At 33.2% G+C, this 45,743-nt stretch carries 36 protein-coding genes and 1 pseudogene; 22 read left to right on the top strand and 15 right to left on the bottom strand.

Features of this window, described 5'->3' with window-relative positions:
* Positions 1-222: 222 nt before the first annotated feature.
* The 4 genes from HN894_15330 to HN894_15315 all read left to right on the top strand — a co-directional run bounded on the left by HN894_15330 (position 223) and on the right by HN894_15315 (position 2,876).
* Positions 223-717: a ribonuclease H gene (locus HN894_15330; GenBank protein ID MBT7144695.1), complete on the top strand. Its 495-nt coding sequence runs from the start codon at positions 223-225 to the stop codon at positions 715-717.
* 115 nt (positions 718-832) lie between these two features.
* A complete protein-coding gene (locus HN894_15325) occupies positions 833-1,492 on the top strand; it encodes a hypothetical protein (protein ID MBT7144694.1) in 660 nt (219 codons plus the stop codon).
* Positions 1,493-1,531: 39 nt separating this feature from the next.
* Positions 1,532-2,122, top strand: coding sequence for a hypothetical protein (locus HN894_15320; GenBank protein MBT7144693.1), 591 nt, complete (start codon positions 1,532-1,534; stop codon positions 2,120-2,122).
* 4 nt (positions 2,123-2,126) lie between these two features.
* The gene (locus HN894_15315) at positions 2,127-2,876 is read left to right on the top strand and encodes a L,D-transpeptidase family protein (protein ID MBT7144692.1); all 750 of its coding nucleotides are present in this window, start codon (positions 2,127-2,129) and stop codon (positions 2,874-2,876) included.
* 15 nt (positions 2,877-2,891) lie between these two features.
* Here HN894_15315 and deoC read toward each other — a convergent pair whose 3' ends face one another.
* From deoC to HN894_15275, 8 genes and pseudogenes are all read right to left on the bottom strand, one after another.
* The gene (gene deoC, locus HN894_15310) at positions 2,892-3,785 is read right to left on the bottom strand and encodes a deoxyribose-phosphate aldolase (protein ID MBT7144691.1); all 894 of its coding nucleotides are present in this window, start codon (positions 3,783-3,785) and stop codon (positions 2,892-2,894) included.
* A gap of 87 nt (positions 3,786-3,872) precedes the next feature.
* Positions 3,873-5,021: an iron-containing alcohol dehydrogenase gene (locus HN894_15305; protein MBT7144690.1), complete on the bottom strand. Its 1,149-nt coding sequence runs from the start codon at positions 5,019-5,021 to the stop codon at positions 3,873-3,875.
* A 4-nt stretch (positions 5,022-5,025) separates the two neighbouring features.
* On the bottom strand, positions 5,026-5,907 hold the full coding sequence (locus tag HN894_15300) for a PorT family protein (protein MBT7144689.1): 882 nt from the start codon (positions 5,905-5,907) through the stop codon (positions 5,026-5,028).
* Positions 5,908-6,424: 517 nt separating this feature from the next.
* A complete protein-coding gene (gene ftsY, locus HN894_15295) occupies positions 6,425-7,375 on the bottom strand; it encodes a signal recognition particle-docking protein FtsY (GenBank protein MBT7144688.1) in 951 nt (316 codons plus the stop codon).
* Between the two features lie 758 nt (positions 7,376-8,133).
* Positions 8,134-8,409: pseudogene (locus HN894_15290) on the bottom strand (Txe/YoeB family addiction module toxin).
* Between the two features lie 2 nt (positions 8,410-8,411).
* The gene (locus HN894_15285; protein MBT7144687.1) at positions 8,412-8,726 is read right to left on the bottom strand and encodes a hypothetical protein; all 315 of its coding nucleotides are present in this window, start codon (positions 8,724-8,726) and stop codon (positions 8,412-8,414) included.
* Positions 8,727-9,166: 440 nt separating this feature from the next.
* Positions 9,167-9,514 carry a hypothetical protein gene (locus HN894_15280; GenBank protein MBT7144686.1) on the bottom strand — a complete coding sequence of 116 codons (348 nt, stop codon included), beginning with the start codon at positions 9,512-9,514 and terminating at the stop codon, positions 9,167-9,169.
* A gap of 24 nt (positions 9,515-9,538) precedes the next feature.
* Complete coding sequence (locus tag HN894_15275; GenBank protein MBT7144685.1) at positions 9,539-13,156, bottom strand: PKD domain-containing protein; 3,618 nt, start codon at positions 13,154-13,156, stop codon at positions 9,539-9,541.
* Between the two features lie 286 nt (positions 13,157-13,442).
* Between HN894_15275 and HN894_15270 the strand changes: the two genes are divergently transcribed.
* The 3 genes from HN894_15270 to HN894_15260 all read left to right on the top strand — a co-directional run bounded on the left by HN894_15270 (position 13,443) and on the right by HN894_15260 (position 19,121).
* Positions 13,443-16,094: a S8 family serine peptidase gene (locus tag HN894_15270; GenBank protein ID MBT7144684.1), complete on the top strand. Its 2,652-nt coding sequence runs from the start codon at positions 13,443-13,445 to the stop codon at positions 16,092-16,094.
* 92 nt (positions 16,095-16,186) lie between these two features.
* A complete protein-coding gene (locus HN894_15265) occupies positions 16,187-16,651 on the top strand; it encodes an SAM-dependent methyltransferase (GenBank protein ID MBT7144683.1) in 465 nt (154 codons plus the stop codon).
* Positions 16,652-16,748: 97 nt separating this feature from the next.
* Entirely contained in the window at positions 16,749-19,121 is a 2,373-nt protein-coding gene (locus HN894_15260) for an MMPL family transporter (protein ID MBT7144682.1), read from the top strand.
* A 12-nt stretch (positions 19,122-19,133) separates the two neighbouring features.
* Here the strand turns inward: HN894_15260 and trpS are convergent, their stop codons facing one another.
* Positions 19,134-20,123 carry a tryptophan--tRNA ligase gene (gene trpS, locus HN894_15255; protein MBT7144681.1) on the bottom strand — a complete coding sequence of 330 codons (990 nt, stop codon included), beginning with the start codon at positions 20,121-20,123 and terminating at the stop codon, positions 19,134-19,136.
* Between the two features lie 432 nt (positions 20,124-20,555).
* Between trpS and HN894_15250 the strand changes: the two genes are divergently transcribed.
* Positions 20,556-22,472 carry a hypothetical protein gene (locus HN894_15250; GenBank protein MBT7144680.1) on the top strand — a complete coding sequence of 639 codons (1,917 nt, stop codon included), beginning with the start codon at positions 20,556-20,558 and terminating at the stop codon, positions 22,470-22,472.
* Positions 22,473-22,517: 45 nt separating this feature from the next.
* Here the strand turns inward: HN894_15250 and HN894_15245 are convergent, their stop codons facing one another.
* From HN894_15245 to HN894_15220, 6 genes are all read right to left on the bottom strand, one after another.
* Entirely contained in the window at positions 22,518-23,075 is a 558-nt protein-coding gene (locus HN894_15245; GenBank protein MBT7144679.1) for a hypothetical protein, read from the bottom strand.
* A gap of 349 nt (positions 23,076-23,424) precedes the next feature.
* A complete protein-coding gene (locus HN894_15240; GenBank protein ID MBT7144678.1) occupies positions 23,425-24,060 on the bottom strand; it encodes a hypothetical protein in 636 nt (211 codons plus the stop codon).
* Positions 24,061-24,269: 209 nt separating this feature from the next.
* Complete coding sequence (locus tag HN894_15235; protein MBT7144677.1) at positions 24,270-24,428, bottom strand: DUF1737 domain-containing protein; 159 nt, start codon at positions 24,426-24,428, stop codon at positions 24,270-24,272.
* A gap of 82 nt (positions 24,429-24,510) precedes the next feature.
* Positions 24,511-24,948, bottom strand: a complete 438-nt coding sequence (locus tag HN894_15230) for a nucleoside deaminase (GenBank protein MBT7144676.1) — start codon at positions 24,946-24,948, stop codon at positions 24,511-24,513.
* A 15-nt stretch (positions 24,949-24,963) separates the two neighbouring features.
* Entirely contained in the window at positions 24,964-25,947 is a 984-nt protein-coding gene (locus tag HN894_15225) for an endonuclease/exonuclease/phosphatase (protein MBT7144675.1), read from the bottom strand.
* 288 nt (positions 25,948-26,235) lie between these two features.
* Positions 26,236-28,911, bottom strand: a complete 2,676-nt coding sequence (locus HN894_15220) for an LPS-assembly protein LptD (protein ID MBT7144674.1) — start codon at positions 28,909-28,911, stop codon at positions 26,236-26,238.
* 66 nt (positions 28,912-28,977) lie between these two features.
* Between HN894_15220 and HN894_15215 the strand changes: the two genes are divergently transcribed.
* From HN894_15215 to HN894_15150, 14 genes are all read left to right on the top strand, one after another.
* Complete coding sequence (locus tag HN894_15215) at positions 28,978-30,153, top strand: N-acetylmuramoyl-L-alanine amidase (protein ID MBT7144673.1); 1,176 nt, start codon at positions 28,978-28,980, stop codon at positions 30,151-30,153.
* Between the two features lie 62 nt (positions 30,154-30,215).
* Positions 30,216-31,511: an MCE family protein gene (locus HN894_15210; protein ID MBT7144672.1), complete on the top strand. Its 1,296-nt coding sequence runs from the start codon at positions 30,216-30,218 to the stop codon at positions 31,509-31,511.
* Between the two features lie 52 nt (positions 31,512-31,563).
* On the top strand, positions 31,564-32,601 hold the full coding sequence (aroB, locus tag HN894_15205; GenBank protein MBT7144671.1) for a 3-dehydroquinate synthase: 1,038 nt from the start codon (positions 31,564-31,566) through the stop codon (positions 32,599-32,601).
* Positions 32,579-33,223, top strand: coding sequence for a type I 3-dehydroquinate dehydratase (locus tag HN894_15200; protein MBT7144670.1), 645 nt, complete (start codon positions 32,579-32,581; stop codon positions 33,221-33,223). Before aroB ends, HN894_15200 begins: the two co-directional genes overlap by 23 nt.
* A gap of 97 nt (positions 33,224-33,320) precedes the next feature.
* The gene (locus HN894_15195) at positions 33,321-34,190 is read left to right on the top strand and encodes a restriction endonuclease (GenBank protein ID MBT7144669.1); all 870 of its coding nucleotides are present in this window, start codon (positions 33,321-33,323) and stop codon (positions 34,188-34,190) included.
* A gap of 131 nt (positions 34,191-34,321) precedes the next feature.
* Positions 34,322-35,578 carry a 3-phosphoshikimate 1-carboxyvinyltransferase gene (gene aroA / locus HN894_15190; protein ID MBT7144668.1) on the top strand — a complete coding sequence of 419 codons (1,257 nt, stop codon included), beginning with the start codon at positions 34,322-34,324 and terminating at the stop codon, positions 35,576-35,578.
* A 9-nt stretch (positions 35,579-35,587) separates the two neighbouring features.
* The gene (locus HN894_15185) at positions 35,588-36,568 is read left to right on the top strand and encodes a chorismate synthase (GenBank protein ID MBT7144667.1); all 981 of its coding nucleotides are present in this window, start codon (positions 35,588-35,590) and stop codon (positions 36,566-36,568) included.
* A gap of 166 nt (positions 36,569-36,734) precedes the next feature.
* On the top strand, positions 36,735-39,095 hold the full coding sequence (locus HN894_15180) for a glycyl radical protein (protein MBT7144666.1): 2,361 nt from the start codon (positions 36,735-36,737) through the stop codon (positions 39,093-39,095).
* A 1-nt stretch (position 39,096) separates the two neighbouring features.
* A complete protein-coding gene (locus HN894_15175) occupies positions 39,097-40,005 on the top strand; it encodes a glycyl-radical enzyme activating protein (protein ID MBT7144665.1) in 909 nt (302 codons plus the stop codon).
* 50 nt (positions 40,006-40,055) lie between these two features.
* On the top strand, positions 40,056-41,162 hold the full coding sequence (locus tag HN894_15170; protein MBT7144664.1) for a carbohydrate-binding family 9-like protein: 1,107 nt from the start codon (positions 40,056-40,058) through the stop codon (positions 41,160-41,162).
* 37 nt (positions 41,163-41,199) lie between these two features.
* The gene (locus HN894_15165; GenBank protein ID MBT7144663.1) at positions 41,200-41,646 is read left to right on the top strand and encodes a nuclear transport factor 2 family protein; all 447 of its coding nucleotides are present in this window, start codon (positions 41,200-41,202) and stop codon (positions 41,644-41,646) included.
* Positions 41,647-41,763: 117 nt separating this feature from the next.
* On the top strand, positions 41,764-43,791 hold the full coding sequence (locus tag HN894_15160) for a mucoidy inhibitor MuiA family protein (GenBank protein MBT7144662.1): 2,028 nt from the start codon (positions 41,764-41,766) through the stop codon (positions 43,789-43,791).
* 48 nt (positions 43,792-43,839) lie between these two features.
* The gene (locus HN894_15155) at positions 43,840-44,334 is read left to right on the top strand and encodes a hypothetical protein (GenBank protein ID MBT7144661.1); all 495 of its coding nucleotides are present in this window, start codon (positions 43,840-43,842) and stop codon (positions 44,332-44,334) included.
* A gap of 553 nt (positions 44,335-44,887) precedes the next feature.
* The gene (locus tag HN894_15150) at positions 44,888-45,334 is read left to right on the top strand and encodes a cold shock domain-containing protein (protein ID MBT7144660.1); all 447 of its coding nucleotides are present in this window, start codon (positions 44,888-44,890) and stop codon (positions 45,332-45,334) included.
* Positions 45,335-45,743 lie beyond the last annotated feature (409 nt).

Below are 45,743 nucleotides of genomic sequence, written 5' to 3'. Positions count from 1 at the left end.
TTAGAATCATTCAAAATAAAATTCGGTAAAATTTAAAATTGAATAAAAAAATTAACTAAAACTCATCAATGTTAATATATTTGAGCATGAAAATTGTAGAAACGTTTATGAAAAAAAAGTTTATGAATTAATCAGGCTAAGAACAGATTGTTTTTGTTTAATTTAATAAACCATTTCTTTATATATTGCAATCTTAAAATTTGATAAATAAATTGCCGAAATATGAATAAGCTATTTTTATTTACTGACGGAAGTGTAAATACAAAATCAAAAAATGGGTTTGGAGCTTATCTTGCTGTTTCGGATATTGACCTTCCTTTTGATTTAATTAAATCGCAAGTAAAACTGAAGCGTTTTGAAGATGTATCCTCAACTAAATTAGAATTGCAAACATTATTATGGGCTTTAAATATCATTAAGGAAGATTTTAACAAAATTATTGTTTTTACCGATTCTCAAAATATCGTTGGTTTAGTTGGAAGAAGAGCTAAACTTGAACAGAACAATTACTATTCGAAAAATAAAAAACGTCTTAATAATTTTGAGCTATATCAAGAATTCTACAAAATAATAGATAAGTTAGATTGCGAATTTATTAAAGTTTGTGGTCATAAATCATCAAATAAAAAAAGCGAAATCGACAAAATATTTTCCATTGTTGACAAGGCATCGAGAAGTGCTTTACGAGAGTTCAATTTAAAAAAAGCCCTCGTGTAAATACAACAGTTGAAATTTGAAAGTCTATGAAAATATTAAAATCATATGGAAATAAAACGAAATTGCATACATACCTTTTGGAAACAAAAAAAACGTTACACATAAAAAGAAAAATATGAAAATAATATACTTCAGCAAAGCTATTAGAATAAAAAAAACTGCAGCAATAATTATAACAATTATGATGCTATGGTCATGCAATCAGCCATATAAGCCAAAAATTGATAAAGAGTCAGAGATTGTTCAAAAATATAAAACTGAATTAGAAGAAATACTATTCCTGGACCAGAAATACAGATTACTATCTGATACATTGGAACAAATTTATGAGTGGGACTCCGACACTCTGCAGAAAATATATGGCATCGAACATGTTCAGGATTCGCTTAACTTAATTGAAATTGAGAGAATAATTGGAGAAATAGGATGGCCTAAAAATTCTGTGTATGGAGATTATGCTTCTGATGCAGCATTTTTGGTTCTACAACATTGCGGCAAGCTTACAATTATGGAAAAATACCTGCCAATAATGATTGAAGCAGCAAATAATAAAGAATTAGCCTGGAGTAGTTTGGCATTATTTATTGATCGTATTAAAATGAAGAAAGGGGAAAAACAGATATATGGGACACAAATTATTTTCAATGATTCTCAACAAAAACTCATGGTATATCCTATCGAAAATACACAAAACATTGATAGTCTGAGGAAAAGTGTAGGACTAATTCCAATATCCAAATATTTGGAATCTTATGGAATTAAAAATATTGAATAATATTTCAAATAACAGATTGATAAAAAAACAAGTAAAATCATGATAGAACTTGAAAATATGTTTTTTAGAAACCGAAGGATGTTTCGCATATGGTTGAAGCAGAATTTCGACAAAAGCCCCGGCATTTGGATAATTATTTATAAAAAACATGTAATTACTAAAGGTATAAAACATAGGGAGGCACTTGAAGAGGCTCTGTGTTTCGGATGGATAGACAGTCTTTTAAAAAGAATTGATGACGAAAGATATAAGATAAAATTTACTCCCAGAAAAAATATTAAACAATGGTCAGATGTAAATAAGAAAATTGTTGGAGAGCTTATTATCAATGGAAAAATGACCGAAGCCGGACTAAAAAAAATTGAAAGTTATCTGCGAACCGGAAAAGTTTATTGGGCAGAAAAAGGGAGTATCGAACCAAATAAAAAAGAATTTGAAATTCCTCAGTACATTTTAAACGAATTTGCCAAAAACCAACCTGCTTTAACAAATTTCAACAATCTGGCAAAGACTTACCAGCGATATTACATACTCTGGATTACCATAGCAAAAACAGAAAAAACAATTCTCAAACGTTTGAATGAAGCAATTGAATTATTGAGGGAGAATAAGAAACTTGAATTGAAATGATATGATGAAAAAAATTATAATAATATTTTGTATAACTCTCATTTATACAACTATTTTGGCTCAAGATGATTTTTTATCCGAGCAGAAAAGATATAAACGAGTAAGGTCTGCAATTGCAGAAAAAGGACAATTAGTAATAAATAAGTTACAAGCTACAAATATCGAAATAGCTGAACTCAACATTATTATTCTTGCTTTTAAAGCTGAAAGTATAATTGAAATATATGCAAAGAAAAATAATGAGAAAACTTATAGAAAACTTACTACCTACAAAATTTGCGCAAAATCAGGAAATCTTGGACCAAAAAGGAAACAAGGTGATTTTCAAGTTCCGGAAGGATTCTATTGTATCAATAGATTTAACCCATACAGTAATTTCCATTTGTCGTTGGGAATAAATTATCCGAATCTGGCTGACCGCAGAAAAAGTAATTTCTCAAATCTTGGAGGAGATATTTTTATTCATGGTTCATGCGTAACAATTGGCTGCTTACCAATGAGCGATGATAAAATTAAAGAAATCTACCTTTATGCTATAAATGCCAAAAACAACGGACAACAAAAGATACCTGTTTATATTTTCCCTTTCAAAATGACTCAACAAAAATATTTGGAAAATTTGGAAAAAAATAAAAACAATCCGGAACTAAATGTTTTTTGGACTAATATTAAGGATGGATACGATAAATTCGAAAATGAGAAAACGGAATTAAAAATATCTGTTAGTAGTAAAGGTGATTATATTTTCCGTTAGAAAGTTAGTGCTTTGTTAAAAATAGCTCAAGTCCGATGTTTTCCCACTTTCCATTTCAATAATTCTGTTCAAAAGGTCGTTTGCCAAACGGCTGGCTCCAAATCTGAAAAGCTCTGAATTGAGCCATTCTCCCTTTAAAATATGGCTAATTATTGAATAATATTCGAAAGCTTGTTTTGCAGTTGAAATTCCACCGGCTGGTTTTATTCCAACTTTACGTGTAGTTTTAATGTGAAATTCTTTTACGGCATAAGCCATTATCAAAACAGCATTTAGGCTTGCAGCAGGATTTAGTTTTCCTGTAGATGTTTTTATAAAATCCGCTCCGGCTTCCATTGCAAGGATGCTTGCCCTATAAATATTTTCAGAGCTTCTTAAAGCTCCTGTTTCTAAAATAACTTTCAGATGCTTTTCGCCGGTAGTGGCTTTTATTGCACAAATTTCATCGTAAACCTTTTCTAAATTCCCGCTCAAAAAATCACCAACCGAAATCACAATATCAATTTCGTTGGCTCCCATCTGTAAGGCAATTTTAGTTTCTTCAATTTTCACATCAAGAAAAGTTTGAGAGGAAGGAAATCCGCCGGCTACCGAAGCAATTTTTATATCCCTGTTTTTCAGATTTCGGTTAACGGCTGCAACTAAAGAAGGGTAAACACATATTGCTGCAACATTCGGAATGCTTGGGTAATACTTTGAAAAATTATTTACTTTTTCGCACAGAGCTACAATTTTTGCTTCTGAATCGTCAGTATTCAATGAAGTAAGATCTATCATTGAAAAAATCTTTTTCAGATTCATACTATTAAAGGGTACTACAGATTGTTCCTTAATTTTCTGAATATGCTTCTCAATTATACTATCCGGAAAAATTGGCTGATATTCGTCAATAACTCTAAAAATATTCATTTTAATTTATTTTTTTGGAAATGGCTTTTGGTATTTAGCCTTTAGCTTTTGGCTTTTGACCAAAAATTCATTAAACGATTACTTAATTTAAATTTTCATCATATAGTCAACAATTTCTTCATAGTCATTATCTGAAAGAAAATGATTCATGCCCGAAACTTTATTTCGCTTCATTAGCTCAAGAATTTCATTTCTATTCTTTTCAGAAAATCCAATTTCCGAAAGATAACACGGGCTTTCTATAGCTTTGAAAAAAACTATCAGTTTTTCAATTGTCAATTCAGGATTTTCCGTTCCGAAAATTAGCTTACCTAATTCTGATATTCTTTCAGGTATTTTATTCAAATGAAATTTCAACCATGCCGGATATGCTATCGAAAGTGTTTGTCCGTGTGGCAAATCGTACAAAAACGAAAGCGTGTGCCCAATATCGTGAACGCCCCAATCGCCCGAACTTGCCTTGCCGGAATATGCAGTTCCGTTTAAGGCACAAGTTGCAGCCCACATCATTCTTGCTCGCAATTCATAATTGTTCGGTTCCTGCAAAAGTTTTTCAGAAAACTGCATCGTTTCCAAAATTATGGAAGCAATAAATCTGTCGGATAGTGGTGAATTTCCTTTTGCAAAAAAAGCTTCAAGCGAATGTGCAATCAAATCAACAATTCCGTTGGTGGTCTGGCTTTTTGATACAGAAAAAGTGAATTGAGGATCGAGGAAAGAATGTTTTGGAAACATTAGTGAATGCCCAAAGCCAATTTTTTCTTTGGTTTCGGGATTTTGTAAAACAGCAAACTGATTCATTTCTGAACCTGTTGCAGCAAGAGTCAATATTGCCAACAAAGGCATGGCTTTATTAGCTTTAGATTTTCCTTTTACAACATCCCACACATTTTGATTTTCGTGAAAACATAACGAAATTATTTTTGCACTATCAATAACACTACCTCCGCCAACAGCTACAATTATCTCGCACTTTTTCTGCTTTGCAAGCTTAATTGCATTCTCAACATCTTTTAGTATTGGATTTGGTTTTATTCCAGAATATTCATGAATTGTTATTTTTTCAGAATTTAACTCTTCGATAAGTTTGTCGTAAATTCCATTCTCTTTAATTGAAGCTTTTCCGTAGAGTAATAAAGCTTTGGAGCCATATTTTTTGGCAGTTTTTCCTAAACCAACTAATACATCTTTTCCAAAATGTACTTTTGTCGGATTGAAATGGACAAAATTTTCCATAGCATTAAAATGAAAATTTTAGTCCAGCATTTAAACCATAACTTCGTATTTTAATATTCTCTACAAATTTATGAATGACAGGTCCGCTTAGGGTGTTTTCTTTTACTTCAATATCTTCAAAAATGTCGCGTAATCCATAATTATATCGGAACTCTATAAACAAAAAGCCTGCATTTCCATGCACACCTTTTATTATCGGTATTTGCAAGCCCCCGTTAAAAACTACTCCAAAATCATTTCTATATCTATCGTTCTGCAGATCGTCATAAACAATTGTCGAATCTTCAATTAATCCAAGTACATCAATTTGTATATCGAAAACGCTTTTTTGGCGGGCTTTAGACAAAATCCCTAAATAAGGACCGGCAGATAAATAAAATTTGGCTTGTCTTCCAAAGGATGCTTTTAATAATAATGGGATTGTTACAAAATTTAAATCAATTGTACTTTGTAGTGAGTTTTCGTAGGTAATTCCATATAAGAAAAAATAAAAATCCCCATTATATTTGGTTCCTTTCTGCTCGAAATTTATTTCTGTCTGCAAAGAAAGCCTATTGTTAAATGAATAGTTGATTATTGCACCAAAAGCCAAACCGTTCTTATTATACGTTTCGTAAAGAGTGTCCATAGGAATAATTCCAGTATGGCCATCGAAACTGATATTTGAAACATATTGACCAATGCGGAAACCATAGGTAAATTGCGAACCTCCTAATGGCATAGTATTGTCTGGCATGACCGGTTTATAATAATTCTGAAACTTCGATTTATTTAATACAAAGTTTTTCTTTAGTAATGGCGAACCTATGTTTGCATGTGAAAATGAAATAATTACTATCATAAATACAACCAGATTCCCTAATTTCAATATTTCAGTTCTTTTCATAATTACATCTTTTGTTTTCTACAAATATATTACTGAATATTAAAATCCCAAAAAATATTTGTTGGAAATTGGAAATTATAAATTATAAATTGAGAGTTTGGAGTTGGAGGTTTCAGGTTTTGTATTTTGTTGTTTGATCTTGGCCTTTGGATTTTAGCAGTTTAGCTTTCCACTTTTAAAATTTTCGGTCTTCAAATTTCAACTAAATTTTCTTCACGAAGAAATTTATAGTCCCAAAAAAGTTCAGCCAAATTTCAAATTTCAATTTCACCACAATTTCAACTTTAAAAACTTTGTAAACATTCAGTATATGAAAATAAATTGTAACATGCTAAACTAAAGCAAAATAAATAATATAACCGCAAAGGTCGCTATGTAAATCGAAATGTTTCGCAAAGAAAACATATTCAATAACTTAGCGTTTTTTGCGTTCAACATAGCATTCTTTGCGCTTAAAATAAACTTCACAACAATCAGAATTTCAACACTTTAAGCACATTGATTAATTACAAAACTTCTAACTAAACAAAGAATCAACAAATTCTTTCTTTCGAAAAACCTGCAAGTCTTGAATTTTTTCGCCAATACCAATATATTTTACCGGAATATTCAGTTGGTCGGAAATTCCAATAACAACTCCACCTTTTGCCGTTCCATCCAATTTTGTAAGAGCCAGTGCATTCACTTCAGTAGCTTTGGTAAATTGTTTAGCTTGCTCAAAAGCATTTTGTCCGGTAGAACCATCAAGAATAAGTAGTATTTCGTGAGGTGCATCAGGTATTATTTTTTGCATTACTTTCTTTATTTTAGAAAGTTCATTCATCAGATTTACTTTATTATGAAGCCTGCCTGCTGTGTCAACTATCACAATATCAGCATTGTTCGATTTTGCTGAAAAAACGGCATCGTAAGCTACCGAAGCCGGGTCTGAGCCCATTTTTTGCTTAACAATAGGAACATCAACTCGTTCTGCCCAAATGCTAAGCTGATCGATAGCGGCGGCTCTGAAAGTATCGGCTGCTGCAAGAACTACACTTTTTCCTTGTTGCTTAAACTGATATGCCAATTTTCCAATAGTAGTTGTTTTTCCAACACCATTAACTCCCACTACCATAATCACATATGGTGTGTCTTTCTGATCTATTGCAAAACTATCTCCATCAATATTTTTGCTTTCACTTAATAATGATTCTATCTCTTCTTTCAGGATATTATTTAGCTCATTTACACCAAAATATTTGTCTTTCGAAACTCTGTCTTCAATCCTTTCAATAATTTTTATAGTTGTATCAACGCCAACATCCGAAGAAATTAAGACTTCTTCAAGATTATCAAGAACCTCGTCGTCAACCTTCGATTTCCCAACAACTGCCCTTGTGAGTTTCTTAAAAACGCTTTCTTTAGTTTTTGATAAACCCTCGTTCAGCTTATCTTTTTTATCTTTTGTAAATAATCCAAAAAGTCCCATAGTTAAATATTTAAGGCTCAAAAGTATATAAATTTGGTTTAACCTGAAATATGAAGTTTACAAAGTTGAAAGTTTGTAAAGTCGAAAGTTTCAAACACCCACGTACCGCAAGTTTGCAACTTTTGGTTTTTCACTATCCAAATCGAAGTATGGAAACTTTACAACAAGATTAGTTCAGATTAGTCCCACATTTTATCACTTACCTTAAAAACTGAACAGCCGGAATTGCTATTATATCATCGTGGAAATTTTTCAGCTCTAAATCGTTCGATATTAAAAATTTCTTCAAAATCGGTTTGTCAAGCAAATCTGCAAGTCCTCTCAGGTGCCGTGCATCCAAAGCTCTTACTTTATTTGAGTTTTTAATTTCTTTGCAAATATCTGAAAAATATTTCCTATTCCTAATATTACGCCAATATCGGGAATGGCATGCCTGATTTTACGCCCGATAGCTCAATTGAAAGTTTATAAAGAGGAAAAACAATATTCAATGAAGAATTTTAATCGGTTTGTGGTAAGCGAAGTTTGGGAATTTTACTTGGTGAGGGGCTTCTGTTGTGGCAAACTCGGATTACAAATCTGAGCGAGCTGGGTTACAAATCCAAGCAAGCTGAGCATAGTAATTAAAGGGGACTTCTAAAAATAGTTAATTTCAAGGCGTAAGAAATTTTAATACCGCAGTTTACCATTGTAAATGAGGATTTTAAAATTTTGAAACAACGAAGAAATTTGCATTTTTAGATGTTCCCTAAAGTTAGTTACTTCCTATCGTAATGACCTTTGGCAGAAATAACTTCTACAATTACAACTTCATCATTGATAGAATAAATAAGCCGGTTCTTTTTATCTATTCTTCTTGACCATTTTCCTTGCCTGTAGCCTTTTAGTTGTTCAACCTTGCCGGTACCGGTTCTTGGATGTTCAATTAGCTCAAGTAACAGCCTTTAAATTTTATTTGCTATTAGCTTTCCGCCATTCTTTTTCAAAAATGCTATATCTTTCTTTGCCTGAACTGTGATATAAAGAGTGTACATTTTTATAAGCTATCCAGAAAGTTTTTAATTTCATCAGCGGAACTAAGTTTCTCTGAAATGTGACCTTTGTTCTTAATGGCTTTTTTTACAATCTCTACATTTCTTTTGTCAGCCCAAAAAATATCTCCACTTGGGCTTATCTCATAAGGATCACACCTGTGCTCTTTTGGAATATCAACAAGCATATCATCATCACTTATAGGAACAATCTTGTATGCTCGATTTTTGCGCTTAACAACAACTTGTTCATTGTTGTCAATCATATTAAAATACTTTTTTTGATGATCACGAAACTCCCGACTACTTACTATTCTCATTTTTTCCAAATTTAATATTTTGTGTACCAAAACTGGTACAAATTTAATAAATTAATTCAAATGCTAAAGATTTTGGTACAGGTATTTTTGACAAATGCATTTGCATTTTTCTTGACAAGGCTGATTTGCTATAATGCTTCGTTAATGGTGTAAGTTGAAAGTTTATAAAGTTGAAAGCTTGCAAGATTGAAGATTAAAATCTACCGCAAGTTTTCGACTGTGTTTTTTTCAAATTTTATTCAAGCAATGGAAAAAGTGAGAGGCTGACTCGTAGTCAGTCTCTCACTATGAAATTGCCGTTTAGAAAGAAAAACATTTATCATGACAATTGAGTTTTGCCTTTGTTGTTAGATACACGGATTGCAAATCTGTGTGAGTTGGTGGCATTTCTGTTGTTGCAATCTCGGATTACAAATCTGAGTTAGCTGGAATAATAAATATCAGTAAAGTTTCAAATATTTTCCGAAAGGCTTAATAAAATCTTCTTCTGGCATTCTTAGGCTTAAAGATTGTTTACCTTCTAAAGAGAGAATATGATTCTTTATATCTTCTCCAAAAATAAAATCTGCTTTCATTATGAATGGTAATAAATCATAATACTCCATGCTGCCTAGATCATGTGATCTTAACCAAAACCTTGTCAAGTCAAGAAAAAAATCATATCTCAGATTAAATAAATCATCTCTTCTTTTCTTTTTGTTTAGAAAATATTGCATTCCTATAAAACAAAGACCTACTGCTCCAATAACTATAGTTGCAATTGATAAATATATTGTTGCTATTTCCATAATTTAAATATCTATTTCATTTTTTTAATCTTTTACACAACGCACAGAGAATCCATCCCAATTATTATAGCTTCTTAGTATTTGTGAATTTGAATAATGCAAAAGTCTGCATTTTCGACCTGAACTGCCAATAGTTGAAGTCCAAAAATAGGCATATTCTAAAATGTTATCAGACGATTGACTAGTACGGCCAGCACCAAGAGCATTAAATCCATATAAATTTGTTGCTCCGATATTTGGGCTATTCCAATAGTTTGTTCCAGTTCCTTTTAAATTTCCTCCAGCATCTATCCCTCTCCAGCCCGTAGTATCACATTCAATAGTATCGCTGTCCACAAAGTTTTCCAAAGTACACCATTCAGAATCTGTTGGTATATGCCAACCTATTGGACATATACCTTGCGATCCTTCTGTTTGAATATGCATCATTGCTTCATCCCATTCATAAAGCCCTCCATATGTATTACAATAAAGTGTATCGTTGTTGTAACAATATTTTTCAATAATCAAATTATTGGTCTGTGGATAGTTTGTCGGTATCTTTATACCAATATTTATATTCTCAGCCATCCAGCATTGAGTGCCAATTTCAACAGTGCTGTATTGGTTGCCCTCAATATCCGAAATGAAGTCCCCACAGAACCATGAAATGCTGTCTGAAAGATAAACTAAAGTATCCAACCCATTCATTTTAATCTGATAACCTTCACCAGGAGTAATATCCCCAATAAGATTAAAACCATACTGCGGCCAATAGACATGCCCTTTATCATCTTTTACAAGGATAATATTAGTCGTTATTGTATAGAGCATTGTGTCAATTGGTGCAGGAGATTGCCTCAAATAACCAAACATACTCCAGCCTTCTGGTATAGGAACAGGATTGAGTTCAGGGACAACATCTTCTCCGATGATTTGAAGAGAATCAGCATAATTCATTATGACTTTGTAGCCTTCTCCAATAACTATATCTCCAATTTGATTAATGGAAAATATTGGCCAAAAAACATTCCCTTCATCATCTGCTATTAATTCAAGATTGCCAATCACGGAACTAAAAACAGAATCTAAAATTGGAAAGTATGGATTGATATAGGTTGAAATCATTGAAAAGCCTGCCTCTAAAATAATTGACTGAGCATTAGTAGAGTCTGAAATTTCAACACTTTCATGAACAACACAAAAAACTGAATCACTAACTGTTACTGAATAAATTCCCGCTGCCAAATTAAAAATATCCTCAGTAGTTTCTCCATTGCTCCAAATGTATGAATATGGAGGGACACCTCCCAAAACATCAAGTTCGATGGAGCCGTCTGCTGCACTTTCCACAGAAACATCTGTTTTGGTAATCGAAATTGTAATTTCTGATGCAGGCTGAGAAATCTCAAAGGAATCTATAAGGTTTTGACCTGAGGCATCGCTAATAGTCAGAAAATAATTTCCCGAAATGATGTTTGTATAGTTTTGGGTGGTATTACCATCCGACCACAAAAATGAATATGGCGGGAGCCCACCTATCACCGAAATATAAATTGCACCGGTCGAGTCTCCGAAACATGCAACATGACTTAAAGAATCTGAGATTTGCATTTGCGAAACCGCCGAAAGTGATTCCAAACCACTAATCCCACCATTTACAAAATTGCCTTGCTGTGGCATGGGTAGGTAAGTTGCCACAGCATCAAATTCCTGATAATCGGAAGCCCGCCAGATTTTCCACTTAATTTCTTCGTTGGCAGCAAAGCCGTTGTTCATGCCAGTTTCCGTACCATAGGCAAGCAAAGAAACTTGGTTTCCTGTCCATTCGGCATAGCCACCGCAAGCAATGCCTCCCGAATCTAAATCGTAGAAAACTCCGATGTAGTCGCCTGATTGGATTTGTACTCCATTGATTTTGGCAGGAATTGTTGGTTGGGCAAGGATTGTGTGAGAACTTAAAGTAGTATCAACTGCCCAATTTGGCTGAAGCAAAACAGTGATATAGTTTTCTTTTACCAATGTATCGGTAGAAAAACCATTTCCAACTATCAAACTTACAGTATAAACTCCAGGGTTTTGATAAATATGAATAGGATTTTGAATAGTGTCTGTTGTTCCATCTCCAAAATCCCAAAGCCAGTTTGTAGGATTGCTGGTTGTAAGGTCGAAAAATTGGGTAGTATCTCCTACTATTATTATTGTATCAGACGTATGAAAATTTGCAATTGATAGAGGGTGAGAAAGTTTTAATACAAATGCATCCACGTTTCCAGATGTAATATTAAATACTCCACTTTCAGGATCAAAATCAACTGTTCCATTAAAATATCCTGCAGAATAAACATTTTCGCTTAAATCAACATTTAAGCAGTAACCATAATCAGAGTTATTTCCGCCGAAACTTTTCGCCCAAACAAAATTGCCGGAAGAATCTAACTTTGATATAAAAACATCATTTTGACCATTTGAGGTAAGATTATAAACTCCAATATCTGGATCAAAATCAACTGTTCCTTCAAAATATCCTGTTGTATAAACACCTCCAGTAGAATCAATTGTGGTGCAATAACCGACATCACCTTGAATCCCTCCAATACCTTTTGCCCAAATAAAATTACCTGAAGAATTTAGCTTTGATATAAAAACATCATGTTGACCAATTGATGTAAGATTAAAAACTCCTATACCTGGATCAAAATCAACCGTATTATGAAAAAATCCAGTTACATAAATATTTCTGTCAGCATCAGTTGCAATAAAATTGCCTGCATCTGTTGAATTACTTCCAAAGCTTTTCGCCCAAATAAAATTACCTGAAGAATCTAATTTGGAAATAAAAACATCAATTTCTCCATTTGAGGTAAGATTGTAAACTCCAATACCTGGATCAAAATCAACTGTACCGTAAAAAACTCCAGTAATAATAACTTTTTCTGAAGTATCAAGTGTTATTGAATTTCCCGCCATAGTTTCACTTCCACTGAAACTTTTCGCCCAAATAAAATTACCTGAAGAATCTAACTTTGATACAAAAACATCATTTTGACCATTTGAGGTAAGATTATAAACTCCTATACCTGGATCAAAATCAGCGATTCCAACAAATATCCCTGTACTATAAACACATCCAATAGAATCAACAACAATAGACATACAACCATCATTTTCGCTCCCTCCCATAGTTTTTGCCCATATAAAATTACCTAAAGAATCAAACTTTGAAATATAAATGTCATCATTGCCATTTGAAATAAGATTAAAAACTCCTATCCCTGGATCAAAATCGGTTGTATCTTTAAAAAATCCTGACACATAAATATTTCCGAAAGCATCTATATCTATAGAATTTCCACCATCACTTGAATTACTGCCAAAACTTTTTGCCCAAACAAAATTGCCGGAAGAATTTAACTTTGTAATAAAAATATCATTACCTCCATTTGAAGTAAGAAAATAAACTCCTGTATCAGGATCAAAATCTACAATCCCTGCAAAAGTCCCCAATGAGTAAACATTTCCTGCATTATCAACTTCGATAGAACGACACACAGTTGAACTTGTACCCCCAAACCCAACAGCCCATTCAAATTGTGGTTCCTGGGAAAAAAGAAAAATAGTATTGAATAAAAGAATCAGGAAAAAAGTAGCTCTTGCTTTCATAACAATTGGTTTTTTGTGAATATTTCAATGGTTAAAAGTAAAACAATTTGAAATGAAAAGCAAGGTTTTTTCTAAAAAGTTAAAAGTTCTCTAATTCTATGTGCAACTTTGAGTTTCTTCGTGCTCCTCCATGAAACAATTGTTTCACAACGAGACACAATGAAAACATTGAGATTCACAGAGAATGAATAAAACTAAATCCGTGTTTCCTATATTGATTTGATAGAAATATTCATCTTTTCTTTACCTTTAAAAAACCTATCTTTGAAACCTAAAATTTGAAATTATGAAAAAAATACTATTTTATTTACTCTTAATTAGTTATTTGTTTTTTTGGGCTTCTGAAAAAACTATTTTAGCACAGGCATATATAGCCGACAATATATTTTCTGAAATTGTTAAAACCGAAAATGCCAATAATTATTTCGACATTTACCTCTTATTGCACAATTCAGAAAGTCTCGACTCATTAAAGTTTGAGTTTGAAAAAAGGAAAATTTTGGTTTCTGAACGTCCAAAAAAAGTCATTCAACTTTTAAGGAATAATGCTGAAAAAGTCCAGAAAAAACTAATCTATTTTATAAATCTTTATGAAAATAAAAATACGAATAGCTTTAAAAACCTTCGCCAATATTGGATTGCAAATATTATCACTTTAAGTGCAAAACCTGAATTAATTCTGCAACTTGCTGAGAAAAAAGAAATTGAGCTTATATCATTGAACAATGGCGAGATAGTGATGGCTGAACCAGTAGAAAGTCATATGAATGTAAACAAATCTCAAAATGGAGCTGAACCGGGAATTTATGCAATAAATGCTCCGGCCATGTGGGCAATTGGCTACACCGGCAGAAATAGAATTGCCATGGGTGTAGATACAGGAGTAAATTTTAAGCATAAAGCATTAAAAAAACGCTTTCTTGGAAATCATTTGCCTCTAACGCAATGCTGGATGGCTTACAATTATCCTTATCCAGTTGATATTTCGGGACATAGCCATGGAACTCACACCACCGGCACAATGTGTGGATTAGATGCAGAAAACAACGACACCATTGGAGTAGCTTATAATGCGTATTGGATTCATGCCGACCCAATTGTCAGCAATTTGGCAGATGTTCGCCCGCTTGAACTTATTTTAATGTCTTTCGAATGGGCAATAAATCCGGATGGCGATATAAACACAAACGATGATATTCCTGATGTGATAAATAATTCATGGGGATATTATGTCGATAATCCACCGGAAATTTCTCAATGCAACTCGGTAGAAAGTTTTATAATAGATGCATGCGAGGCTGCCGGAGTAGCCATAGTTTTCTCAGCAGGAAATACCGGTCCCGAACCTGGAAGTTTGCACGAGCCTCAATTAATAGCAAAAAGTCTTCTAAACACTTTCACAGTGGGAAGTCTAAATGGGAACACATCAGGATTAACGATTAGCAGTTTTTCGAGTCGTGGACCCACAATTTGTGCCGACACTGGCTCACTCTCAATAAAACCTGAAGTTTCGGCTCCAGGGCAAGATGTTCGTTCGGCTCAAGGAACTGAAGATTATGGAACTTTGTCAGGGACATCGATGGCAGCGCCACATGTTAGCGGGGCAGTACTTTTACTAAAAGAAGCTTATCCCTTCCTCACAGGAACAGAAATCCTCGAAGCCTTATATTATTCAGCTAATGATTTGGGCGACCCGGGCGAAGACAATACTTACGGAATGGGAATAATTGATGTATTTGCTGCCTACAACTATCTTTCTATGAGTCATACTCCGGTGCCACCAGCTTCTCCTGACTGGGATATTTCTATAAATGAAGTTCTAAATCCCAATTTTTCATACACTTGCTTTTCCGAAATTAATCCACAAATAGTAATACAAAACAATGGACAAAACACTATTTCCACTGCCTCTATCACTGTGATGCTTAACAATTTAGAAGTAATATTTTTGTCCCTTACTGAAGATATTCTTGCCGGAGAAACTGATACAGTTACTTTTACCGGAATTCCTTTAACTTTGGGCAGCAACATTATCACTTTTAAAATTACACTTGATACTATTGTTGAAGAATTAGATATTTACAACAATAGAGGTATCGTAGAACTTAAAAGAATTGAAAATCAAGACCTTCCTATTTTTGAAGATTTTGAAAATATTGATCTATTGTCAAATTCATCGCCTTGGTTTTCAGCAAATTACGACTACAACAAAACCTGGCAAACCGATTCTACCAGTGGAATTACAAACAGCTTTTTATCTGCAAATCTTAATTGCTACGACTATATGCCGCGAAACGGGCAGATAGACGATTTAATAAGTCCTTTGATTTCAGTACCTGAAAGCGGTCAAATTACATTGACTTATAAAGTTGCCTACCGAAAAAGAGTTTCTGTCAAAAAAGATTCTTTGAAAATATATGTCTCCACAGATTGTGGAAATAGTTTTGAATATTTGCTATATGCAAATGGCGGAGAAAGCCTGACTACAGTTGATGGAATTGCAAGTGGCAGATTTGTTCCACAGCAAGAATCAGACTGGCGAAAAGATACTATTGATTTATCGCAGTTTGCCGGAAGCAACGAAATTCTAATCAAATTTTCAGGAATAAACGACAATGGCAACGATTTATACCTCGACAATATTAATATTTTTGCTGGAGCAAGTGCCATTGAAGGTGATAATTTTAACAAAGATATTATAAGTATTTTCCCAAATCCCGCACAAAACCAGCTTTTTGTTAACTATAATCTAAACAACAAAACTGATTCAAGAGTCTTAATTTCTGATTTATCCGGCAAAACTCTGCAAATTTTTAATCTAAAAAACAGAAAGTCAGGACAGTTAAAACTTGATATAAGCAAGCTTAAACCGGGCTTTTATTTTGTGAATTTTGAAAATCAAAGTTCGAGGCAATATTTTAAGTTTATTAAAATGTAAAACATCCGGTTTTCTAATAATTTCAAAAGTAAATTTATGGTAGTTTCATTGTAATCAATATTTTCCACTGCAAAGCATTTACTTAATAAATAATGAAAAGCCCAGAAAACATAATAATAAGCCCAATAGCTTACGTAAGAAATTGCCGCAAAATTCCAACAGACGATAATTGGGCAGAAGTAATTTCAGAAATAGAATTAATTGAATCTCTGCCAATTGAATGTTTTGATGGCATTGAACAATTTTCACATTTAGAAATAATATATCATTTTCATAAAGTAGATAAAATCTTGTGTGGCAGTTTTCACCCTCGTGAAAATATGGAACTTCCTGAAACAGGCATTTTTGCTCAGCGAAAAAAAAACAGACTAAATACCTTGGGTTTGTGCACCGTCAATCTTCTAAAAAAGGAAGGAAGAACATTGTTTGTTTCAAATTTTGATGCTATAGACCAAACTCCAATAATTGATATAAAACCCGTTTTTGTGGAGTTTTTACCGAAAGGTGAAATAAAACAAGCCAAGTGGACAAAAGAAATTATGAAAAATTATTGGTAAAAACCAAATACTTCAGAAATATAATATAAGTTTTTTTCAACCAAAGACTTAATAAAATTATTACTTTTGCTTTGTCAAATTGTGAAATTATAAGTAAATGTGGATCGTTGTAGCACGGATAATTTTAAGAAATAGAGCAGTATTTCTTACAGCATTGGGATTGATTACCATTTTCATGGCATATCAAGCATCAAAAATATCTATTTCTTACGAATTTGCACCATTACTTCCTGAGCACGATACAACTTTTATTGAATATCAAGAATTTAAAAAAAAGTTTGGCGAAGATGTAAATATCTTGGTGATAGGTGTACAGGATCCGGATTTCTTTAAGCTTAACAAGTTTAATGATTGGAAAAAACTTGGCGATAGCCTGGCAAATATTCCAGGTGTAAATGGAATAGTATCGATTGGGCATAGCTACAATATCCTCAAAAATTCTCAAACCAAAAAATTTGAGATTAAGCCAATTTTTTCTGATGCAATTTCTTCACAAAAAGAATTAGATAGCCTTGCTAAAGTTTTATATTCCTTGCCATTTTATAACGGAATGCTTTACAACGATAGCACCAAAACCTATCTGCTGGCTCTAACCATAAATAAAGATTTATTAAATTCTCGCGACAGAGAACAGCTTATTGCTAACATTGAAAAACTTACACATCAATTTGAAGAGAAGTATGATCTTCATCTCCGACATTCAGGACTTGCATATACCCGAACTTTGGTTACCCAAAAAATCCGAACAGAACTTTCTTTATTTGTTGTACTGGCTTTGCTTGTTTCTGCTACAATATTATTTTTATTTTTCAGATCGTTCAAAGTAATAATTTTCCCTATCCTCGTTGTTTGCATTGGTGTGATTTGGGCTGTTGGCTCAATGGTTCTTTTTCATTATCAAATTACAATTCTAACGGGTTTGATACCTCCATTGATTATTGTAATTGGAATTCCAAATAGTGTTTTTCTCCTGAACAAATACCATCAGGAATATAAAAATCATGGGAACAAAATTAAAGCTCTTCAACGAGTAATTCATAAAATTGGGAATGCAACATTTCTTACAAATTTAACAACTGCAGCTGGTTTTGCAACTTTTATCCTCACAAGCAGCGATATTCTAAAAGAGTTTGGAATAATTGCATCTCTGAATATTATGGGAGTTTTTGCACTGTCAATTTTACTGATTCCTATATTTTTCAGTTTTACATCTGCACCAACCAATAGGCAAACACGACATCTCGAAAACAAAATAATGCGGAATATTGTAAAATATCTTGTGCACTTTACAATTAACAGTCGCACAGTAATTTACTCCGCTACTGCATTGCTTTTAATATTAGGAGGAATTGGGATTTCTCTGATGAAAAATACTGGTTACATACTTGCAGACGTTCCTAAGGACGATCCTATTTTTTTGGATTTAAAATTTTTCGAGAAAAATTTTAACGGTGTCATGCCTCTCGAAATCGTAATTGATACTAAAAAGAAAAATGGAGTTTATAATTTATCTACTCTTAAAAAAATTGCCAAGCTCCAAACCGAATTAGAAAAATATCCACAACTATCAACATCGTTTTCTATTGCCGATGCCTATAAATTTCTGCGGCAAGCCTACTACAGTGGCAAAGAAAAACACTATAAACTTCCGAGTAAACAAGAAACCGGATTTATAATGAAGTATATCTCGAAAGACGATTCTAAGAACAAACTGATTAGTTCTTTTATAGACAGCACTAAACAAATTGCCCGAATAAGTTTCAAAATTGCAGATGTTGGCACCGACATCATGGTAGAACTGAACGAAAATATTAATAAAGATATCAACAAAATATTTCCGAAAGATAAATTTGATGTTTCATTGACTGGCACAAGTATAGTCTATTTTAAGGGAGCTAACTATCTGATTAGAAATCTTTTTACAAGTCTAATTCTTGCTATATTTGTTATATCGCTGTTTATGACCTGGATGTTTTCATCCTTGCGAATGACAGTAATTTCCTTAATTCCAAATCTTATACCTCTCTTGCTGACGGCTGCTATTATGGGATATTTTGGAATTCCAATTAAACCTTCAACTGTTTTGGTTTTTAGTATTGCCTTTGGAATTTCGGTGGATGGCTCAATTCATTTTCTTGCAAAACTACGACAGGAGCTAAAAGTTACCGATTGGGATATTAGCAAATCGGTAATTTCGGCAATAAACGAAACCGGTGTAAGCATGTTATATACCTCAGTAATTTTGTTTTTTGGTTTTGGAATATTTGTTGCATCAAGTTTTGGTGGTACTGTGGCACTTGGGATGCTTGTTTCAATCACCCTATTTGTTGCAACTCTTTCGAATTTGCTTTTACTTCCATCTTTATTGCTTTCGCTCGAAAGTTCGATAACCAAAAAATCCTTCAAAGAGCCACTACTGCAAATTCTTGAAGAAGAAGAAGATATTGAGTTGGAGGATTTGAGGTTTTAATATTTCATCAAATCAAAACGTCTTAAAACCAATTATTTCGCGAACTTCCTGAACTGTTTTTTTGGAACTTAACTGAGCTTTTTCCTGCCCCAATTTTGCAACTTCGTGCAAGTATTTTTCATCAGAATAAATATCATTGATTTTTTCCCTAATAGGAGAAATGAACTTATTCAAATCTTCGGCAAGTTGTTTTTTCAAATCGCCATAGCGTATCTCACAGCTTGCATATTTTTCTTTAAAAAACTGCACGGTATCTTTCGCAGAAACAATATCCATAATTGTAAACAAATTTTGAACGGGCTCAGAAATTTTCTGGTTCATTTCAGTAGGACCGCTATCTGTTACGGCTCGCATCACTTTTTTCTTAATTGTTTTTTCATCGTCGATAAGGAAAATTCCGTTCCCTTCCGATTTGCCCATTTTTCCGCTACCGTCGAGTCCGGGAATCTTAATCAATTCATTGCCAAAGTTATATGCCTGAGGTTCGTTAAAATAATTTACTTTATAGATATGATTGAAGCGTTTGGCAAATTTACGAGCCATTTCGAGATTTTGTTCCTGATCTTTTCCAACAGGAACTTTCTCGGCATTATGAATTAAAATATCGGCAGTCATCAAAACCGGATATGTAAGCAGACCTGCATTTACGTTTTCTGGCTGTTGTCGCACTTTATCTTTGAAAGAAGTTGTCCTTTCCAATTCGCCAATATAACTATTCATATTGAGCAAAAGATACAATTCGGCGGTTTCGGGCAAATCGCTCTGAATATAGATTGTTGCTTTCTCCGGATCTAAACCACAGGCAAGATATTCTGCAAATACTTGTCTTACACTATTATGAAGGTCGCCCGGGGTTGGATGCGTTGTTAGAGAATGATAGTCGGCAATGAAAAAATAGCAGTCGTTCTCTTCCTGCATTTTCAAGAAATTCTGCATTGCTCCAAAATAATTGCCTATATGTAAGTTGCCCGTAGGCCTGATTCCGCTTAATACTATTCCCATAATTAAAATTTTAAAATAATTTGCAAATTTACTACGAATTTTGACAATTCACTACCCGACTTCTCCTGATTTTGTTTTTTTAATAAATCAACTTCCAATCCTATTCTAAGGAGTATTATAATTGTGAATTATTAATTACAAGAAGTTTGACATTCCTGCGAATGCAGGAATCCTTTCAAAATTTTGTTTGCTTTAATGAGATCCCTGCTTTCTCAGGAAAGATTGCAGGGACTCTTTTCTTTTGCAACTTTCCAAAGAGTAATAAGCTTTTTGAATTGGGGCAAATAAATTTGTATAAACTAAATTCAAAGAAGAGTTCATTTAATACAAAATGCTTAATTTTATAATTTAATTACAACTAACTATGTGCTAACAAAGAAAATGAACAATATTAAATAATTATCAAATCATCGGATGACTAAAACAAAAATCATGAAAAAAAACTTTTTTCTTTTTATTCTATTATCTGTCATTTCAGTTTCCTCTTATTCTCAAAATTTCAACTACGACTGGCTTTTATATTCTGATGACCAAGCCTCCGAGTATTATTCAAATACAATCTATGAAACAGATGTTGATGAATTTGGTAATACTTATTATCTCATGGAATACGGTAGTGATACAACCCTATTTTATTATATTGACACTGTTGCATTAACAATAGGTGGTCGATATTTATTAAAATTATCGCCAGATGGACATGCTCTTTGGGCGAAAAAGCACCTATTAAGTTATTTTTCGTGGCCTAGAATGTATATAGATAATTATGGTAATATATATATATTAGCACATAATGCCGGTGGTGGCTTTGTTTGGAATGGGAGTTGGTTTTATCCCCAATACTCTGATGGTGTAGTTTTGGCTAAATATGATCAATATGGCAATGAACAATTTATTACAGATATTGGCATAACTCAAACAACTTATCAGTATGAAATAACTTCAGATCAAGCAGGAAATATTTATATATTTGGGAGGTATGCAGGTACAATCTCAATGAATAATACTACAATTATGTCAAATCCAGGCGATTATGATGGTTATATATTAAAACTTGATACAATTGGGAATTTATTATCGTCAAAAACCATACAGGGAATAAATACTGAAAGTGTTTCAAATATCCAATTTGTAGAGAATAATATATTTATTAGTGCATTTTCATTATCGCCATCTTGTACATTTAATGGTTTAACTTTGTTTAGTAATTCTGGGAGTAATGTTACCCCAATTTTTTTAAAATATGATCAAAATTTCAATTTGCTTCTTATAGATACAATTTGTCTGGGAGGAAGTTTAATTGCGAATAGTTGTTTTGCAACCAATGGAGATATTTATGGTACTAGCTATTTTTATGATTCTATGATAGTTATAGGTAGTGATACATTATATAACAATTCTTCGCAAAATTCAAATGAATTAGTAGTCGCTCGTTTCGATAGTTTAATGAATCCAATCTGGGCTTTTTCAACTCAAGGTTTACATACCTATAATGCACACCAAATTTTTCTAAGTAGTCAAAATGATTTGCATATAGCAATTAAACCTGCTTTTACACCATTTTCCTCCTCCTACATAATTGGTCAAGACACATTTCAATTAGATAATCCTAGTTATGTTATATTTATTTTAGATTCTTCCGGCCAAGTAAAATTTGTTGATATTCCTATACTAAAAGATAGTACATATTTTCTATGGCCTCATCTAAAAATGAATGCAACCGGAATATACATTTCCGATGAAGTATTTTATTCAGAATTTACTTTTGGAATGGATACTTTTTTAATTGATTCACCTCCAGTATATTGGGATTTGGATTTCATTTTTTGTAAAATAGATATAAGTTTTCCAGAACCCACAAAACAATTTATAGACTTATTGGAAGGTTGGTCAATAATTTCAACATATATTGATGCCGATTTTCCAAACTTTGATTCTGTTTTTTCCGAAATTGATACCAATCTTATAATAATGAAAGATGAAGCAGGCCTGGTTTATTGGCCGCTATACAATATAAACAATATTGGAGATTTATCGATTGGCGAAGGCTATCAGGTAAAAATGGATACTTTCAAAATACTTGAAGTTGCCGGCATTCCTGTTGTCCCCGAAACAACACCGGTAAATTTGCTGGCTGGCTGGAATATTCTGGGCTACCTTCGCCAAAACAGCGGAGCAATAGACACTATACTTACAGGAATCTCGCAAAATATTATTATGGCAAAAAGTGGTGTTGGTTTGGTTTATTGGCCTTTGTATGGTATAAATAATATTGGAAATATGAACCCAGGCGAAGGCTACCAAATAAAAATGCTGGCATCGGATACATTATTGTATCCTCCAAATTAATGTATAAGTTTTTCGATAATTCGGCATTTATATGGCTTGAATTCGCTAATAAAAAATTATCAAATAAATAATTGGAATTCCGATTCCAATTGCTGTGAGCCATGCTCCTCTGCCGGTGATTCCTTTTTTTCCTCTGATAATAAATAAACCACTTACTGCTAACAAAAAAAGTCCGATTACATACATATCCGAAAAAATTGTCCACCAATTTATAGGATTATAATGTAGATAGTTTACCTGATGCAAAAATTGTCGTTTGTCCTTTTTTTCAATTAGTCCACTTCCCGAACTAAGATCAATATCAATATTTCCTCCTTTCAGGAAAATTTTCATTCTGCTACTATTAGGAAAAAAATGCTTTTTATAGTTTTCTTTTTCGCCAAAAATTTCCAGCATATTTAGAACAGCTTCTTCGGTAATTTGCGATTTTTCCTGAGGTAAATCAACTGCAATTTGTTGATATTCGACACTAAAGTTAGGATTCCAATCGTCGATATGATTTATTGCAATTCCTGAAACTGCATAAATTATTGTCATCCCGAAGAAAAAATATCCTAAATCCCGATGAATTATTCTATTCCATTTTCTCCATTTAATTTTCATAGTCTGTTTCTTTTTTGTTCCCATTTTTTTCTATTAAAAAAGGTCAAGTTTTCTTGACCTTTTTTAATTTTTATTTTGCATTCCTGGGATTGTTTGCTAAGGTTTGTAAATAAATAAAGTATTCAAAATGTACGAAGATATTTTGTTTATTTTCAAGGTGTAAAAGTTGCGAATAGCCACAGTTTATTTAATGCTTTTACAAGGAAGAAAATGAACAAAAGAGCAAGTAAAAATGGATAGTTTATTTATTTACGAACCCTAAAATCAAATTTACATCTTTAAGCTGCAGAAATGAATTAAATTTTTCTACAATATTTGAAAGTTGTAAAGTATTAATATTAACTAAAAATTATTCTTTTATTTTTAGTTCGTGTGCAACAATCGAATAAAAAGAGATATGATCTTTTCCACTTTCTGCAATCATTTTTCTAAAATCCTCAATTTGTTGATAAGGATCGGTATGGCTTCCCTGATCAGCAGCTTCACCAAGACCTTCACTATGTTCATGTTCCTCGCCTTCAGCATGTTCTTCTCCTTCGGCATGATCGTGTTCTTCTCCTTCGGCATGATCTTGTTCTGCAAGTTCTATATCAATTTCTACTTGCCATTCCTGAAGATATTCTTCGTCAATTCTGAGTTCTTCAACAACACCTTTAATATATACATCGTTGCCTTCCATATCGGTATTAAAGGTTTGCATTCCTTCGCCAACAAGGATTTTCACTCTGTCTTCACTTTCTTCACATGCAAGAAACATTCTCTCACCACCATGTTCGCACACATGACTAACACTACCTTCGATACGAATATCGTTTGCAACAAGGGTTTCGGCATTTTCAAGGAAGGAATCGGGTGAATAAATTTTTTCACATTCCAATTCTTTTTTTTCAGCTGTAAGTTCAGATTTTTCTTCCTTTTTAGTTTCGGTATTTCCGCATGAAACTAAAAAAGCAACAGCAACAATCGCAATAAAAAGTTTTCTCATTATAGTTTGTTTTTTTAATAAATAATAATTTGCAAAATAAGTAAAAATCTATGTGAAAACAGCAAGCTAATTTCTATTTTTCTTTGCAAAAAATGTCTTATTTTAAAATAAGAATGATTTAACAACAAGAAATTTTGAAACAAATATGCTTCAGCTTTATTGAAAGTCGATGCAAGTTAATATCTATAAATGCTCTCGATTTGGTATAATTATTCCTTGACCAAAGCCTGTGTATAAATTTTATACTCTTTAGAATTTACCCATGTACAATTTATGCTGCCCTGAATTTTCCAACCTTCTTTAACTAAATCATTTACTGACTCGATCAATTTTTTTAAAAATTTTTTTTCTACAACTGTGTATTCCATTTTGACAAAATTTTAAGTTTAAATTCAATATTTCATATTTATTAATCGAACAAAAATAAATATTTTTATAAAAAACAATATTTTATCCTCTCTTTTTATTAAAAAATGATTTAATTAAATCGGAACATTCGTTATGTAATATGCCCGAAACAATCTGTGTCTTCGGTTGAAGAATACATTTTTTAAGACTTAAAAAACCTCGTTTTTCATCGAAAGCTCCAAAAACCAATTTATCTATCTGCGACCAAAACAAAGCACCGGCACACATTACACAAGGTTCTAAACTCACATACAAAGTACAGCCCGACAAGTACTTACCTCCAATAAAATTGCTTGCTGAGGTAATTGCAAGCATTTCAGCATGTGCAGTAACATCTTGCAAACTTTCTACCAAATTGTGAGCACGAGCAATCACCTGATTTTGACAGACACATACTGCTCCCACCGGTACTTCATCTTTTTCGTAAGCTATCAGAGCTTCCTGATATGCGATTTTCATAAAATATTCGTCGGAAAACATACAAAAATATTGAGCTTAATTTATTTCTTCCAAAATCATAGAAATGGGATAATGGTCGCTAAATCCGCTTGCATTATATTGACTTGAGGGTCTTCCAAATCTTATTGGGTCGGGATAGTCGCCACCAGAAACCATTTCGGGAAACATTTCGATTTTCACTATTGGTTTTCCATTAGTATCAATAGCAAGTTTGAAATCGCTATTTTCATTTACAATTGCTTTTGAAACTAAAAACTGGTCTAATACATTTGCAAAATTATCGTAATAATATGTTCCTAATCCTGATGACATAATATCCCACATAAGATTCAACAATCGTGGCGAAAAGGAATTTCTTACTTTCATCTCAAGATGCGTACTTAAAGCATATTCGGTAATTGACCTGCTAAATGGTTCGTCGTTGAAATCGCCCATAACAACAATCGCAATATTGTTGCCCTTAATTTCATGAATTCTCTCTATCCAATAACTTAGTGTTTCGGCAGCAATTATTCGATATGGCTCACTTTCTAAACTCCCGCCAGATTTTGCAGGCCAATGATTGCCTATAAAAACAATATCTTTAGCTTCATTAGTTTTGAAATTTACTTGAAAAATATCTCTTGTAGCGCTGCGTTTTCGCACAACATAGTTGAATTGTTCTTCGTAATTAAATATCGTTTTATCGTAAATAAATGCGATATCAATGCCCCTTTCATCTTCCATATCGACATGAGCAATTGCATATTTCCTGTTCAAGGGATAAAGTGCAGCTTGAAGCATTTTTAGAACAGCTATATTTTCGATTTCGCACAAACCAAGAATATCCGGTCCTTTATCGTCATTCATTTTCATGATGATTTGTGCAAGCTGAGAGATTTTTTGAGATAAAACAGAACTATCCCATCCTGAAAGTTCGCTGTTCAGATTACTTTGAAGCCATGCTGGTCTGCTTGCAGAATTTTGCATATCGAATAAGTTTTCTACATTCCACCATGCTATAAAATATTTTTGATTCATTTTCTATTTTCCTTTTGTTTGTTAAAAAGCGTTTTCAAAAGTAAATATTTTTACAATAAATCACCAATTATCAGGAAATATCATCAATAAATTTTAATATTGTTTACCGAATGGAATTATACCGAAAGGTAAAAAACAATAATCTTTGAATCCTCTAATTGCCGTTTCCCCTGTAATAACATTCATTTTCGGCGACATGAAAACATTTTTTTGCAATAAGTTCAGTAAATATTGCAAAAATCGCAACTGATATAAATGACAATCCTGCTGATAAATCGCTCCCTAAAGCTAAAAATTATCATACCAGCTTCTGGTTTTTTGTCGTCGAAGATCTTTTAAGATAGACGATTTTACGCTTATAACAAAATTGTAACTTTTTCGCGTTCCGAAAGGAACAAAATTCATTCGCATTTCCCAGCAGTGAAGGTCTCTGTATAGATCAAAAGTTGTGTAGGTAAATTCATTTTTCTCCAAATCGTAACCAGATGAAATGCCCATTTTCCATTTTTTTGTAAATGACAGATCGCCCGAAAAGCGTAGAGTTTGAGTTATATCGCTTTCAAACTTAGGTTTCGTATATTTAATTCCATAATTGACTCGCAAGCTCCAAGGAACATCCCAATCTATATAGTCTTCGTAAAGATCGCCAATTAATTCATCTTCAGCCTCTTTATCTTTTTGGAAATTCTTAGGACTAAGCGAAAAACTTATGTCAAAATTTGCACTTGTAAGTCTGCCTAATTTATTGTTATTCAGCATTTCATAAGAATTATATTTTGTGCCTGACGAATCAATCATATAAGGATCAACTGTTCCACCAAATTTCAAACTAATTTGCTTATTAAACAGTTTTGTGCTACCTGAAAATCTAATTGGAGACCATCGCAATGAATCAGCAAAAACACTGTAAGATGTACTGAAACTCAATTTTTCAAGTATTTTAATTTTCTTAAATTCATCGGTAGTATCATTATCATTTTTTACTTTCATTTCAATATTATTCCCAAGACTCAAATTTATATTCCCTGATTTTCCGCTACTTGATGGTGTTCCATAAATTCCTCCCTCGAAAATTGAGTAAGTTTCTGTAATTCCTGTACTATCTTTTTGGTCAGTTCTTAAATAATTAAAACTTCTGTAATAATCTGGTTTATAGTCGCCCAAATCGGGAGCATAACTAAAACTTGCCGATGGTGTTAGCACATGCCGAACAGCACTGATTTTGTCGCCAAATATTTTTGGATTGGGCTGAAACATACCGTAAACAGTAGGATTTACCGATACCGAAATTTGTGTTGAATAGTCGTGTCCGTAGGCAAATTTGTTTATTGTATCAGAAATAATTTTGCCGTAAGTTGTGCCTTCTTCTGAGTCATAATATTCTGGATCCCAATATTTTTCAATCGTATGTGTATATAATCGCCCCGTATAATTAATCTTAGGAGTAATATTTATCATTTTTAAAGCCTTGAAATTTGCACTTATAGGAATACTATGCTGAAATCCGTTTTGAAAATTCTTCAAAGAGGCATTTGTAAAAAGAAGTGAATCGACAGTATTTATGCGATTTTCTAATTTTGACGAATAACTAATATCAATTTTTTCGTACCATCGCATTTCTCCTGTTGCATTTTTTCTTCTGAAAGGATATTGACGATTCATAGAAAAATTTACAGAGGGTAAAGTAAGGTTTACAGATTTGTTCAAACTATTTTGAGAATGCCGCAAATTTGACGACATATTGAATAGTTTTCCAAAACGCCGATTGTACGAAATGCTCGACGACTTCGTATTTGTCAAATGAGTGTTTGTAGCATAGGTTTGATTTTGGTCGAACGAACTTGTACTAATATTTACATTTGCAGAAAAACTACTTAATGGATTTGCCTTAGAATCCTGACTATGAGACCATTTTATAGAAAAATCTTTTTTGCTTGAATAATCAGGAAAATCCTTTTCGCTCGTTTTGTTGTTATAATATTTCAAATCGAAATTTCCGTTGTACTTATATCTCTTTTTGTATTTCGAAAGAATTGATCCACCGTAAGTACCTTTGGAATATATATCTCCACGAATTGCCAAATCAAAATAGTCGCTTAAAGCAAAATAATATCCACCATTTCGCAAATAGAAACCGCGAGCTTGTTCCTCGCCATATTCCGGGATTAAAACTCCTGAAGCATGTTTTTTATGATTTGGGAAAAAACCGAAAGGAATTATCAAAGGCAAAGGCACATCGGCAAGAACAAGATATGCCGGGCCCGACACAATTTTATCTTCCGGTATCATAATTGCTCTTGTCAGCCCCACATAAAAATGCGGATTTTCGTTTTCGCAAGTTGTATATTTACCTTTGCTTAAATGAATTTGTTTGTTTGCATGCATTTTTGTAATATGACTATGCAAAAAACCTTCAGATTGTGGTGTTATCACATCAATAACATAGGCTTTTTTAGTTCTAAAATTATATCTCATAGTTTTCGCATCAAAAGACTCCTCTCCTTCCGAATATTTTGGTTTTCCGGCAAGTTTCCCGACACTATCGGGGACTCCTTTAGCAAAAACCTCACGAGTTTGCAAATCAATTTCAATATATGCTGCCGTGAGCTCAATTTCCTGATAGTTGATTTTTGCATTTCCATACAAATATACTTTTTGCTCTTTTAGAGAAAATCTTATAGAATCATCGGCATTATAATCAATCGGGAAATCTATGAGGTTATCAGATCTATTTTCTTGCAAAAGAGAATCAGAAATCGTACTGTCATTATTCTCAATATATTCATTTTGAGATAAAGTTGTGCTTGAATCTATGGAAACCGAATCTGTCAAATTTAAATGGACAATGGAAGAATCAGTGCTTGTCGAATCATACAAATTTTGGTTTATTTGAGCAATCTGCTTGTTCGAAAAACAAAGCATACACAAAAATACAATAACAAATATATCTAATTTTATATTCAACTTTTTTACTATATTTGTACTAATAAGTTTATTAATAAAAACTTCAAAACTATAAATAATTTAAGAATGAATAGTTTAAACAAAGCAAATTATACAGATAACATTTGCAAAGCAAAAATCCTGTCAAATTTTACAAAACGAGCAATTTATATTTTTCTTATTTTAGGATTAATTTTTATTAATAGTTTCCATACTTTTTCTCAAAACAACAAAAAATTCATAGTTGTAATAGATCCTGGGCATGGAGGAGACGATCCTGGCACCTCAGGAAAAAAATCGAAAGAAAAAGATGTAGCGCTAACAATTTCCTTAAAAACAGGCAATTATATCAAAAAATACATTGACGATGTTGAAGTATTATATACACGAACAAGCGATACTTATCCTAATTTGTGGGAACGCACAGCTTATGCAAATCAAAACAAAGCCGATTTATTTATTTCTATCCATGCCGATGGTGTTAAGAATAACTCAGTTTACGGAACCTCAACATTTGTTTTGGGATTGCACAAATCGCAAGCAAATTTTGACGTTGCACAGCGAGAAAATTCGGTAATAACTCTCGAAGAAGGATACAAAGAACACTATGAAAACTTCGATCCAAAAGCACCGGAATCCTACATAATGTTCGAATTAGTTCAAAATATTCATCTTGATCAGAGCTTGAATTTTGCAGCAAAAGTTCAATCGCAATTTACCGATCGTGTCCATCGAAAAAACAGAGGCGTAAAACAAGCTGGATTTCTTGTTCTCTGGAATACCACTATGCCCAGCGTTTTGATTGAAACAGGATTTCTTACAAATCCTACCGAAGAAATATTTTTAAATTCCGATCAAGGACAAGACCTTATCGCTTCAGCAATTTTTAGAGCATTCAGAGATTATAAGGAAGAGCTCTATTCAAAAAAAACATATGTTAAAACAGAAAAAACTGAACAAGTCAGTACAATTGAACAGAAACCAAAAGGAGATTCAAAAAAAGATTCAAAAAATATCTGGTTCGAAGTGCAAATATTATCTTCATCGAAAAAACTTGACTTAAACTCATCAAAATTCAAAGGATTAAAAAACATTACTGAAAGACAAATTGATGGGACATTTAAATATTTTGTTGGTAATGAAACAGATTATGAATCGATAGTTGAAATTCAAAACAAAATTAGACAAAGTATTTCCGATGCTTTTACGGTTGCATTCGACAATGGAAAAAAAATTTCAATTAGAAAAGCATTAAAAAAATAAAGAAATAATTTTGAATATGTTTATTGAAAAATTACGTTTGTAGATTATAAAAATTTATTGTTTTGAAAATTTCAACAAATATAAAAATAGGTTTGCTATTTTTTGTGAGCATTGCAGTTCTAATCTGGGGATTTAATTTCCTGAAAGGGAAAAATCTATTGTCAAAATCGACCAATTATTTTATTGTTTACGATAAAATTGGCGGATTAAAAAAATCGAGCATTGTTACAATAAATGGATTTAAAGTAGGGCAAGTTATTGACATAAATTTTTTATCTGATAACTCAGGAAAATTGGTCGTAAATTTCATAATGGAAAACGATATCAAGATTCCAAAAAATAGCACAGCAAGAATCTATAGCATGGATTTGATGGGTTCAAAAGCAATTTCGCTCATCTTCTCCGATTCAGCCAGTATAGCCATTTCCGGCGATACTCTTTTAAGCGACATAGAAAAAGAACTTAAAGAAGAAGTGAATGCACAGATGCTTCCTCTGAAATATAAAGCTGAAGGGCTTATGGGTTCTATCGATTCTGTGCTGGTTGTAATTCAAAACATTTTTACAGAAAACACACGTGAAAATCTTGAACAGACCTTTGCCAACATCAATACTACCATCTACAATCTGGAGAAAACATCCTTAAATTTAAACAAATTTGTTGATGTAGAAAAAGGAAAAGTTTCGAAGATTTTTGCAAATATCCATTCGGTTACAACAATGTTTAGCAGCAGCAGCGGCGAGCTTAAGCATATTATTTCAAATTTTTCAGACATTAGCGATACGCTTGCAGCCATAAAATTTGCCACAACAATTAATAATGCCAACAATACTCTCCAAAATATCAACTCTGTCATTTCAGATATTAACAATGGAAAAGGTTCTATAGGCCAGCTAATTAATGACGATAAACTTTATAAAAATCTCGAAAATTCCAGTAAACAGCTTGACCTCCTTTTGAAAGATATCAGAACAAATCCGAAAAGATATATTCACTACTCACTTTTCGATTTTGGCAAAACAAATGTAATAGACGAAGAAGGAAATGTTATCAAAAAAACAAAAAACAAAAAGAAGAATTCTAAGAAAGAGGAAGATAATGACCTAAGCTATAAAATTCAAATAAGCTCATCGAAAAATAAAGTAGCTCTAAATTCCCGTTTTTTCAAAGGACTCAAAAATATTGAACGCTACAAATACGATGGAGTTTACAAATATACCATCGGCAATAGTCAAAACTTCAATAAAATTCATGCACTTTGCGACTCTATTAGGAATTATTACCCGGATGCTTTTATTGTTGCTACAAAAAATGGCAAACGAGTGAAATTCAAAGGCTCAACTAAAGTTAAGAGTTAGCTTTTGGCTAAAAGCAAATAGCTAACAGCTAAAGGTAAACAGGACATAGGAAATGAAAACTCTAAGCATTGAAGGACAATCGAATATTTCTAAAATACATATAGGAGAAAAGTTGCACAACTTAGGCTCTTACCTTCCAAAAACGAAAGTTGTAATTATCACCGATGCAGTAGTTTACAAATTTTACAAAAACTACTTTCCGCCCTTCCCTACTTTAGAAATTGGGCAAGGTGAAAAAATTAAAACCCTTGATACTGTTGCATTTATTTACAAAAAACTGATAGAACTTGAGCTTGATCGATCTTCATTTTTAGTTGGAATTGGTGGAGGAATTGTCTGCGATATTGTAGGTTTTGTTGCAACTACATTTATGCGAGGTGTGCCTTTTGGTTTTGTTTCTACTACACTTCTGTCGCAGGTAGATGCCAGCGTGGGCGGGAAAAACGGAGTGAATTTTCTGGCTTTTAAAAATATGATTGGCACATTTTCGCAGCCCGATTTTGTTATTTGCGATTCAAAAATGCTTTCAACATTAAATAAAAAAATATTTATTTCCGGTTTTGCTGAAATTATAAAAGCTGCGGCTATTAAAGATTTTCAGCTATTCGAATTTTTAGAACAAAACTTCCAGAAAGCTCTGCAAAATGAAAAAACTGTGATGAATAAAATTATTTTCGACTCACTGATTGTAAAATCTGATATTGTAAATATTGATGAAAAAGAACATGGCGAAAGGCGAAAATTAAATTTTGGGCATACCTTGGCTCATGCAATCGAAAAAAAAACGACCATTCTTCATGGCGAAGCTGTAGGTATTGGAATGCTTGTGGCAACAAAAATTTCCGTTGAGCTTGGCATTTTGCCAGATTTTGAAGCAAAAAGAATAATTAAACTCATAGAAAATTTTCAACTTCCTACCGATTTATCTATCCTTTCTCAGGAGGTTTTTGATTTTATAAAAAAAGACAAAAAAAGAGAGGATGAGAATATAAATTTTGTTCTTTTACGGAAAATTGGAGATGCTGAAATAAAAAAAATATCAATTTCAAAATTAGAGGAATTACTAAATGTTGTGTGTAACCATAGCTGAAAGGAATTTTGAATCCTGTTTATCAGTCATAAAAAACGATAAGCTTTACGAGATAAGATTAGATAAAATTATCCTCAGCAACGAAGAAATCGAAAAATTATTCAAACTACCGGTAATGACCATTGCAACTTGCAAAACCGGAGGATTTTTTAGCAATGAAGAATGTCTGAACCGACTAAAAATTGCAATCGGAACCGGTGCCAAATATGTCGATGTCGAATATGAATCATCGGAAAATTACAGATTGGAATTAATAGAATTAGCTAAAAAAAATAATTGCTCAATCATAATTTCTTATCATAATTTTCAGCAAACTCCTTCAACTTCAGAACTAAACGAAATTGCCACAAATTGTTTCAAGCTCGGAGCAGATATTGTAAAAATCTCGACAATGATAAATTCGAATGCCGACAATGCAAAAATCCTTTCTCTTTACGAACGTACAGAAAAAATAATAAGTTTTGGTATGGGCGATAAAGGAAAAATTACAAGAATTATAGCTCCATTACTCGGAGCGGAATTTACTTATGCAGCCGTCTCTTCTTCAAAAACAATTGCCCCCGGCCAATTAGGAAAAGAGGAAATGCTTGCGGTTTTGAATACTTTAAATGACGTTTGTTAATGAGTTAAAGCTTTTTTTCTGTATAAAATTAAATGCAATGTACTATTAAGGTAAGGCTTGCTAATAAAAAGAAGAATCCTAATCTAAAGACAAATAAATGAGCGAAAAAAAAAGACCAATATTTCTTCGATTTTTAAACCCTATTATCAATGTTCTTAATGAACTTGGAGGTTCGGGGAATTCAAGTGAGGTAACAGATTTGGTGGTTGAGAGAATGAATATTCCCGAATCAGAATTGGAAGAAAAATTACAAAGTGGGGCTACAAGAGTTCGAAATCAAATTGCCTGGGCAAGAATATATTTAGTTAAGTCAGGACTTTTAGATGATTCTTCGAAAAGAGGAATTTGGAGTTTAACAACTAAGGGTGCAGAAACTAAATTGTCTTTTGAAGACTCATTAAAACTCTTTAAAGAAGTTCAATCGAAATTTATTCAAAAGGGTAAGAAAACAAAAAAAGAAACAAAAGTACAGGTTGATGATATTGAAGAACAAGTAATAAATGTTGAAGGATTATCAGATGACTTGTTGACGATTTTGCAAAATCTATCTCCAAAAGGATTTGAAAGAATTTGCCAAAGACTATTAAGAGAGTCTGGTTTTAAAAAAGTTGTGGTTACCGGGAAATCTGGAGATGGCGGAATAGATGGTGAAGGTATTTTAGAAATAAATCCATTAATGAGTTTTAAGGTACTATTTCAAGCAAAAAGATATCAAGGAACAGTTGGATCTTCAACAATTAGAGATTTTAGAGGAGCTATGCAAGGTCGTGCAGACAAAGGAATTATAATTACAACAGGGCGATTTACGCAGGATGCAAAAAAGGAAGCAATTAGAGATGGAGCTCCACCTGTTGAATTAGTTGACGGTGAAATACTAGTCGAATTATTTGAAAAAAATGAATTAGGCCTTAAACCAAAAATTGTTTATGACATTGATAAAGAGTTTTTTATAGATTTTATGAAGTAAGTGTCGCTGATATACCATGAAAAAAGAACCGGATTTTCAAATTTAATTGAGCCAGACCCTGCGGGTTTTAAAAACCCACAGGGTCTATAACAGACTAACTTTACATTATTGCAAGAAACACTATTGTGCAGATGAAGAAAAAAATTATACCATCGAAAATAAACGGAACAATAACAGCACCCGCATCAAAAAGCCATTTGATACGGGCAATTACCGCTGCAATTTTAGCAAATGGAAAATCTATTATCAAAAACCCAACTTTTTGCCACGATACAGTTTCTGCCTTAAATATTGCAAAAAATCTTGGAGCGAAAATCACCAAGAAGAAAAATGAGATTTTCATCGAAGGAAATTTTCATCCTAAAAAAAACACTATAGATGCCGGCGAGTCAGGTTTGTGTTTAAGAATGTTTTCAGCTATAGCTGCACTTTGCGAAACACAAATTTGCATAACCGGAAAAGGTTCTTTAATGTCTCGTCCTGTTTTCGAAATTGAAAAAACGCTCGCACAATTTGGTGCAGAATGTCGCACAAAAAATGGCTATCTTCCTGTATTTGTTAAAGGTCGGCTAAACGGTGGAACTGCAAAACTAGACGGTTCGCAAAGTTCACAATTTCTCACCGGCTTGTTGTTTGCTTTGCCTTTGCTGAAAAGTAATTCGGAACTTATAGTTGAGAATCTTAAGAGCAAGCCGTACATTGATTTAACAATCAGCGTTTTAAACGATTTTGGAATTAAAATCACACACAACAATTACAAATTATTCAAAATTAGAGGAAATCAGTTATATCATCCGAAAGAATTTAATGTTGAAGGGGATTGGAGTGGTGCAGCATTTCTGATTGTGGCTGGTGCTTTGGGCGGAAATTTGCAAATCGAAAATCTAAATATAAACTCAAAACAAGCAGACATAAAAATATTGGAAGCAGTGAAAATGGCAGGTGCTAAAATCATAACCAATCGCAACAACATAGAAGTAAAAAAAGACAAATTAAATGCTTTTGAAATGGATGCCAGCGATTGCCCCGATTTATTTCCTCCCCTCGTGGCTTTGGCTGCAAATTGCTCGGGAACAACTATTTTGCATGGTGCTGACAGACTTATTCATAAAGAAAGCAACCGAGCAGCAAGCCTTAAAAATGAATTTGAAAAATTAGGTATCAAAATTTCAACTGATGGCAATATCATGAAAATTGAAGGTGGTGAAATCATTGGAGGAAAAACATTTTCGCACAACGACCATCGAATTGCCATGGCACTTGCAGTAGCTGCAATAAGAACCAAAGCTGAACTTGAAATTAATGATTGTTCATGCGTCTCAAAATCTTATCCAGCTTTTTTTGAAAATTTTCAATCAATAGGTGGAAATATAATTCAGACTTATTAAAAAAACAAAATGAACACTTTTGGAAAAATATTTAAATTAACAGTTTTTGGTGAGTCTCACGGAGTTTCAGTCGGTGTAATTATTGATGGCTGTCCTGCTGGAATTGCAATTTCAGAGAGTGATTTTCTAGTCGATCTTGCTCGTCGCAAAACCGGGACTAAAGGCACAAGCTCTCGCTCCGAAAGCGATTACCCAAAACTATTAAGCGGAGTGCACAATGGATTTTCAACAGGCTCCCCAATATCTATTTTATTCGAAAATTTGAATGCAAAACCTGAAGATTATGAAAATCTAAAAAATACACCACGCCCTGGCCATGCCGATTTTGTAGCTCAAAAAAAATTTAGAAATTTCAACGACCATAGAGGCGGAGGGCATTTTTCCGGCAGAATTACTTTGGGTATGGTGGCAGCCGGCGTAATCGCAAAAAAAATTATTCAACCAATTTCAATTGTAGCCAAAATTGAGGAAATCTGTGGTAAAACAGACTTCAATCTGGCAATAAATGAAGCAATTAAGGCAAAAGATTCTATTGGTGGAATTATTTCCTGTACTGCAAAAAATATGAAAATCGGACTTGGTGAACCATTTTTCTATTCGCTCGAATCATACATTAGCCATCTGATTTTTTCTATTCCCGGAGTGAAAGCTATTGAATTTGGTGCCGGTTTCGCTGCTGCAAAAATGAAAGGAAGCGAATGCAACGACAATATTATTGATATTTTCGGAAAAACCGAAACAAACAATTCCGGCGGGATAAATGGCGGTATAGCAAACGGCAACGATTTGTTTTTCAAACTTGCAGTAAAACCCACTTCGAGTATTGCTTTAAGCCAAAAAACCATGAACTTTAAAACTAAAGAACTCACCAATCTGCATATTAAGGGTCGCCATGATGCATGCATGGCTATGCGTATGCCTCCAATTGTTGAAGCCGCCACTGCAATTGCTTTGGCAGATTTGATGTTTCAAAATCAAAACAGGAAGTAGTGTATATTGATAAAAGAATAAAATTTATGAAAGAATCCGAAGGATTCAAATGTTTATAGAAAAAAGCAATGCTTTTTTTTGCGACCCCATCGGGGTCGAATCTCCATCCATCCGAAGATTTCTATAAACATCTCAATCCTACGGATTGGTCGAAAAAATAAACTGAATGAACAAAAGAATAAACCGTTTAAGAAAACTTAGCTACGAAGCTGAACCAAGCATTTCCATTGAGCGTGCTTTGCATCAAACAGATTTTTATGAAAAAAATTACGGAAAACACTCAATTCCTGTTTTGCGGGCTTTAAGTTTTTACGACCACTGCCAGAAAAAAACCTTATACATGGGTGGCGGCGAATTGATTGTAGGCGAACGAGGACCATTTCCAAAAGCAGTTCCAACTTTTCCGGAACTTACTTGTCATAGTGTAGAAGACCTATATATTTTGAATAATCGGAAACAACAAAAATATTCGATAAATCAAAGCGCTATCGACAAATACGAAAAAGAGGTAATTCCATACTGGCAAGGAAGAACACAACGAGAGCGAATTTTCGAACATGTTCCACAAGAATGGAAACGAGCTTACGAAGCCGGGCTGTTCACCGAATTTATGGAACAGCGGGCACCCGGACATACTGCCTTAGATGGCAAAATCTACAAAAAAGGCATGAACGATTTCAAAAAAGAAATTCGGTCTCATATAAATTCTTTAGACTATTTGAACGATCCCGAGGCTACAAATAAAGCCGAACAACTGAAAGCTATGGACATAGCTTGCGATGCTGTCATTCTCTTTGCTCAACGACATTCAGCTTTAGCTGAAAAAAAATCCCAAACCGAAACTAATCCAAATCGAAAAAAAGAACTAATAAAAATTGCTGAAGTTTGTCGAAGGGTACCGGCAAATGCAGCTCGCAATTTTTGGGAAGCAGTGCAAATGTACTGGTTTGTTCATCTCGGAACCATTACCGAACTAAACGGCTGGGATGCAATGAACCCAGGACATTTCGACCAACATTTAACTCCTTTTTTCGAAAAAGAAATTGCCGAAGGAACACTGAGCCGCCAAAATGCAAAAGAACTAATTTGCTGCCTCTGGATAAAAGTAAACAACCAACCTGCACCTCCAAAAGTTGGAATCACTGCAAAAGAAAGCGGAACCTACAACGATTTCACAAATATAAATCTTGGAGGACTGAAGCCTGACGGTTCCAATGCTGTAAGCGAACTTTCCTACATTATGCTCGAAGCCACCGAGGAATTGCATTTGCTACAACCAGGCACATCGGTTCATATCAGTACAAAAACACCCAATAAATTCTTACATTCTGCCATCAAAGTAATTCGAAAAGGCTATGGCTACCCTTCGATTTTCAACACCGACACCTACATCATGGAAATGTTAAGTATGGGCAAAACTTTATTAGATGCTCGCGAAGGCGGATGTAGCGGCTGCATTGAAGTTGGTGCTTTCGGCAAAGAAGCATTTCTACTGACAGGATACCTGAATGTTCCTAAAATTTTGGAGATTACGCTAAACAATGGCACAGACCCACTTACCGGAAAATTTGTTACCTTAGAAACCGGAAATCCAAATTCATTCAAAACATATCATGATTTATACAATGCTTTTATTAAACAACTGAATTTCGTCATTGATCAGAAAATCAGGGTGAGCAATTATATAGACAAAATGTTTGCAAAATACGCTCCTGCACCTTTCCTTTCAGTTGTTATAGACGATTGCATTTCTAAAGGAAAAGATTATTACAATGAAGGGCCACGTTATAACACAAACTACATTCAATGTACTGGGCTGGGAACAATCACCGATAGTTTGTCAGCTATAAAAAAACATGTATTCGAAGATAATACTTTCACTATGAACCAGATTTTATCAGCTTTAGCTAAAAACTTTGAGTCTGAAGAAATTTTGCGTCAAAGGATTATCAATAAAACCCCGTTTTTTGGAAACGACAATAATTTTGCTGACGAAATAGCCGTGAATTTATATAACGATTTGCTCAAGGCTATAGATGGAAAACCAAACGTGAAGGGCGGAAAATACCATTTGAATATGTTATCTACTACTTGCCATATCTATTTTGGAAAAGTTTTAGGAGCTACACCAAATGGCCGCCTTGCCGGAAAACCAATTTCCGATGGAACATCACCCTCGCAAGGCTGCGATAAGTTTGGGCCGACTGCTGTTATCCGCTCACTAAGCAAATTAGACCAAACTCGCTCGGGCGGAACGCTGCTAAACTTGCGTTTTCTTCCTCAACTTCTTAAAAATGATGAGGATATTGAAAAACTTGGAAAACTTATCAGAGCATATTTTTCACTTGGTGGGCATCACATCCAATTCAATGTTGTGGACACTGCAACATTGCAAAAAGCACAAAAATTGCCAGACGAATATAAAGATTTGTTGGTTAGAATGGCAGGCTATAGCGACTATTTCAACGATATGAACAAAGACCTGCAAAAAGAAGTGATTTCCCGCACCGAAAACCAATCGTTTTAGAATGCAACAAAGCCTTATTTTCGATATAAAAAAATATGCCATTAACGATGGACCGGGAATACGACTTACAGTTTTCTTCAAGGGTTGTCCTTTGTCGTGCATCTGGTGTCATAATCCTGAAGGAAAATCAAAAATTAAACAAAAATCATACAAACAAAATAAATGTATTGCATGTTGCGAATGCTTAAAAGTTTGTGAGCAAAATGCACTTTTCGTGAAATCTAATGTAGTTTTCACAAACTTTGATACCTGCACGATTTGCGAAAACTGCATAAAAACCTGCCCCACAAATGCTATGGAAATCATAGGAAAAGCCATGTCAGTTGCCAATATTATGAAAATCATAAAAAAGGAAAATTGGCTGTTCGACCAATCTGAGGGTGGAGTAAGTTTTTCGGGAGGCGAACCATTAATGCACCCACAAATTCTTATCCCTTTATTGAATGAATGCGGAAAAGAAAAAATTCATCGTTGCGTTGATACATCTGGATTTGCTCCTACCGATTTGCTTTTAGAAGTAGCACAAAAGACAGAACTTTTTATGTTCGACTTAAAAATGATGGATTCTGAAAAACATAAAAAATATACAGGCGTATCAAATGAAATAATTACTTATAACCTCAAAAAACTTGCTGAAACCGGTGCTAAAATCAACATCAGAATTCCATTAATTAAAAATGTGAACGATGATGATGAAAATATTATAGAATCAGCAAAATTTATAGCCTCGCTTACTGGTGAAAAAAAATTAGTGCATCTCCTCCCTTATCACAATTTGGTTGAAAGCAAATATGAAAAATTAAATCAGAATAACAGTTTTATTAAATTTTCGGAACCCGAGCCAGATAGATTAAAACAAATTGTTGAAATTTATACAGCCAATAGTATTGAAACAAAAATTTATGGATAGAAACAATGATTTTTGTATTATTGTAATATTTGAAAATGAGCAATAAATTTATGAAACAGATACTTCTATTTTTCTTAGCAACTATATTGTTTGCATGCAATGAAAAAGAACAAAACCCAATTCCAATATCTATCGACTTTAGCTCAGATATCGTAAAACAAGAAAGCTATATTGTTACAAAAAATCAGCTAATAATAAGCATTGATGGAGTGGCTGACGAAGCAAGCTGGCAAGCAGCAAAGTTCACCAACAATTTTATAGATATTGAAGGAATTAAAAAACCGCAGTTCAATACAAAAGCAAAAATGCTATGGGACGAAAACTATTTTTATGTTTATGCTGAAATGGAAGAGTCTCATATTTGGGCAGATATTACACAACGCGATGCAATAATTTACCTAAACAATGATTTTGAAATATTCATTTGCCCATCGATGGCCACAAGCCTTTACAGCGAAATTGAAATCAACGCTCTGGGAACAGTTTGGGATTTATTGTTAAACAAACCATATCGCTCGGGCGGAAATGCAATTTTCTATTGGAATCTAAACAATCTAAAATCGGCAGTTAAAATTTATGGTTCATTAAATGACCCGAGCGATACCGACTCGCTTTGGGCAATTGAAATGGCTATACCTATGAAATCCCTTATTGAATTAAAAATACAAAAAGCTAAGTTCCCGAGTGAAGGCGAGCAGTGGCAGGTCAATTTTTCTAGAGTCGATTGGCAGCACGACATTATTGACGGAATTTATCGGCGAAAAACAGAAAATGGAAAAATCCTAAAGGAGCAAAACTGGGTATGGAGCAATCAAAAAGTGATAAATATGCACGAGCCGGAAAAGTGGGGACATATTCAATTTACAAACGAAACAACAGTTGAAAACCTCAAGTTTATTGAAGACAAACACCGGAACTTAAAACAACTTGCTTACGCTTTGTTTCGGCAAACACAATTTGCTTCATTGCAAAAACTTTTGCAGAACGAAGTCGGTCATACTCAAAACATTAATGCAAAATACTCTGAAAATGATTCAATCCTTGCAACATTCTATAAAACAAATTTTGGGTTTGAGTATAAAATACAAATTCCTGAAACAAGCCAATATCTTTTAATAAATGAAGCAGGAGTTTTGAAAGTAATTAAAAATGAATAAAAAGCTATATATTTAACGAATAACAAAATTAATTTTTATGAAAAAAACACTCCAATTATTTCTGTTAGCTTTGGTATTTTTATGTTCTTGTGATCAGGAAACCCAAAAATCATCAATTGAAAAATGGAAGCAGGAAATTCGCGATACAGAACAAAAATTTGCTGAAATGGTTAAAGAAAATGGAATTCGCGAAGCATTTTTAACATTTGCAGCCGAAGATGCTGTGCTTATGCGAAACAATTCGGTGGTAGTTGGCAAAAATGCAATTACAGAATTTTACGACTCTCAAAAATCGATAGATGGAACTTTGAGCTGGACACCAGATTTTGTAGATGTAGCTGCATCAGGCGATTTGGCTTACACCTACGGGAAATATACTTTTTCATATTTAGATGAAAACCATTCCGAAATTAAAAGTACCGGAATTTTTCATACTGTCTGGAAAAGGCAAGCTGATGGAAACTGGCGTTTTGTTTGGGATTAGACAGAAGTAGTTTGTGAATATTGATTATTGTTTATTGAATATTGATTATTGTTTATTGTTTATTGAATATTGAATATTGAATATTGAATATTAGATTTAAAACTAAAAATTAAAACTATGAGAAATTTATTTTTTATCCTTCTTTCGCTAATAGCAGGAAGTGTTTTTGGAACTTCGGTTGATACAATTGAAGTGAAATCGAAAATTTCCGATGTTACCGTATTCTTCAATGGTGCCCAAATTAGCAGGCAAATTGATTTGAAAACTGCAAAAGGCAAACATCTCATTATTGTGGATAAATTACCTCAGGAAATAAATCCTCAGAGCATACAAGTTGAAGGTATCGAAAATTGCAAAATCCTTTCGGTGAAACATCAGGCAGACTATCATAATGTCAGCAAAAAAAGCAATGAGGAAAAACTTATTGAAGAAAAAATTGAAAGTCAGGAACAAAAAATCAAAAGCATCAAAAACACGATAAATGTTTTCGACCTTGAAGAAAGATTGCTGCTTACCAATTCTGTTTTTAAAAACAAAGAAGGTGGTTCGTCTATAGGTGAAATAAAAGAAGCTGCTGATTTCTACAGATTTAAACTGAATGAAATTCGTCAGGAAAAAATGAAGCTATTTACAAAACTTGACAATGTCAACGACTCAATTCAGGATTTGTATGCCGAGCTAAACAAACTAAGTGCAAAAAACAGAAAAAACTATAGCAAGATTTTGATAATTCTCGACTGCCAAAAACCGATTTTTGAAAAAATGAAAATCAACTACTATATTGCATCTGCCGGCTGGAAACCATTATACGATTTGCGAGTTGATGATATTTCAAAGCCGCTAAAAATTGTTTATAATGCAAAAGTTTATCAATCGTCGGGCGAAGACTGGAAGAATGTGAATCTAAAACTTTCGACAAACAATCCTTCGCTGAGTGGCGAAAAACCCGAATTACTTTCATGGTATTTAGGCAGAAAAAGTCCTTATAAAAAAGAAACTTTGGAAAAAGGACCAGGAGCACTTAAAGGTAGAGTATTCGATGCAGAAACTAGGGAAGGAATTCCTTTTGCAAATGTGTCAGTTAAAAAAGGAAATGAAATTATTAGCGGAGGAATTACTGACTTTGACGGACAATATTCTATTAAACCAATTATACCAGGCTATCATGAAATTGAAGTATCATATTTTGGATACACAACTACCAAAATTACAAATGTATCAATCTCCGATGACCGTATTACTTATCAGGATATTTACTTAAGTCAAAATACCATATTAAATGAAGAAGTTCAAGTTATAGCTTACGAAAAGCCAATAGAAGTTATGGAAATTGCATGTATGCCAGGGCGTAGTGTTGCCGCAGTAGTACCAAGTAGTAGCTTTAATACTTTTGATTTTAATAAAGGAAATATTCGCGGTGCTCGAAGCGAAGAAAATGCAACTTTTGTGGATGGTGTAAGATTTTTTGATGATGTAAACCAAAATAGAGAAATTAATACAAACATCTATATTTCAAATACCTATAAAACTAATATTGCCAACTTGGAATATGAAATTGAAATTCCATACACCATCCCATCCGATGGCGAAGATTATAACATAAAAATTAAGGATGTAAGTTTGCCGGTCGATTATATCTATTATGCAATTCCAAAACTCGACCCAGATGCATTTATCACCGCCGAAATTACAGATTGGACGCAACTAAATCTCTTATCGGGCAAAACAAGCATTTATTATGATGGCACATTCACCGGCGAATCTTTCATAGATGTTGAGCAAATTGGCGATACGCTAAATATTTCGCTCGGAAGAGACAAAAACATAATTGTTGAACGAATTGGAAACAAAGAAATGTTCGATAAAAGAATTATAGGCAGTAATATTCGTGAAACTCTCGGCTACGACATAAAAGTAAGAAACAATAAACAAACTAAAATTAAAATTGTTGTAGAAGACCAGATTCCTTTGACACAAAGAAAATCGGTTGATGTAGAACTTCTGGAATCGTCTGGTGCAAAGCTAAATGACAAAACCGGAAAACTCAGCTGGGAACTTGAAATTGAACCAAACGAAAAAGAAACTTTTAGTTATAAATATTACATTAGGTATCCTAAGTATTTGAATATTACAATTGAAGATTGATAATTGGAAATTGGATGTAGAACCCAAAATATTTTCATAAACAAAACCTTGAAAAACCCAATAATCAGAATATTAGTAGGTGCTTTTGTAGCTTTCATAGTTTTATTTTTCTTCCATTATTTATTGGATAAAAAAATGGATTTCTGGTTGCTTGTTCCAGTAGTCATAGTATCTGTCCATTTTGGATATATAGAATTCAAATCGATTAAAAAGGAAAAACGGAATTTTCTAAACGGTATTGAATTAATCAAACAAAAACAAACTTTCGTTTACGACAATTTATCAATTTGCTTAAAAAGCGAAAACAACGAAACTTTAACCATCAGAAACCAACTTTTTTGGGAAGAAGCTGAAGAACAGAATACTGCTAAATTTGACGATACTATTGATGATTTGATTCAAGATTTTAGGAAGATAATTCATAGAAACAAAGAATTTAAAAAATTCGTTTCTAATAAAACTTTAGAATTTCAACTGATAGATAATATTAGCAATCATGAAGAAAAATTATTGGCTTGTAAGATACTGAAACCAAGCCAGTAAACATGCAACGAATTTACTTTTTCAAGAAATTAATCAAATAGACATCAATTTCCCTAAATTAGAGTATTTAATAGATACATGAAACAAACAATTCGATAGTTCATTAAAAAATAATGAACTAAATTCACATCTTTTATTAAATAATAATTAATTTTGCAAAAAGATGTTGAGTGTAAATGAATTTTTGATATAAAAATTAAGTTGAAAGAAAAGGTAAAAAATAAATATATCTTCTTGGCAAATAGCAGTGGACAAAGGTCTTGTATCTCACAAAAGCTTAAAATCAGTAAAGATTTTTGCTTAGAAATATATTATAAATCCTTAGCTTCATTTTTTTCAATATACAGACTTATCCAAAAATCGGAATATTCATTAAAAAATATAACATCTTATAAATATAATTCCCGGCTTAATATTGAAAACATAAAATTACATTGCATTTCCGAACAAATTTTCTGTGAATTCAATATTCGTATGAGCAGTATTTTTGATGTAGGTCTGTCTAATTTTTTATTTAAGCTGAAAAATAGAGAACAAATAATTTAAATATATAATGGCTAAATCGCAACAATCTTTTGAAAAGAAAGAAAAAGAAAAAAAACGTTTGAAAAAACGTGCAGATAAATTAAAGAAGAAAGAAGCACGTAAGGCAAATGCCGAAAACAATGGGCCTGATAATATGATTGCCTATATTGACGAGTTCGGACAAATATCAGACACTCCGCCAGATCCAACAAAAAAAACCAAGATTGATGCAAGTAAAATTGAAATTGGTGTTCCTAAAAAAGAAAAAGTTGAATTTGACCCAATTAGAAACGGAGAAGTCGAATTTTTCAATTCCTCGAAGGGCTACGGTTTCATTAAAGACCTTGAAACTTTCGAAAAATATTTTGTACATATAAATTCTTGTATTGACGAAATTGATGAAAAAGACAAGGTTAGTTTCGAACTCGAGCGCGGAATGAAAGGCATGAATGCTGTTCGGGTAAAAAAAATATAGCTTCAGATTTCCTCAGATTCAACTTTCACTATCCTGTCGCTTTATTTATGGGGACTTCTAAAAATAGTAAATTTCAAGGCGTAAGAAATTTTAAGACCGCAGTTTACTGTTGTAAATGAGGATTTTAAAATTGCGAAGCAACGAAGAAATTTGCATTTTTAGAGGTTTCCTTAATATACAGAAAGTGAACTCTCGTAAAAGAATAAAACTAAGCCTTTATTTAGCGAAACTGACTCAGTCTGAATTTGCAAATATTTTTCATTCGTAATTTAGCCTGAATAATTCATAAATATTTCTACTACAAGCCCAAACTGCACATCATCTTTGACCGTCCTCAATTTTTATTCCATCAAAATAGCTCGCTATTACTCAAAAATAAAAATCTGTGGTAGTTCAAATCTGACACACA

The sequence above is a fragment of the Bacteroidota bacterium genome (assembly GCA_018692315.1).
Lineage (GTDB): Bacteria > Bacteroidota > Bacteroidia > Bacteroidales > JABHKC01 > JABHKC01.
Note: the sequence above shows the minus strand (reverse complement) of the source record. Positions and strands in the feature narration are given on the sequence as shown.

Bases quoted from the DNA above. Each gene is read 5' to 3' on its own strand.
- HN894_15330 (MBT7144695.1), top strand. From the start codon at position 223: ATGAATAAGCTATTTTTATTTACTGACGGAAGTGTAAATACAAAATCA.
- HN894_15325 (MBT7144694.1), top strand. From the start codon at position 833: ATGAAAATAATATACTTCAGCAAAGCTATTAGAATAAAAAAAACTGCA.
- HN894_15320 (MBT7144693.1), top strand. From the start codon at position 1,532: ATGATAGAACTTGAAAATATGTTTTTTAGAAACCGAAGGATGTTTCGC.
- HN894_15315 (MBT7144692.1), top strand. From the start codon at position 2,127: ATGAAAAAAATTATAATAATATTTTGTATAACTCTCATTTATACAACT.
- deoC (MBT7144691.1), bottom strand. From the start codon at position 3,785: ATGAATATTTTTAGAGTTATTGACGAATATCAGCCAATTTTTCCGGAT.
- HN894_15305 (MBT7144690.1), bottom strand. From the start codon at position 5,021: ATGGAAAATTTTGTCCATTTCAATCCGACAAAAGTACATTTTGGAAAA.
- HN894_15300 (MBT7144689.1), bottom strand. From the start codon at position 5,907: ATGAAAAGAACTGAAATATTGAAATTAGGGAATCTGGTTGTATTTATG.
- ftsY (MBT7144688.1), bottom strand. From the start codon at position 7,375: ATGGGACTTTTTGGATTATTTACAAAAGATAAAAAAGATAAGCTGAAC.
- HN894_15285 (MBT7144687.1), bottom strand. From the start codon at position 8,726: ATGAGAATAGTAAGTAGTCGGGAGTTTCGTGATCATCAAAAAAAGTAT.
- HN894_15280 (MBT7144686.1), bottom strand. From the start codon at position 9,514: ATGGAAATAGCAACAATATATTTATCAATTGCAACTATAGTTATTGGA.
- HN894_15275 (MBT7144685.1), bottom strand. From the start codon at position 13,156: ATGAAAGCAAGAGCTACTTTTTTCCTGATTCTTTTATTCAATACTATT.
- HN894_15270 (MBT7144684.1), top strand. From the start codon at position 13,443: ATGAAAAAAATACTATTTTATTTACTCTTAATTAGTTATTTGTTTTTT.
- HN894_15265 (MBT7144683.1), top strand. From the start codon at position 16,187: ATGAAAAGCCCAGAAAACATAATAATAAGCCCAATAGCTTACGTAAGA.
- HN894_15260 (MBT7144682.1), top strand. From the start codon at position 16,749: ATGTGGATCGTTGTAGCACGGATAATTTTAAGAAATAGAGCAGTATTT.
- trpS (MBT7144681.1), bottom strand. From the start codon at position 20,123: ATGGGAATAGTATTAAGCGGAATCAGGCCTACGGGCAACTTACATATA.
- HN894_15250 (MBT7144680.1), top strand. From the start codon at position 20,556: ATGAAAAAAAACTTTTTTCTTTTTATTCTATTATCTGTCATTTCAGTT.
- HN894_15245 (MBT7144679.1), bottom strand. From the start codon at position 23,075: ATGAAAATTAAATGGAGAAAATGGAATAGAATAATTCATCGGGATTTA.
- HN894_15240 (MBT7144678.1), bottom strand. From the start codon at position 24,060: ATGAGAAAACTTTTTATTGCGATTGTTGCTGTTGCTTTTTTAGTTTCA.
- HN894_15235 (MBT7144677.1), bottom strand. From the start codon at position 24,428: ATGGAATACACAGTTGTAGAAAAAAAATTTTTAAAAAAATTGATCGAG.
- HN894_15230 (MBT7144676.1), bottom strand. From the start codon at position 24,948: ATGTTTTCCGACGAATATTTTATGAAAATCGCATATCAGGAAGCTCTG.
- HN894_15225 (MBT7144675.1), bottom strand. From the start codon at position 25,947: ATGAATCAAAAATATTTTATAGCATGGTGGAATGTAGAAAACTTATTC.
- HN894_15215 (MBT7144673.1), top strand. From the start codon at position 28,978: ATGAATAGTTTAAACAAAGCAAATTATACAGATAACATTTGCAAAGCA.
- aroB (MBT7144671.1), top strand. From the start codon at position 31,564: ATGAAAACTCTAAGCATTGAAGGACAATCGAATATTTCTAAAATACAT.
- HN894_15200 (MBT7144670.1), top strand. From the start codon at position 32,579: ATGTTGTGTGTAACCATAGCTGAAAGGAATTTTGAATCCTGTTTATCA.
- HN894_15195 (MBT7144669.1), top strand. From the start codon at position 33,321: ATGAGCGAAAAAAAAAGACCAATATTTCTTCGATTTTTAAACCCTATT.
- aroA (MBT7144668.1), top strand. From the start codon at position 34,322: ATGAAGAAAAAAATTATACCATCGAAAATAAACGGAACAATAACAGCA.
- HN894_15185 (MBT7144667.1), top strand. From the start codon at position 35,588: ATGAACACTTTTGGAAAAATATTTAAATTAACAGTTTTTGGTGAGTCT.
- HN894_15180 (MBT7144666.1), top strand. From the start codon at position 36,735: ATGAACAAAAGAATAAACCGTTTAAGAAAACTTAGCTACGAAGCTGAA.
- HN894_15175 (MBT7144665.1), top strand. From the start codon at position 39,097: ATGCAACAAAGCCTTATTTTCGATATAAAAAAATATGCCATTAACGAT.
- HN894_15170 (MBT7144664.1), top strand. From the start codon at position 40,056: ATGAAACAGATACTTCTATTTTTCTTAGCAACTATATTGTTTGCATGC.
- HN894_15165 (MBT7144663.1), top strand. From the start codon at position 41,200: ATGAAAAAAACACTCCAATTATTTCTGTTAGCTTTGGTATTTTTATGT.
- HN894_15160 (MBT7144662.1), top strand. From the start codon at position 41,764: ATGAGAAATTTATTTTTTATCCTTCTTTCGCTAATAGCAGGAAGTGTT.
- HN894_15150 (MBT7144660.1), top strand. From the start codon at position 44,888: ATGGCTAAATCGCAACAATCTTTTGAAAAGAAAGAAAAAGAAAAAAAA.